Genomic DNA, 57,671 nt, shown 5'->3' with positions numbered 1-57,671 from the left:
CCGGTGCCTTCGCGCCTCGGTATGCTGCGTTTCGAGCGGCTTAATGAGGCAAGCTGGGCCCTGCTGTACCTCGACCCCAATTGCGAACGCCAGTTCGGCCTGCCCGCGGTGGAACTGTGCGCCCTGATCGGCTCGCCGTACGCCAGCCTGATGGAGCCCCAGGCACGCTATCAGCTGCATGATGCGATTCAGGAACAGCTGACCGTCAGCCCGCATTACCTGGTGCGCTACACCTTGCACACCAATGACGGCCCGCTGAGCCTGCTGGAACTGGGCGAGGCCTACAAACAACACAACCGCCACCTGCTGCGCGGCTACCTGATGGTGGTCGACGGCCTGTTCAGCGATATCCCGGTGGCCCCGGCGGCAGATCTGGAAAGCCAGAACAGCCGCCTGCAGATCGCCCTGGAACTCAACCAGCGCGCCCAGCAGGAACAACTGCAACACCTTGAGCGGGTGCGCGCCCAGCAGGAGCTGATCCTGCTGCTGGCCCGCCAGCGCTACAGCACCAACAATTCGCTGCAAGAAGCCGCCGAACTGATTACCCGCAGTGCCTGCGATATCTACCAGATTGACTGCGCCAGCATCTGGAACCTCGAAAACCAGCACCTGGTGCCGATTTCCGCCTACCACCGCGACGATCAGCAACACCACTTACCCGAGACTATCGACGCCAGCGGCTTCCCGGATTACCTGGAAGCCCTGCAAACCAGCCGCGCCATCGACGCCACCAACGCCATGCGTGACCCGCGCACCCGGGAGATGGCCGAGAGCCTGCGCCCCCGGGACATCCACGCCATGCTCGATGCGAGCATTCGCGTCGATGGCAACGTGGTCGGCGTATTGTGCCTGGAGCAAAGCGGCAGCACCCGCGCCTGGCAGTCCGATGAAATCGCGTTTGCCGGCGAGTTGGCCGACCAGTTCGCCCAGGTCATCAACAACCACAACCGCCGCACTGCCACCAGCGCCCTGCACTTGTTCCAGCGGGCCGTGGAGCAAAGCGCCAACGCGTTCCTGCTGGTCAATTGCGACGGTGTGGTGGAGTACGTCAACCCCAGCTTTACCGCGATCACCCAGTACAGCACCGAAGAAGTCCACGGCCACCTGCTGTCGGAACTGCCGGCGCTGGAGAACCTGAGTGAGCTGCTGTTCGATGCGCCTTCAAGCCTGGCCAAGAGCAACAGCTGGCAAGGTGAATTCAAGAGCCGGCGCAAAAACCTGGAACCCTACTGGGGCCAGCTCTCGATCTCCAAGGTCTATGGCGACAACCGTGAGCTGACGCATTACATCGGCATCTACGAAGACATCACCCAGACCAAGCTGGCCCAGCAACGCATCGAACGCCTGGCCTACACCGACAACCTGACCAACCTGGGCAACCGGCCTGCATTCATCCGCAACCTGGACGAACGTTTTGCCCGGGACAGCGACAGCCCCATCAGCCTGCTGCTGGTAGACATCGACAACTTCAAGCGGATCAATGACAGCCTTGGCCACCAGACCGGTGACAAACTGCTGATCAGCCTGGCCCGGCGCCTGCGCAACAGCCTGAGCGCCAGCGGCAGCCTGGCGCGGTTTGCCAGTAACGAATTTGCCGTGCTGCTGGACGATACGGACCTTGAGAGTGGCCAGCAGGTCGCCAGCCAGTTGCTGGCCACCCTCGACAAGCCCATGTTCGTCGACAACCAGTTGATCAGTGTCACCGGCTCCGTGGGCCTGGCCTGCGCGCCCCTGCATGGCCGCGACCCGCAAACCCTGATGCGTAACGCAGGCCTGGCGCTGCACAAGGCCAAGGCCAACGGCAAACACCAGGTTCAGGTGTTTACCGAAGCACTGAACGCCGAAGCCAGCTACAAGCTGTTCGTGGAAAACAACCTGCGTCGCGCCCTGACCCAGAACGAGCTGGACGTGTTCTACCAGCCCAAGCTGTGCCTGCGCAGCGGCCGCCTGCTGGGCATGGAAGCGCTGTTGCGCTGGAACCACCCGGAAAAAGGCATGATCCGCCCTGATCAATTCATCAGCGTGGCTGAAGAGACCGGATTGATCATCCCCATCGGCAAATGGATCGCCCGCCAGGCCTGCCGCATGAGCCGGCAACTGACCTCCGCCGGCATGGGCAACTTGCAGGTGGCGATCAACCTGTCGCCCAAGCAGTTTTCCGACCCGGACCTGGTGGCCTCGATTGCCGCGATCCTCAAGGAAGAACAGTTACCGGCCAACCTGCTGGAGCTGGAGCTGACCGAAGGCCTGCTGCTGGAAGCCACCGAAGACACACGCCTGCAACTGGACCAACTGAAGAGCTTTGGCTTGACCCTGGCCATGGATGACTTCGGCACCGGTTACTCGTCGCTGAGCTACCTGAAGAAATTCCCGATCGACATCATCAAGATTGATCGCAGCTTCATTCATGAAATCCCGGACAACCAGGACGACATGGAAATCACCTCGGCGGTGATCGCCATGGCCCACAACCTCAAGCTCAAGGTCGTGGCCGAAGGCATCGAGACCGCCGAACAGCTGGCGTTCCTGCGCCGCCACCGTTGCGACGTCGGCCAGGGCTACCTGTTCGACCGGCCAATCCCGGGGTCAGAGTTGTTGAAGATGCTTAAACGCTATCCTCGCGGGCCAATCGCCTGACAGCGCTGTAACACTCGGGCACACTGGCAGTCTGAATTCTTATCTGTAACTCAATCTGACTGAGAGGACTGATCATGGTCTTGCGCTCGGAAATTCTGGTGAACAAAAACGTGCTCCCCACTCAAGATCAAGCTTTGCCTGGCCGTGAAACCCCAATGTCCCTACCCGAGACGCACTTCGTCAACGGCAACCCGCTGCTCGGCCCGTTTGTCGACAACGTAGAGTTTGCGATCTTCGGCCTGGGTTGCTTCTGGGGCGCAGAGCGGCGCTTCTGGCAGCGTGACGGCGTGGTCAGCACGGTGGTGGGTTATGCCGGCGGCTACACGCCGAACCCGACGTACGAAGAAGTCTGCTCGGGCCTGACCGGCCACAGCGAAGTGGTGTTGGTGGTGTTTGACCAGGACAAGATCAGCTACGAAGAGCTGCTGAAAATGTTCTGGGAACTGCACAACCCGACCCAGGGCATGCGCCAGGGGAATGACATCGGCAGCCAGTACCGTTCGGTGATCTATGCGGTCAAGCCGGAGCACCTGGAGGCAGCGAAGGCCAGTGCACAGGCGTATCAGAATGAACTGACCAAGGCGGGCCTGGGCACCATCACCACGGAAATCGAAGAAGCGCCGACGGTGTACTTCGCCGAGGCGTACCACCAGCAGTACCTGGCGAAAAATCCCCAGGGCTACTGCGGGATTGGCGGCACAGGCGTGACCTGCCCGATCTGACGCCAAAAGCATCGCGGGCAAGCCTGGCTCCCACATTGGAATGCGTTCCAATGTGGGAGCCAGGCTTGCCCGCGATAGCGATCCAGCAAACGATACAACTATTCGGCGATCAGCCAATCCATCTGCCACCCACCCTGGGTTTGCCCAAGCTGCTTGGACAACCATGGCAGCAGCTCACGCAATTCTTCCTCCAGCCCCCACGGCGGATTGGCAATCGCCAAACCCGAGCCCGTCAGGGTGTTCGGCGTGTCCAGCGGATGCACCAGCAATTCCACTCGCAGCAACTTCGGCGCACCGGTGCCGGCCAGGTCCTGGTAGAAGCGACGCAGCATGCGCTGGTCTTTCACCGGGTACCAGATCGCGGCCACTGTCTGGCGCATCCGGCTCACGGCTTCTTTGAGGGACGCGGCGCAGCGCTGCATCTCGTCGAGCTTTTCGAACGGCGGGTCAATCAGCATCAGCGCGCGCTTTTCCGGCACCGGCAGCAGCGCCCGTGGCACGTGCCAGCCTTCACCAAGGTGGACTTTCACCCGACGGTCGCCCTTCATGTTGTCCTTGAGCAGCAGGCCGTCTTCCGGGTGCTTCTCGTTGAGCAACACACGGTCCTGAGGCCGCGTCAGGCGCCGTGCCAGCTCCGGTGAGCCCGGGTAGTAGCGCAACTCGCCATCGGGGTTCATCTCGTGCAGCACGCGCATGTAGTCAGCGGTCAAGGGCGGCAGGTCGGCCCGGCCCCACAGGCGTGCGATGCCTTCCAGGTATTCACCGGTGCGGTTTGCCTGGTCGCCCTGCAGGTCGTACAGACCGATGCCGGCGTGGGTATCGAGATAGGCAAACGGCTGCTCCTTGCGCGACATCAGGGCGATGAGGCGGGTCAAGGTCAGGTGTTTGAAGACATCGGCGTGGTTGCCGGCGTGAAAGGCGTGACGATAATTCATGGTTGCTCCTGCGCAGGGGGCGAAGTTTACCTTTTACGCGGGCAAAGGTGCAGGGCTGTGGTGAGCGGGCCCATGGCAACTCGCTGGGTGGCGTGATCGTCGACAGTGGCACCTTCCCCTGGACGCAATACCCGGAGAAATTCCACGGCCTCAACCAGCCCGAGCCGGCCTATCACGGCGTGGTCTACACCGAGAAATTCGGCCCTGTAGAGGCCATTGAAGACCTGACCGAGGACTTGCAGCAGTCCCTGGCTTCAACCCAACTCCGAGACCAGCCACGCGGCCAGCGCCTGATGGCTGACATCCGGCCGGCGTACAAAGTGAGCGACCTTGTGTTTCAAGGTCGCCAGCGCAAAAGCGCTGTGCAGGTCCGGGCGCTGCTCTTCCAGCCATTGCAGCAGGTTGTCCACCCGCGTGACGCTCGATTGCTCACTCAGGTACTGGAGAACCTGCGGCGGTACTTGCCACCACGGGCTGGGCTTTGCCGCTCCGGGCGTCGTGACCGCAACCTCATGCTGGCAACCATTGATCCAGTAGCGGCTGAATACAGGGAGCAATTCCCGCGCCCCAGGCCCGAGCGCCTGCAAAACACGCAACGTGTAGGCACCATCCCAAAAGCGAAAAAACACCGCCTGCCCCTCCGGCAACAGCACCTTGGTCAGGCTGCGCAGATGCTCGGCAACGGTTTGCAGAGAACAGGACGACACCGCCAGCCAACCCCAATCGGTACCTTCACATTTGGTAGCCCATTCCAGAAAAGCACTGTCAGCGGCAACCACCGCAACGTAGGGCATGACCTCTTCCCACGCCGCATACTCGCTACCCGCCCAGATCGGACTGAGCGCGCGACCATCGGAACGACGCCACGCTTCAAGCGGCTTGCAGTCACTGGCATTGCCCAATACCGCAAACAACTGCTCACCCGCCTGCAATGGCGCAGACTCAAGCCACTGCCCAGGAGAAATCATGGTGCACCTCCAGCCAACGATGCACTGCGATGCAGAGGCGTATTGCACACGCCATTCCGGCAACGCTCGCACTCCTCACAAAAGGGCGCACCGCGTTTCAAGCTGAGCACTTGCACGGCACTCAGGGGTGCCGGAATTACCGCCAGCAGCTTTTCCTGTAGCCCTGGCATCAGCGGCGACCCCGCCGGTGCTGGCGCCCCGCCCAGCTGGATCGGAACACTGCTGAAAATCCCGCCCGCCGACACGTTGAGCCACTGCCCTCCGGCCTGGAGGGTCACGCTGGCGCCCGCGTCGATAACGACGCTTTGTCCCGCGCCAATGTTAATCGTCAGACCGGCACGCAGCTGCTGCGAGCCGGCGATCATCAGGTGATCGTCCTGCTTGAGTTCGGTCAGGCGGTTGCCGTGGGTCGTGCGCCGTTCTTCACCCTGAAGCTCGTGACGATCGAGGCCTTTGACGATCACGTTGCGCTGGTTATCGACCTGCACGTGCTGGTCGTGGAGTACGTGCTGGGTCCAGTTGCGCTGGGCGCGCAGGTAGATTTCCTCGGCGCCCTTGCGGTCCTCGATGCGCAGCTCGTTGTAGCCACCGCCGCCGGGACTGGTCTGGCTACGGAAGATGCTGCGGGTCTTGTCGGCCGGCAGGTCCAGCGGCACCGGCGTCGCCGCATTGGCCAGGCAGCCGACCACCAACGGCGTATCGGCGTCACCGTCAACGAAACCCACCAGCACTTCCATGCCCACTCGCGGGATCAACACCGCGCCGTAATGCTCGTGGGCCCAGCCGCTGGCTACCCGCAACCAGCAACTGGAATGTTCGTTGTGCTCCCCGGCGCGATCCCAGGCCAGTTGCACCTTGACCCGGCCGTATTCGTCGCAATGGATTTCACTGCCTTCCGGCCCGGTGACCACAGCGTTCTGGTAGCCGGATATCGGTGTACGTGGCGGCGGTAGTGTGGGTCGAAACACAGTGTCCCAAGGTGTGGCGACGAAGGTGTTGCCATAGCCCTGGAGCCCCCCATCGCCCACATACTCTTCGAGCACTTGCGGCTGCTTGCCGGTATGGGTGACATGCGTCACCAGCCACAGGTCATTCCATTCATCACGCGGATGCGCTGCCAGCTGGAAAAACTGACCACTGACCAACGCCGGTTGATCGCCACTGCCATGGGCCTGGCGATAATCGCGGCGGTGCCGCTCAAGGGTCCGTTGGGCCAAGTGTTTGCCATGGGGGCGGTCAGTAAAATGTCCGGGATAATCGTGATCTTCCAGGGAAGGAAGCTGCTCACCCAGCACTTCGCTTTCCAGCTGCAGACGCGGTTTGCGAAAGTCGTAATCGCGCAGGTTTACGCCTGTCGTACGTGTCTCCAGGCGCACCGAAAAACGCTTGATCACCGGCGTGTCGGCGACCATTCCGGAGCCCGGTGCATAGTCGGTTGGCTGCTCGCCCTGGGCGAATACCGCCTGGTCATCACCAAACACCAACAGGTGACCGTCGGGGCTGTGCTGGAAATGATAGTGAATCCCCTGCTCGGCACACAGCCGCTGGATAAACCCCAAATCGCTTTCACCGAACTGCACGCAGTACTCGCGCACGGGATACACACCGCCCAACCGGAATTCGAAAGCATCCCCGTGGATACCCTGCCCCTCCAACACCTGCTTGATGATCTGCGGCACGCTCAGGTGCTGGAACATTCGCTGGTGACTGCTGTGTTGCAGGTATGCCAACCGGGGCACCAGGCTGATCTGGTAACGCGTTAGCCGCCTGCCGGAATCACCTTGGGCAACGCGGTAGATCTGGCCGTGAACGCCATGCCCCTGGGCATCAAAGCCCAGGAAAGCCTGACGGTGCAGCAGGCTCTCAAGGTCAAGGTCCGGCTGCTCGCTGACCAGTTCAAGGTCAAAGCGATAAGGCTCGCTGATGGCTTCGCTGCCCGTGAACTCAAAAACCTTGAGATCACTGGGCATACCGTCGAGGGTCAGGGTAAAGGCACTTTGATTGGCAGGAGCGAACATCCGGTGTTTCTCTGCAAGTAGTGGGCGACCGATTCTGCACCAGCTTTTTGCCGAGCTGAGTGCGCTGCAGGCAAATCAGTAAATCCCTACGTCGCAGGCGCTTTAATTTTCATGTATCCGGCGTCGAAGCCCTACCACCAGCGTGCTAGCGTATTCATCCCCCATCGCCCCATGACAATGGAAAAAACATGGCCACCCGCTACGCAAAAATCGTCCTGACCCTTGCCCTGGCAGCCTTCGCCACACTCGTCGCCTTCAGCAACATCACCGACTACGGCTCCAACTTTGCCTTCGTCAAACATGTGCTGAGCATGGACACCACCTTCCCCGGCAACGCCGCGATGTATCGCGCCATCACCACCCCATGGCTATGGCACGGCGCGTATTGGCTGATCATTGCGGGTGAAGCACTGACGGCCGTGTTGCTGGCACGAGGCGCGCTCGCGTTGTGGCGAGCTCGTCGTGCCACCGGCACCGAATTCAACCGCGCAAAGAAATGCGCAGTCGCGGGCCTGACCCTCGGTTTTGTCGTGTGGTTTTTCGGCTTTATGGTGATCGGCGGCGAGTGGTTCCTGATGTGGCAATCCCATCAGTGGAACGGTCAGGAAGCGGCGTTCAAGTTTTATATGGCGATCCTGGGCGTGTTGATTTTCCTGAATCAGCCGGACGCAGATCGCGACTGAATCACGCCCATAAAAAACGGCCCGCAGGCGGGCCGTTTTCAGTTCAGCGGGCCTTCAAGCCCCCGCCAATTACTTGTTGAGGTTGTAATCCGCCTCGGCTGCATCAAAACGCTGAACCATGCCGGCAGTCGGCGCGCCCAGCTTGCTCACGAAGTAGATCGCCAGGCTCGCGAAGATGAAGCCCGGGATGATTTCGTACAGGCCCAGCAGGCTGAAGTGCTTCCACACGATCACGGTGATCGCACCTACCAGGATGCCGGCCAGCGCGCCATTGCGCGTCATGCCTTTCCACAGCACAGAGATCAGTACCACCGGACCGAACGCAGCGCCGAAGCCCGCCCAGGCGTAGCTCACCAGGCCCAGTACGCGGTTTTCCGGGTTGGCGGCCATGGCGATGGCAATCAGCGCCACCAGCAACACCATGGCACGGCCGACCCACACCAGTTCAACCTGGGAAGCATTTTTACGCAGGAAGGTTTTGTAGAAGTCTTCGGTCAGGGCGCTCGAGCACACCAGCAACTGGCAGCTCAAAGTACTCATTACCGCGGCCAGAATGGCCGACAGCAACACACCGGCAATCCACGGATTGAACAGCAGCTTGGCCAGCTCGATGAACACACGCTCGTGGTTCTCGGTCACGGGGCCTGCGACTTCCGGGTGCGCCGAGAAGTAGGCGATACCGAAGAAGCCCACGGCCACGGTGCCGCCCAGGCACAGGATCATCCAGGTCATGGAGATGCGGCGCGCATTGGCAATCGACTTCACCGAATCCGCCGCCATGAAGCGCGCAAGGATGTGCGGCTGGCCGAAGTAGCCCAGGCCCCAGCCCATCAGCGAAATGATGCCGATGAAGGTGGTGTTTTTCAGCATGTTGAAGTTGTCAGGGTTCTGCGCTTCGATCGCCAGGAAAGTGGTGTCGACGCCGCCGGTGGCCAGCAGCACGATGATCGGCGTGAGCAGCAGGGCGAAGATCATCAGCGTGGCTTGCACGGTGTCGGTCCAGCTCACCGCCAGGAACCCACCGACGAAGGTGTAGGCAATAGTCGCGGCAGCACCGGCCCACAGCGCGGTCTCGTAGGACATGCCGAAGGTGCTTTCAAACAGGCGGGCACCGGCCACGATGCCGGAAGCGCAGTAAATGGTGAAGAACACCAGGATCACCACCGCAGAGATGATCCGCAGCAGGCCGCTTTTATCTTCGAAGCGGCTGGAGAAGTAATCCGGCAGGGTCAGGGCGTCGCCGTTGTGCTCGGTCTGCACCCGCAGGCGGCCGGCTACAAACAGCCAGTTCAGGTAGGCACCGACGATCAGGCCGATGGCGATCCAGCTTTCCGACAGGCCAGACATGTAGATCGCGCCGGGCAAACCCATCAGCAACCAGCCGCTCATGTCCGAGGCGCCGGCCGAGAGCGCGGTGACCACGCTGCCGAGGCTGCGACCGCCCAGAATGTAGTCGGAAAGGTTGTTGGTGGAGCGATAGGCCATAAAGCCGATCAGCACCATGGCAGCGATATAGATCACAAATGTGATCAGGGTAGGATTACTTACGCTCATTGAGTTACGCCCTGGCATTGTTTTTATGTAGCGGCGGTCTGTCAGGACGGCCACCCACTCAGCAAGTGGATAGACGAAACCCGGCGCCGCGCATTTATGACTGACGTTTCCCCAGGAAAGCCATCAGCCGATGAACCTTCCGTAAGACGGTTGCACCTTGGGCGCGAATGCTATTCAACAAAGTAAATAAGGTGCAACCAGTTTCTTGAGAATAAGTTGCACCTTGATGTTTTTCCCGCAAAACGCCCTGTTTTTGCTCCTTTTCGGAGCAAGCGCAGCCAAAGTCAGAACCAATTGCACCAAGGCGCAGCCGATTCGGCTGCGGCGATAATTTTTCCCGATCAGCATCAAAAAAATCATGGATAAAAAGGGTTGCACCCGGTTGCACCTCTCTCGGCGCAAAGCTAATCTTGCCGCCAGCTGATGCCACGCGGTAGTGGCACCCATGAGGATAAAAAGATGGCTACGACCACCCTTGGGGTCAAACTTGACGACCCGACCCGCGAGCGCCTTAAGGCAGCCGCGACCTCCATTGATCGCACGCCGCACTGGCTGATCAAGCAGGCGATTTTCAATTACCTGGAGAAACTCGAGGGTGGTGCAACCCTGGCCGAGCTCAACGGCTTGGGCAGCAAGGACGCAGAAGAAGCCGGCGAGGTCCAGACCGACCACGCCCACCAGTGCTTCCTCGAGTTCGCCGAGAGCATCCTGCCGCAATCCGTACTGCGCGCTTCGATCACCGCCGCTTACCGCCGCCCGGAACCGGAAGTGGTGCCGATGCTGATCGAGCAGGCTCGCCTGCCGGCGGCAATGGCCGAGGCCACCAACAAGCTCGCGTCGTCGATCGCCGAAAAACTGCGCAATCAGAAAAGCGCCGGCGGCCGTGCAGGCATCGTCCAGGGCTTGCTGCAAGAATTCTCTCTTTCGTCCCAGGAAGGTGTAGCGCTGATGTGCCTCGCCGAAGCGCTGCTGCGCATCCCGGACAAAGGCACCCGCGACGCACTGATCCGCGACAAGATCAGCACCGGCAACTGGCACCCGCACTTGGGCAACAGCCCGTCGCTGTTCGTCAACGCCGCCACCTGGGGCCTGCTGCTGACCGGCAAGCTGGTCGCCACCCATAATGAGGCCGGCCTGACGTCGTCCCTGAGCCGCATCATCGGCAAGAGCGGCGAGCCGATGATCCGCAAGGGCGTCGACATGGCCATGCGCCTGATGGGCGAGCAGTTCGTCACCGGCGAAACCATCGCCGAAGCCCTGGCCAATGCGAGCAAGTTCGAAGCCAAGGGCTTCCGCTATTCCTACGACATGCTCGGTGAAGCCGCACTCACCGAACACGACGCCCAGAAGTACCTGGCGTCGTACGAACAAGCCATCCACTCGATCGGCAAAGCGTCCCACGGCCGTGGGATATATGAAGGCCCGGGCATTTCCATCAAGCTTTCTGCCCTGCATCCGCGTTACAGCCGTGCGCAGTACGAGCGTGTGATGGACGAGTTGTACCCGCGCCTGCTGTCCCTGACGCTGCTGGCCAAGCAATACGACATCGGCTTGAACATCGACGCCGAAGAAGCCGACCGCCTGGAGCTGTCCCTCGACTTGCTGGAACGCCTGTGCTTCGAGCCGCAACTGACCGGCTGGAACGGCATCGGCTTCGTGATCCAGGCTTACCAGAAGCGTTGCCCGTATGTGATCGACTACGTGATCGACCTGGCGCGCCGCAGCCGCCATCGCCTGATGATCCGCCTGGTAAAAGGCGCGTACTGGGACAGCGAAATCAAGCGCGCCCAGGTCGAAGGCCTGGAAGGCTACCCGGTGTACACCCGCAAGGTGTACACCGACGTTTCCTACATTGCCTGCGCACGCAAACTGCTCTCGGTACCGGAAGTTATCTACCCGCAGTTCGCGACCCACAACGCCCACACGCTGTCGGCGATCTACCACATCGCCGGTCAGAACTATTACCCCGGCCAGTACGAGTTCCAGTGCCTGCACGGCATGGGTGAACCGCTGTACGAGCAGGTTGTAGGCAAAGTCTCCGAAGGCAAGCTGAACCGTCCGTGCCGCGTGTACGCACCGGTCGGCACCCACGAAACATTGCTGGCCTACCTGGTGCGTCGCCTGCTGGAAAACGGCGCCAACACCTCGTTCGTCAACCGCATCGCCGATCAATCCATCTCGATCCAGGAACTGGTGGCCGATCCAGTGGCCAGCATCGAGCAGATGGCGACGCTGGAAGGCGGCTTCGGCCTGCCGCACCCGCGTATCCCGCTGCCCCGCGACCTGTATGGTGCCGAGCGCGCCAACTCGGCCGGCATCGACCTGGCCAACGAACATCGTTTGGCGTCGCTGTCCTGCGCCTTGCTGGCGACCGCGCATAACAACTGGAAAGCCGCACCGATGCTCGGTTGCGCCTCCAGCAATGAAGCCGCTACGCCGGTGCTGAACCCGTCCGACCTGCGTGACGTGGTCGGCCACGTACAGGAAGCCACCGTCGAAGACGTCGACAACGCTATCCAGTGCGCCTTGAAAGCCGCGCCCATCTGGCAGGCCACCCCGCCCGCCGAACGCGCCGCGATCCTGGAACGTGCCGCCGACTTGATGGAAGGCGAGATCCAGCCGCTGATGGGCCTGCTGGCCCGCGAAGCTGGCAAGACCTTCGCCAACGCCATCGCCGAAGTGCGTGAAGCCGTGGACTTTCTGCGTTACTACGCAGTGCAGGCCCGTAACGATTTCACCAACGACGCCCACCGCCCACTGGGTCCGGTGGTGTGCATCAGCCCGTGGAACTTCCCGCTGGCAATCTTCAGTGGCCAGGTCGCCGCTGCACTGGCCGCAGGTAACCCGGTATTGGCCAAGCCTGCCGAGCAAACGCCGCTGGTAGCCGCACAAGCCGTGCGCCTGCTGCTGGAAGCCGGGATTCCGGAAGGCGTACTGCAACTGCTGCCGGGCCAGGGCGAAACCGTCGGTGCGCGCCTGGTGGGCGATGATCGCGTCAAAGGCGTGATGTTCACCGGCTCCACCGAAGTGGCGCGCCTGCTGCAACGCAACGTCGCCGGTCGCCTGGACGCACAGGGTCGCCCGATTCCGCTGATCGCCGAGACCGGCGGCCAGAACGCGATGATCGTCGATTCCTCGGCGCTGACCGAACAAGTCGTGATCGACGTAGTGTCCTCGGCCTTCGACAGTGCCGGCCAGCGCTGCTCGGCCCTGCGCGTCCTGTGCTTGCAGGAAGACTCTGCTGATCGTGTGATCGAAATGCTCAAAGGGGCGATGGCTGAATGCCGCCTCGGCAACCCGGAGCGCCTGTCGGTGGATATCGGCCCGGTGATCGACGCCGAAGCCAAGGCCGGCATCGAGAAACACATCCAGGCCATGCGCGACAAAGGCCGCAACGTTTACCAGGTCGCCATTGCCGACAGCGAAGAGGTCAAGCGCGGCACCTTCGTGATGCCAACCCTGATCGAGCTGGAAAGCTTCGACGAACTGCAGCGGGAGATCTTCGGCCCGGTGCTGCACGTGGTGCGCTACAAGCGTAAAGAGATCGACCAGCTTATCGGCCAGATCAACGCTTCCGGCTACGGCCTGACCCTGGGCGTGCACACCCGTATCGACGAGACCATCGCCAAGGTGATCGACAACGTCCATGCCGGGAACGTCTACGTGAACCGTAACATCGTGGGTGCCGTGGTGGGCGTGCAGCCGTTCGGCGGCGAAGGTTTGTCGGGGACCGGCCCGAAAGCTGGCGGCCCGCTGTATCTGTACCGCCTGCTGTCGACTCGTCCTACGGATGCCATCGAGCAATCCTTCGTTCGCGGTGATGCACTGGCCGCACCGGATGTTCGCCTGCGGGACGCCATGAGCAAGCCGCTGACCGCCCTGCAAGCCTGGGCCGACAGCAACAAGCTCAGCGACTTGAGCGCCCTGTGCGTACAGTTCGCCGCGCAATCCCAAAGCGGTATCACCCGCCAACTGGCCGGCCCGACCGGCGAGCGCAACAGCTACGCCATCCTGCCCCGCGAGCACGTGTTGTGCCTGGCGGAAGTGGAAGGCGACCTGCTGACGCAACTGGCTGCCGTACTGGCAGTCGGCAGCTCGGCGGTATGGCCGGACACTGAATTGACCAAGGCCGCGTTCCCACGCTTGCCGAAGGAGATTCAGGCGAAGATCACGCGAGTGGCTGACTGGACCAAGGATGAAACCGTGTTTGATGCCGTACTGCATCACGGCGATTCCGACCAACTGCGCGGGGTTTGCCAGCAAGTGGCCAAGCGTGGCGGGGCGATTGTCGGGGTTCACGGCTTGTCTTCGGGCGAAACCGGGATTGCCCTGGAGCGCCTGGTGATCGAGCGCGCGTTGAGCGTCAACACCGCTGCGGCGGGTGGTAACGCCAGCCTGATGACGATCGGCTAACTGACGGAACGCGGTCAAAATGTGGGAGCTGGCTTATGTGGGAGCTGGCTTGCCTGCGATGGCATCACCTCGGTGTATCTGACACATCGAGGTGCCTACATCGCGGGCAAGCCCGGCTCCCACAAAAGCTCCCACACTGACCGTGTTTGCAACTCACCGCTGTTGTTTGGCCCCTCCATCACCCAGATCAATCTTGCTATCCAGCCTCTATTTGCGCACTTAGACTCAGGCCCATTCCCACACAGGTAAGCCGCCATGTCCGAGACGCTGCTCAGTTCCCGCAATCTGGCTTTCGAGCTGTACGAAGTCCTCGATGCCGAGGGCCTGACCCAGCGCGAGCGGTTTGCCGAACACAACCGCGAAACCTTCGACGCCGCCATCGGCACCGCCCGCAGCATTGCCGAGAAGTATTTCGCCCCGCATAACCGCAAGGGCGACGAGAACGAGCCACGCTACGAGAACGGTCAGGCGATTCTGATTCCTGAAGTGAAACCGGCCGTGGACGCCTTCCTTGAAGCCGGCTTCCTTAACGCCGCCCGCAGTTTCGAAGCCGGTGGCATGCAGCTGCCAACCCTGCTCTCCCAAGCCTGTTTCGCGCACTTCCAGTCAGCCAACGCCGCGTCTACGTCCTACCCGTTCCTGACCATGGGCGCCGCCAACCTGATCGAAAGCTTCGGCACCGAAGAGCAGAAACAACGCTTCCTGCAACCGATGATCGAAGGGCGTTTCTTCGGCACCATGGCCCTGACCGAGCCCCATGCAGGCTCATCGCTGTCGGATATTCGTACCCGCGCAGAGCCGGCGGCTGACGGCAGCTATCGCCTCAAGGGCAACAAGATTTTCATTTCCGGCGGCGATCACCCGCTGTCGGAGAACATCGTGCACATGGTGCTGGCCAAGCTGCCGGACGCACCCGCCGGGGTGAAGGGCATTTCGCTGTTTATCGTGCCCAAATTCCTGGTCAACGACGACGGCAGCCTGGGCAAACGCAACGATGTCCTGCTGGCCGGGCTGTTTCACAAGATGGGCTGGCGCGGCACCACCTCGACCGCGCTGAATTTCGGCGATAACGGTGACTGCGTCGGCTATCTGGTGGGCAAGCCGCACCAGGGCCTGAGCTGCATGTTCCAGATGATGAACGAAGCGCGGATCGGCGTCGGCATGGGCGCGGTGATGCTGGGTTACGCGGGCTACCTGTATTCCCTGGAGTACGCCCGCGAACGTCCGCAAGGCCGCCTGCCCGACAGCAAGGACCCGAACACCGCGCCGGTGTCGATCATCCAGCACGCCGATATCAAGCGCATGCTGTTGACGCAAAAAGCCTACGTGGAAGGCGCCTTTGACCTCGGCCTGTACGCTGCTCGCCTGTTCGACGACACCACCACCCTGGAAACCGAAGCGGCGCGCAAACAGGCGCACGAACTGCTGGACCTGCTGACGCCGATCGTCAAATCCTGGCCGTCGGAGTTTTGCCTCAAGGCCAACGAACTGGCGATCCAGATCCTCGGCGGTCACGGCTACACCCGCGAGTACCCGGTGGAGCAGTACTACCGCGACAACCGCCTGAACCCGATCCATGAAGGCACCCACGGCATTCAGTCGCTGGATCTATTGGGTCGCAAACTGGCGCAGAACGGCGGCGCGGGTTTGAAACAACTGATTCGCCTGATCGCCGAGACCGGCGCGCGGGCACAGGAATACCCGTCGCTGACCGCCTTGCGGGAACCGCTGGAACAGTTAGTGGCACGCCTGCAAAGCGTCACCCTCGGCCTGCTGACGGATCTCGCCCAGGGCAAGGTCAACAGCAGCCTGGCGAATTCGGCGCTGTACCTGAAAGTGTTTGGGCATACGGTGATTGGCTGGCGCTGGCTGGAGCAGGCGATTCGCGCCGAGGAAGGGCTGGCCAAAGGCAATGCTGCCGATGTCGCCTTCTATAAGGGCAAGCTCCAGGCCGCCCGGTACTTCCTGACGTGGGAAATACCGGGCTGCCATCATGAACTGGCGATTCTCGAGGCACGCGATGACACGTGCCTGGGGATGCAGGATGAGTGGTTCTAAGGCGTTCCGATCGCCTTGGAAATCACCTCGACCGTGGCGCTGACTTGCTCTTGGTAACGGTCGAGTTCCTGCTGGTGATGCTTTTGCATTTCGATCTGCTCGGCGCACAGGTTCAGCGCCGCCAGCACCAATAGCTTGTCACCGATCAGCGTCGGGTACTTTTTCTTGGTGGTGGCCAGGGATGCCTTGAGCATCGTCACGGCGCTCATCAGGGTGTTGTCTTCCCCCTCCGGCGCCTTGATCGAGTAATCCTCACCGAGAATCGAAACGACCTTTATCCCTTCATTCATGCGCCGACAGGACCTGCGCTCACACGCTCAACCAACGCCTGGATACGGGCAGCGGTAGCGCCCTGCTTTTCTTCCTGTTCCATCAGGTTCAGCTGCAAGCTGTCGTTTTCATCCTTGGCGCGAGCCAGTTCGGCCTTGAGGGATTCGTTGGTGCCCAGCAGATCCTGGTTCTGCTGTACCAGGTCGCTGACCAGTTGTTCCAATTGGCTGAGGGATGCTTCTAACATTTTGATTTCTCGGGCTTTTTCAAAGGGCGGTGACGATAAAGAAAATTCACCTCGGATGCCAGGGTTATCCCTGGCGCGGGGCCTTGATTTCATGGGGCAGGCCACGCTTTCGAGCCTTAGTGACTGCATTTATGGCATCTGGTTCCTGAATCCCGTCGGGCCGCCCCACTCTGCGACAAAAGCGCGCACCCCCTCAAGACTTTAGTCGTATGACCGATAGGTCATGGACACCCCGCCCAAACCCCGCATGGATCGCGCTTCTCCCCAGGATCACAGCATGTCTCTTCGTAATATGAATATCGCGCCGCGAGCCTTCCTCGGCTTCGCGTTGATTGGTGCGCTGATGTTGTTTCTCGGCGTGTTCGCGTTGAACCAGATGAGCAAGATTCGCGCGGCGACGGAAGACATCACCCTGAGCAGCGTGCCAAGCATTCGCGCCCTGGACGAATTCACCCAACTGACCCTGCGCCTGCGGGTACTGTCCTATCGCCTGCTGACCAACCGCGAGCCCGACGTCCAGCAAAAAACCCTTGAGTCGTTTGACGTGCGCAATCAGCAGATTCGTACGGCCCAGGCGGTCTACGAGAAGCTGATCGACAGCAGCGAGGAACGTGCTGCCTATGATGAATACGTGCGTCTGCTGGCCCAGTACCATCAGATCGAAGAGCGCATGAAGAGCCTGTCCCGGGCCAATCAGGTGGAAGAACTGCGCACGCTGCTGAACACCGAGCTGCTGAACAACTCGGATCAGGTCAACGCCGTCTTGAACCGCCTGCTGGACATCAACAACAAGATGGCCCTGGCCACCAACCAGCAAGCTGCCGACCAGTACGACCTGGCGTTTGAGCTGGTGGTGATCCTGCTGATCCTGGCCACTGCGTTGACCATGCTGTTCGCCTGGCTGCTGACCCGCAGCATCACCCAGCCGATCGCCCAGGCCCTGGACGCCGCCGAGGAAATCGCCGAAGGCAACCTGACGCGCCCGATCAAGGTGGAAGGCAACGACGAAGCCGGCCGGCTGCTGTTGGCGATGGCCAAGATGCAGGACAAGTTGAAGGACACCTTGCAGCGCATTTCCGGCTCGGCCACCCAACTGGCCTCCGCCGCGGAAGAGCTGAACGCCGTGACCGACGAAAGCGCCCGTGGCCTGACCCAGCAAAACAACGAAATCGAACAGGCCGCCACGGCGGTGAACGAGATGACCAGCGCGGTTGAAGAAGTGGCTCGCAATGCGGTCAGCACTTCCGAAGCCTCGAAGAACGCCACTTCGTCTGCGGGCGATGGCCGTGACTTGGTGCAGGAAACCGTCAGCGCCATCGAACGCATGAGCAGCGACGTGCAAGCCACTGCCACCCTGATCGGCAACCTGGCGGAAGAATCCCGGGACATCGGCAAGGTGCTGGACGTGATTCGCGGCCTGGCGGACCAGACCAACCTGCTGGCCTTGAACGCGGCGATTGAAGCGGCGCGCGCCGGTGAAGCCGGGCGTGGTTTTGCGGTGGTGGCGGATGAAGTGCGGGCCCTGGCTCATCGCACCCAGCAGTCCACCAGCGAAATCGAGCGGATGATCGGCAGCATTCAGGCCGGCACCGAGCACGCCGTGGATTCGATGCGCAACAGCACGGAGCGTGCAGAGTCGACGTTGAACATCGCCAAGGGCGCGGGGATGTCGCTGGATACGATCAATACCGCCATCGTTGAAATCAACGAGCGCAACCTGGTGATCGCCAGTGCCGCTGAAGAGCAGGCACAAGTGGCGCGGGAAGTGGATCGCAACCTGGTGAACATTCGCGATTTGTCGGTGCAATCGGCCACCGGCGCCAGCCAGACCAGTGCGGCGAGCAGCGAGCTGTCGCGGTTGGCGGTGGATTTGAACGGGATGGTGGGGCGGTTCAGGCTTTAACTGACACCAGCGACCCTTGTGGGAGCTGGCTTGCCTGCGATAGCAATCTGACAGCCACGATCTCCAGTGACTGACACACCGCAATCGCAGGCAAGCCAGCTCCCACATTTGACCCGTGTACATCCCCAACACCTTTTTTGACAGCACAGCAATTCAACAGGTTAGAATCGCTGGCACGCAGACTGCATGGTCAGTTTGCGCCTCGTCTTTCCTGCTCATGGAGTACTGCCTTTGAATGCGACGACCATCAACAGCCTGTTCTTGATCGGCGCGTTGCTGGTAGGTGCGAGCATTCTGGTGAGTTCTCTTTCGTCCCGCCTGGGGATTCCGATCCTGGTGATCATCCTGGCCGTGGGCATGATCGCCGGCGTCGACGGCGGCGGCATCATCTTCGATAACTACCCGACTGCCTACCTCGTGGGCAACCTCGCCCTGGCCGTGATCCTGCTCGACGGCGGACTGCGAACGCGGGTAGCCAGTTTCCGTGTAGCCCTCTGGCCTGCGTTGTCCCTGGCGACGGTCGGGGTGCTGATCACCACCGGCCTCACCGGCATGGCAGCCGCCTGGCTGTTCAACCTCAACATCATTCAAGGCCTGCTGATCGGCGCCATCGTCGGCTCCACGGACGCCGCAGCGGTGTTCTCGCTGCTGGGCGGCAAAGGCCTGAACGAACGGGTCACCGCCAGCCTGGAAATCGAATCCGGCAGCAACGACCCGATGGCGGTGTTCCTCACCGTCACCCTGATCGACATGCTCGCCAGCGGCCAGACTGGCCTGCACTGGAGCCTGTTGGGCCACCTGATCCGCGAGTTCGGCATCGGCGGCATCATCGGCCTGGGCGGCGGCTGGTTGATGCTGCAGATGGTCAACCGGATCAACCTGGCCAACGGCCTGTACCCGATCCTGGTGATTTCCGGCGGCCTGGTGGTGTTCGCCCTGACCAACGCCTTGCACGGCAGTGGTTTCCTCGCCGTGTACCTGTGCGGCCTGGTGATCGGCAACCGCCCGGTGCGCAGCCGTCATGGCATTTTGCATATGCTCGACGGCATGGCCTGGCTGGCACAGATCGGCATGTTCCTGGTGCTGGGCCTGCTGGTCACGCCCCATGATCTGCTGCCCATTGCGCTGCCGGCCCTGGGCCTGGCGCTGTGGATGATTCTCTTCGCACGGCCGCTGTCGGTGATCGTCGGCCTGCTGCCGTTCAAAGCCTTCCATGGTCGAGAAAAAGCCTTTATCGCCTGGGTAGGCCTGCGCGGCGCGGTACCGATCATCCTGGCGGTGTTCCCGCTGATGGCCGGCCTGCCCCATGCACAGCTGTACTTCAACCTGGCGTTCTTTATCGTGCTGGTGTCGTTGCTGGTGCAGGGCACGAGCCTGCCGTGGGTCGCCAAATTGTTGAAAGTGACGGTACCGCCCGAGCCTGCGCCGATTTCCCGGGCGGCCCTGGAAGTGCACGTCACCAGCGAGTGGGAGCTGTTCGTCTACCGCCTGGGCGCCGAGAAATGGTGCATCGGCGCGGCCCTGCGCGAGCTGAAAATGCCCGAAGGCACGCGGATCGCCGCGCTGTTTCGTGGCCAGCAACTGCTCCATCCGTCGGGTAGTACCGTGCTGGAAGTCGACGATTTGCTCTGCGTGATCGGCCATGAACACAACCTGCCGGCCCTCGGCAAACTGTTCAGCCAGGCACCACAACGCGGCCTCGACCTGCGTTTCTTCGGCGACTTCGTGCTGGAAGGCGACGCCCAGCTGGGCGCGGTTTCGGCGCTGTACGGGCTCAAGCTCGAAGGCATCGACCCGGACATGCCGCTGAGCCGTTTCATCACCCAGAAAGTCGGCGGTGCGCCAGTGGTCGGCGACCAGGTGGAATGGAACAACACCATCTGGACCGTCGCGGTCATGGACGGGAACAAGATCGGCAAAGTCGGCGTCAGATTCCCCGAAGGAAGTCGCCCGGGCCCCGGACTCTTCCTCTAAACTGCGGGGCGACGGCGCCCGCCCCCTATTTATCACCTTGCTCGACCGGTCTCTATGACAACCCTGCGCACTTTTCTTGCCACTGCCCTGCTGGGCCTGACTCTCTGCGTCGGCACCGTACATGCGGCCGACCCGCCCAGCATCGACTCCGTCCAGCAAACCCTGGACAAGCTGCCGGACCGCAAGCTGCCCGACGCCGACATGAAGGCGCTGCAATCCATCCTGCAGCAGACCCTCACCTTCCTTGGCAACCAGCAGGACTACCAGCAGCGCCTGACGGACCTCAAGCGCCAGCTGGAAGACGCGCCGCGCCAGACCGTCGACAACCAGCGCGAACTGACCCGGCTCAAGGCCACCAAGGTCATTCCGGTCGCCCAGCGCTACGCCACCTTGCCGGTGCCGCAACTTGAACAACTGCTGGTGCAACGCACTACCCAGCAAGGTGACCTGCAAAAAGAGCTGGCCGACGCCAACAGCCTGACCATCGCGGCCCAGACCCGCCCGGAACGCGCCCAGACCGAAATCAGCAGCAGCCAGACGCGTATCCAGCAGATCAACGCGACCCTCAAGGCCGGCAAAGACAACGGCAAGACCCTCAGCGGTGACCAGCGCAACCAGCTGAACGCCGAGTTGGCCGCCCTCAACGCGCTGATTCCTTTGCGCCGCCAGGAACTGGCCGGCAACAGCCAGCTGCAAGACCTGGGCAACAGTCAGCACGACCTGGTGCTGGAAAAAACCGCCCGCCTGGAGCAGGAAATCCAGGACCTGCAAACCCTGATCAACCAGAAGCGCCTGGCCCAATCCCAGGAAACCGTGACCCAGCAATCCATCGAAGCCCAAAAGGCCGGTGGCAGCAGCCTGCTGGCCACGGAAAGCGCGGCCAACCTGAAACTGTCTGACTACCTGCTCAAAAGCACCGACCGGCTCAACGAACTGACCCAGAAAAACCTGCAAACCAAGCAGCAACTGGACAGCGTGACCCAAAGCGACTCGGCGCTGGACGAGCAAATCAACGTACTCAAGGGCAGCCTGTTGCTGTCCAAGATCCTCTACAAACAGAAGCAGGCCTTACCGCGCCTGACCGTCGACCGCGACCTGGCGGACGACATCGCCAACATTCGCCTGTACCAGTTCGAGGTCAACCAACAGCGCGAACTGATCAGCACCCCGAGTACCTACGTCGACAGCCTGCTGGCCAACCAGCCGGCCGATCAGGTGACGCCACAACTGCGGCGCACCCTGCTGGAGCTGGCGATCACCCGCAGCGACCTGCTGGAACGCCTGAGCCGGGAACTGAGCGCGCTGCTCAACGAATCCATCACCCTGCAACTGAACCAGAAACAACTGCTGAGCACCGCCACCACCTTGCGGGCGACCCTCGACGAGCAGATGTTCTGGATTCCCAGCAACAAGCCGCTGGACACCGAATGGCTGGAAACCGTACCGGCGCACCTGAGCAAGCAGGTCACGACCCTGCCGTGGGCGTCCAGCGTCAGCGAACTGTATGACGGCCTGACCCAGCGCCCGCTGCTGTTCCTGCCCCTGCTGCTGTTGATTGGTGCACTGCTGTGGCGCCGCAACGCTCTATATGCCCGGCTGAAAAAAATCCACCAGGACATCGGCCACTTCAAGCGCGACAGCCAGTGGCATACGCCGGTGGCGATTCTGGTGAATATCGCGCTGGCAATGCCGGTGGCGCTGGGCCTGGCGCTGTGCGGCTATGCGCTGCAGATCGACGCCCGCGGGCAAAACGCCAACCTCGGCGCGGCCCTGCTACAGATTGCCCAGGCGTGGCTGGTGTTCTACACCGCCTACCGAATCCTTGCGCCCGGCGGTGTGGCAGAGCTGCATTTCCGCTGGGAAAAACCCCAGGTCGAATTCCTCCAGGGCTGGATACGCAAGCTCGGGCTGGTGGTGTTGGCGCTGGTGGCCGTGGTGGCTGTCGCCGAACATCAGCCAGAGGCCCTGGCAAACGACGTGCTGGGCATCGGTGTGGTACTGACCTGCTACGCCTTGATGGCGTGGCTGCTCGGGCGCCTGCTGCTCAATAGCCCGACCCACGAAAAAGCTTCGCTGTTTCGCAAAGCCGTCGGCCTGGTGTTTACCGCGCTGCCGGTCGCGCTGTTTATTGCCGTGTGTTTTGGCTACTACTACACCGCCCTCAAACTCAGCGACCGGTTGATCAACACCCTGTACCTGCTGATGTTCTGGCTGGTGATTGAAGCCACCTTCGTGCGCGGCCTCGGGGTTGCCGCACGGCGCCTGGCCTATGCGCGGGCCCTGGCCAAACGCCAGGCCGCCAAGGAAGCGGGTGATGGCGAAGCGGTGATCGAAGAGCCGACCCTGGACATCGAACAGGTCAACGAACAGTCGATGCGCCTGATTCGCCTGGCCTTGCTCGGCGGCTTTATCGCCGCACTGTATTGGGTGTGGTCTGACTTGATCTCGGTATTTTCCTACCTGGACAACGTCACCCTCTACGAATACACCAGCGGCACCGGCGCCAATATCAGCATGGTGCCCATCAGCATCGGCGACTTGCTCGGCGCCCTGATCATCGTCGGCATCACCTTCGCCCTGGCGCGCAACCTGCCCGGTTTACTGGAAGTGTTGGTGCTGTCCAAGCTCGACCTGGCCCAGGGCAGCGCCTACGCCACCACCACGCTGCTGTCCTACGTGATTGCCGGCGTCGGTTTTGTCTCCACCCTGTCGACCCTCGGCGTGAGCTGGGACAAGTTGCAGTGGCTGGTGGCTGCGCTGTCGGTGGGGTTGGGCTTCGGGATGCAGGAGATCTTCGCCAACTTTATCTCCGGCATCATGATCCTGTTCGAGCGTCCGGTACGGATCGGCGACACCATCACCATCGGCAACCTGTCGGGCACGGTGAGCAAGATCCGCATCCGCGCCACCACCATCACCGACTTCGACCGCAAGGACATCATTGTCCCGAACAAAACGTTCATCACCGGGCAACTGATCAACTGGTCGCTGACCGACACCATCACCCGGGTCACCCTGAAACTGGGTGTGGACTACGGCTCCGACCTGGACCTGGTGAAGGAATTGCTGCTCAAGGCCGCCGCCGAAAACCCGCGCGTCCTGAAGGACCCGGCGCCCCACGTGTACTTCCTCAACTTCGGCGAAAGCACCCTCGACCACGAACTGCGCATGCATGTACGGGATCTTGGTGACCGCAACCCGGTGATCGATGAAGTCAACCGCTTCATCAACCGCGAGTTCAAGAACCACCACATCAACATCTCGTTCCGGCAGATGGAGGTTTACCTGAAAAACCTGCATGGCCAGGAATACAAGCTGGTGCCGGTAGAAGAAGAAAACCGAACCATCCTGCCGCCCGCCCAGGACCAGGACCTGCCCGAGCCGCCGCCCGCCAAACTCGACTAAACGCGCTATCCCCAGCAGAATGGTCGGACATTCTGCTCAGGAGATGGCCGTTGAAAGCCCTCGACGAACTGACCTTCGACAACCGCTTCGCCCGCCTGGGCGACGGCTTCTCAACCCACGTACTGCCCGAGCCCATCGACGAACCGCGTTTAGTGGTGGCGAGCGAGGCGGCCATGGCGTTGCTGGATCTCGACCCCGCAGTGGCCGAAACGCCGGTATTCGCCGAGCTGTTCGGCGGGCACAAGCTGTGGGCCGAGGCCGAGCCGCGGGCGATGATCTATTCCGGGCATCAGTTTGGCTCGTACAACCCACAACTGGGTGATGGCCGCGGGTTGTTGCTGGGCGAGGTTTATAACCAGGCGGGCGAGCATTGGGACCTGCACCTCAAAGGTGCCGGGCAAACCCCGTACTCGCGCATGGGCGATGGGCGCGCGGTGCTGCGCTCGTCGATTCGGGAATTTCTGGCGTCGGAAGCGTTGCATGCACTGGGTATTCCCAGCAGTCGGGCACTGTGTGTGATCGGCTCTGACACTCCGGTGTGGCGCGAGAAACAGGAACGGGCCGCCATGGTGCTGCGCCTGGCCCACAGCCATGTGCGCTTTGGGCATTTCGAATATTTCTACTACACCAAGAAGCCCGAGTTGCAGAAGGCGTTGGCGGAGCACGTGCTGTCGTTGCACTTCCCGGAGTGCCTGGAACAGCCGGAGCCGTACCTGGCGATGTTCCGCGAAATCGTCGAACGCAATGCCGAGCTGATCGCCAAATGGCAGGCCTATGGGTTCTGCCACGGCGTGATGAACACCGACAACATGTCGATCCTTGGCATCACCTTCGACTTTGGGCCGTTTGCGTTCCTCGATGATTTTGACGCGCAGTTCATCTGCAACCACTCGGATCATGAAGGGCGTTATTCCTTCAGCAATCAGGTGCCGATCGGGCAGTGGAATTTGAGCGCGCTAGCCCAGGCGTTGACGCCGTTCATCACTGTTGAAGCGCTGCGGGAAACCCTCGGGCTGTATCTGCCGTTGTTCCAGGCGCACTACCTGGACCTGATGCGCCGCCGCTTGGGCCTCACCACCGCCGAAGATGACGATCAAAAGCTGGTGGAACGCCTGCTGCAACTGATGCAGAACAGCGGCGTCGACTACACCCTGTTCTTCCGCCGACTGGGGGATGAATCAGCCGCGCTGGCCGTTGCGCGACTGCGCGACGATTTTGTCGACCTCAAGGGATTTGATGAGTGGGCGGATCTGTACAAGGCCCGCGTGGAGCGCGAAGCCAGCGGCACAGAAGAACAGCGACGCGAGCGGATGCATGCGGTGAACCCGCTTTATATCCTGCGCAATTACCTGGCGCAGAACGCTATCCAGGCGGCGGAGCTGGGCGATTACAGCGAAGTGCGCCGGCTGCATGAAGTGCTGACCAAGCCGTTTGAAGAGCAGCCTGGGATGGAACAATACGCCCAGCGGCCGCCGGACTGGGGGAAGCATTTGGAGATTAGTTGTTCGTCGTAAGCGAGCTAAATGAAGGTTTCCACTGAAACTCCAAAACGCTCCGCCAGCCAACGAATCTGACGCAAGTTGAGCTGGCGCTTACCGCTCAGCACTTCCGAAACGACTGATTGCGTACCAACGCCCGGCAGATCACTTTGGTTCAAGCCGTGCTCGCGCATCATTGACCGCAATACATCAACCCCACTGGCGACGGGCATCGGGCGGTGTTCAAGGTCGTAGGCCTCGATCCAGTCGCTGAGAATGTCCACCAGACTCATGAGTGGGCTGGATTCGTCCTCGCCTATCAGGTCCAACAATTCGTCGAGAGCATTGACCAACACATCATAGTCCGCCTCGCTCTTTGGTTTGCGCAGCAATGGCGAAACAAATTCCCAATGCTCGGCAGCGCGTTTAATGAGTGCACTCATTTGATTTTCTCCCTCCACTTACCTTGCTCGTATTCGCGGTGATCGAGCAGGTACTTGATATAAATTCGTTGCACCTGGTAATGCACAAAGGCGATCAGCCGGAGCTTATTGCCCCCGATATCGAACACATGAAATTGCCCTACTTTGTCCGTCGCTGGAAACATTCCTTTCATCGACGCAAAGTCTGCGGGGCTGTTGCGCTTTACTCGCCGATACCACTCATCGAGCGCCGTCGCGGATCGCGGCCATTTTTCTTTTGCTTCCCAAATCCTTTTTTCGCTGATTACTCGCATGCAACATCCTTATCGCATCTTGCTATGAAGGTTAATCTCAGCGCCCAATTATCGCAACTTGCGATAATCCAAAACAGACCAATGGCGCAATTGCGGAACAACCTCAACAGCCTAGATACAACACCTCACGTCAGCACAGGCGAAAATGTATGTGCATGAGTCATTCGCATCGACGCTTGATAAACCTCTGCCCTGGCTCCAAATAGAACCCATTGGCCACTTTCACGGAGCCCACCATGTCCGACTCTCTCGTCATCCCCTGCCCCCACTGCAACGGCCTTAACCGCATCCCCAACGAACGCCTGGGCGATGCGCCTAAATGCGGGCGCTGCAAGCAACCGGTGCTGCTGAGCGAACCCTTTGAGCTGAAACAGGGCGATTACGCCAGCCAGATCAAGGGCGACCTGCCGTTGCTGGTGGATGTGTGGGCCGAATGGTGTGGGCCGTGCAAGTCGTTTGCACCGGTGTTTGAACAGGCTGCCGGGCAGTTGGCCGGGAAATGCCGGTTGGCCAAGCTCGACAGCGAGGCCAATCAGCAGTTATCCGCTCAGTTGGGGATTCGCTCGATTCCCAGCCTGATCCTGTTCAAGAATGGCCGGGAAGTGGCGCGTCAGAGCGGGGCGTTTCCGTTGCCGCAGCTGATGAGCTGGCTGCGCAGTCAGGGCGTTTGAGGTAACGGGACACCCCGGTCCATCACTTGCCTCATCAGCAATACGCCCAATTCGCTCAGTTGATGAATGGCCAACGCGACATCGCGCTGCTTGCCGGTGAGGTCGTCGGAAAGGTCGAGCAAGAGGGTGGTGACTGAGGAGAAGGTTTCGTAGGAGTTGAGGATCAGGGTTTCGGTGGTTTGGCCGGGGATGACTGTAAAAAGGTACGACGGGGGATTTGGAGTAGCTTTATACATGGTCGACATTCCTGATTGGAGCCGCCATCTGATCGCTACTAAACGAATTAGGGTGGCAGCTGTACGCAGGTTAGTAGACCGGGAATGTCGAAGCCGGCGCGCCCGAAGACGCCCTACGCACAGCTACCATCAAGCACAGACTCAACGCCTGAAAGATGAAGCTCATGCACTTAACGACAAACACTCGGGCTACTAAACCCGATCACTGAGAATTCAGCGACCGGGCAACCTTAGAGACGCCCATCCAGACGCACAAGCCGGCGGATTCTGGCGTAACTGTAGGCAACGGCGCAATACGACGATTTCTCTGTAGGAACAAAGACCAATGTGGGAGCTGGCTTGCCTGCGATAGCATCACCTCGGTGTAACTGACAAACCGAGTTGGCTGCATCGCGGGCAAGCCCGGCTCCCACACAAACCGCTCCCACATGGGTGATATGTATTGCCTGCTAAATCACGCGTTTTCCAGCAGGTTATGCAACTCCACAAACTGCTGCGTCAGCTTGTGCCGTGGGTCCAGGTGGATCAGCGGCATGTTGGCCTGGTGCGATTCACGCATGCGCACCGAACTGGTCAGGTACACCGGCAGCACCGGCAACCCTTCGGCAATAAGTTCATCCAGCATCTGCTGCGGCAGGCTCGCCCGGGCCTGGAACTGGTTGACCACGATGCCTTCCACTTCCAGCCCTTCGTTGTGGTCTTCCTTCAATTCTTCAATTTCTGCCAGCAGGCCATACAACGCCTGGCGGGAGAAGCTGTCGCAATCGAACGGGATCAGTACGCGATCAGCGGCAATCAGCGCTGAAACCGCATAAAAATTCAACGCCGGCGGCGTATCCAGGTAAATCCGGTCGTAGTCCTCGCTCAACTCATCCAGCAGCTTTCGCAGCTTGTTGATCTTGTGCTTGGCCTCAAGCTTGGGCTGCAAGTCCGCCAGTTCCGCCGTGGCGGTGATGACGTGCAGGTTGTCGAACGGGGTTTCGTAGATATCCACCTGGTTCTTCTTCGAAAACGGCCCGGAAGACAGGGTTTGCTTGAAGAAATCGGCGATGCCCATGGGGATGTCATCGCCGGTCAGCCCGGTGAGGTACTGGGTTGAGTTGGCCTGGGCATCGAGGTCCACCAACAGGGTTCGATAGCCTTCGCTGGCGCTGACCGCCGCCAGGTTGCAGGCAATGCTGGACTTGCCAACACCGCCTTTTTGGTTGAACACCACGCGCCGCATGGAAAAACCTCCGTGTATCAATGAATGACCGAGTGTAGAGGGCAAAAGCGCTGGTTAGCTACCTCGTTTGTTCCTGTACTACAGCATCAGAGGCTCTATCTCGCACAACAATTTCCCGTCCGTCCGACAAAGCAGGAATTGCCTGACACCTGCTACCCCACCTGCATGACAGACAATCTGTAATTCTTTACAACCAATTTGTAATCAGTCGTGAACAATTCTTTACCAAAGTTTGCTAGAACCCCACGGCACCGGGATAATGCGCCCCACTCGGCCATTGCTCCCTGTCCCCGAATCCGGGGCCAAAGGCCGCACAAGGAAGCCCGCAGGGGCGGGATAACTTCTCAGTGATCAATTTCAACATCGCCCAATGGCGCGCCTGGGCCCCTGGGCTCGAAAGCGCGGACGACTGGCGCGCCTGGTGCCGGCAGCCGACGTTGCTTGCCAGCAGCGACGCGGCCCCCGATGTGTCGTTCCTGCCGGCCATGCAGCGCCGGCGCCTGAGCCGCCTGGCACGCATGGCCTTCAGTGTGGGCTGGCCACTGGCCGAAGGCCCGCAACCGCTGCCCTTGGTGTTTGTTTCCCGTCACGGCGAAACCCCGCGCACCCTCGATATTCTCAGCGACCTGGCCAACGACGAGCCCCTGTCGCCGACCCAGTTCAGCCTGTCGGTGCACAACGCGGTGATTGGCCTGTGGTCGATCCTGCGCAATGAAACCAGCGAAATGACCGCCCTCGCCGCCGCCGGTGATGGCCTGGAGCACGGCGTGCTCGAAGCCGCCGCCCTGCTCAATGAAGGCGCACCGGCTGTGTTGCTGATCATTACCGAGGAGCAGCCGCCCGAAACCTACGCCCGCTGGATCGACGACGTGCCCTTCCCCTATGCCCTCGGCCTGTTACTGACGCCGGGCGACGAGTGGCAACTGGAACTGAATACGGCCGCTGTCCAACCCACCACCAAAGCCCAGTGGCCCCACGCCCTGAACCTGCTGCGCACCCTGCTGAACGAACAGGGCGCCTGCCAACATGCCTGGAAGAACCGAGTATGGAACTGGCAACGCAAGCCCTGACCGAAAAGCCTCGGCAGGCCTACTACTGGCGCCTGTTCGCCACCGCTGCCGCCTTCACCCTGTTTGGCATCGGCGGCCTGTGCCTTCGCGTGCTGGTGTTTCCGCTGCTCAGTTGCCTGCCGGGAGACGCCAAACGGCATCAGCGGCGCGCCCGCCACACCATCAGCTGCCTGTTCTGGCTGTTTATCCGCATGATGACGCGCCTGGGCATTCTGACCTACAGCGTCGAAGGCGCCGAAAAGCTCGGCCGTCCCGGCCAGATGATCATCGCCAACCACCCGTCGCTGGTGGACGTGGTGTTCCTGATCGCCCTGATGCGCCAGACCAACTGCGTGGTCAAGCAGAGCCTGTGGCAAAACCCGTTCACCCGCGGGCCGGTGCGTGACGCCGGCTACATCAGCAACGACGGCAGCGCCGACATGCTCGACGCTGCCGCCGACGCCCTGCGGGACGGCCAGACCCTGATCATTTTCCCCGAGGGCACCCGCACTTCGCCGGGCCAGGCACCGACCTTTCATCGCGGCGCCGCCGCCATTGCCTTGCGAGGTGCGAGCATCATTACGCCGGTGGTGATCAAGGTCAGCCCCACCACCCTGACCAAGGCAGAACCCTGGTATCGCATCCCCAATCGCCGTTTTCACTTCAGTTTGCGCGTGGGTGCCGATATAGAACCACAGGCGTTTGCCGTACAAGGGCCCGCGCCCCAGGCTTCACGCAAGCTTAACGATTACCTGCACCAGTATTTTATTAAGGAGCTCGCCGAAGATGAGCGACCAACACCGCCTTGAGCACGACATAAAAACGCTGATCATCGAGGCCCTGGGCCTGGAAGACATCAGCGAGAGCGACATCGGCAACGAGCAAACCCTGTTCGGCGAAGGCCTTGGCCTGGATTCAGTCGACGCCCTGGAATTGGGCCTGGCGATTCAGAAAAAGTACGGCATCAAGATCGATGCCGACGCCAAGGACACCCGCAATCACTTCACCAACGTGGCCAGCCTCGCGGCGTTCGTCACGGCCCGACAGGCAGCTTGAGACCGTACCATGCAAACTCGTGACGATATTTTCAACACCTTGCGCGACGCCCTGGTGGAACTGTTTGAACTGGAACCTGAACGCGTCACCCTCGACGCCAACCTGTACCAGGACCTGGAAATCGACAGCATTGATGCGGTGGACCTGATCGACCACATCAAGCGCCAGACCGGCAAGAAAATCGCCGCCGAAGAGTTCAAGGCCGTGCGCACCGTGAACGACGTGGTTGAGGCGGTCTACCGTCTGGTTCAACCGGCCGCATGAGCCGGCTGATCGGCCTTGGCCTGTTGCTGGCGGGGCTGCTGTACCCTTTTGCGGTGTATTACGGCACGGAGCATTTTGCCCCGTGGCAGTTTGGCCTGCTGTTGGGCAGCCTGTGGCTGTTGCGTGCCCTGACCGGCGCCAGGCGCCCGGGCAGCCGCTGGATGGCGGCGGCGATCATCGTCTTTTGCCTGCTGCTTGCCTGGTTCGACAACCCGCAAATGCTGCGTTGGTACCCGAGCCTGGTCAGTGCGTTCATGCTGGCGCTGTTCGGCCTGAGCCTGAAATACGGGCCGCCGATGGTCGAGCGCCTGGCACGCATGACCGAGCCGCAACTGCCCGAGAAAGCGGTGGTGTATACCCGCCAGGTCACCGTGGTGTGGAGTGCGTTTTTTCTGTGTAACGGCCTGCTCGCCGCCGCCCTCACCCTGTGGGCGCCGCTGAGCTGGTGGACGTTGTACAACGGCATGATCGCCTACGGGTTGATGGGGCTGTTGTTTGCCGTGGAATGGCTGGTACGACAAAGGGTTCGAGGCCGCGTATGAATTGGTTGAATCTTGAGCACTTGTTGCTTGAGCCTGTAGGTCAGCGTTGGGTCACCACCGAACCTGCCCTGGATCACCCACAGTTATGGGAGAAATCCCTGAGCCTGGCCGCCGGGTTGCAAGCCCGGGGCATCCAGCGCCTGGCGGTGCACCTGGAAGATGCCGGCTTGCTCGCGATCGCCCTGCTGGGTGCATGGCGGGCCGGGGTGAACGTGTTGTTGCCCGCCGACCTGCAACCTCAAACGCGCCAACGCTGGGACGACGCCGTCGACGCCTGGCTGACCGAGGCCAGCGAGCTGGAAGCGCTCTATCAAGCGCCATTGAGCGCCGCGGCCCTGGACCTGGACGCCTGCTGCCTGAGCCTGTGCACCTCCGGTTCCAGTGGCGAACCCAAGCGCATCGACAAAACCCTGCGCCAGATGGCCAATGAGGTCCGGGCGCTGGAAACCCTGTGGGGCGCCGACCTCGGTGAGGCCTGCATCATCGGCAGCGTCGCCACCCAGCATATCTATGGTTTGCTGTTCCGGGTGCTGTGGCCGCTGTGTGCCGGGCGTACGTTTGTGCGTCAGCAGCTGGCGTTCCCCGAAGATTTACAGCGCGCCAGCCGCGAACACCCGCAGTTCGCCTGGGTCGCCAGCCCGGCGCTGCTCAAACGCATGAGCGACAACCTCGACTGGCCGGCCCTCACACCGGTCAAGCGGGTGTTCTCCTCCGGAGGCGCGTTACCCCTTGAAGCCGCCAGCAGCCTTCATCAACGCTTGCAGCAGTGGCCGACCGAAATCCTCGGCAGCTCGGAAACCGGCGGCATCGCCTGGCGCCAGGGCGCACAACCGTGGCAGCCGTTTGCCGACGTGCACCTGACCCAGGACGCCGACGGTGCCTTGCGCATTGCCTCGCCGTACCTGCCCGCCGGGCATATCGAGCACACCGCCGACGCCGCAAATATCCATGCCGACGGCCGCTTCGAATTGCTGGGCCGCCTGGACCGCATCGTCAAGCTGGAAGAGAAACGCATCTCCCTGCCGATGCTCGAACAAGCGCTGGCCGACCATGCCTGGGTCGCCGAAACCCGCCTTGGCGTGGTGCAGGAGAACCGCGCGTCCCTCGGTGCCCTCGTGGTGCTCAGCGCTGAAGGCTTGCATGCCCTGCGCAATCAGGGCCGGCGCACCGTCACCCAAACCCTGCGCCAGCACCTGAGCCAACACTGCGAAGCCCTGGCCCTGCCCCGCCGCTGGCGCCTGTTGCGCCAGTTGCCGTTGAACAGCCAGGGCAAGTTGCCCCAGGCTGACGTCGAAGCCCTGTTGCTGGCGCCCCGCCCTAAAGCGCCGGAAGTGCTGGAGCACGTCGAAGCCAACGGCGAGTGGACCCTGCAACTGGCGATCCCGCCGGACCTCGCCTACTTCAGCGGCCACTTCCCGCAAACCCCGGTGCTGCCGGGTGTGGTGCAGGTGGATTGGGCCCTGAACCTGGGCCAACAACTGCTCAACCTGCCGGGGCAATTCGCCGGGATGGAAGTGCTCAAGTTCCAGCAACTGGTGCGCCCGGACGACCGGATCGAACTGCACCTGCGGTTCGATCAGGAGCGCAGCAAGCTGTACTTCGCCTACCGCAATGAGACGGCGGCCTGCTCCAGTGGGCGTATTCTTTTGGAGCTGGCGAGTGAATAACCCTCTGTGGCGCTGCCGTTCCCTGTGGCGAGGGGGCTTGTCCCCCGTTGGGCTGCGAAGCAGCCCCAAAACCGGTGGAGGCGTTCTGCCTGACACACTGCGGGTACCTTATGGGGGCTGCTTCGCAGCCCAACGGGGGACAAGCCCCCTCGCCACAACAAGCCCCCTCGCCACAGGTTATCCGTCGAGCCAAAAAAGAGGCCCGCATGCATAACCCCTGCGCCCTGATCCCGGTCTACAACCACGAGGCCGCCGTGCCCGCCGTGGTCCGCACCGTGCTGGACAGCGGCCTGCCGTGCCTGCTGGTAGACGACGGCAGCAGCGCCGCCTGCGCCGCCGTGCTGGCGCAACTGGCAAGCCTCGACAACGTCTTCCTGTTGACCCTGCCCACCAACCAGGGCAAGGGCGCCGCGGTGATGGCCGGCTTTCGCGAAGCCGCGCGCCTGGGCTTCTCCCATGCCCTGCAAGTGGACGCCGATGGCCAACACGACCTGCGGGAAGTCGGCACCTTCCTCGACGCCTCGCGCACCCACCCGAACGCGGTGATCTGCGGCTACCCGGAATACGACGACAGCGTGCCCAAGGGCCGCCTTTACGCGCGCTACCTGACCCACGTGTGGGTGTGGATCAACACGTTGTCGCTGCAAATCCGCGACTCAATGTGCGGCTTTCGCGTGTATCCCTTGCCACCGGTATTGGCGCTGATGGGCTCGGCCAACATCGGCAAACGCATGGATTTCGACTCCGACATCCTGGTGCGCCTGGCATGGCGCAATCAGCCGATGCGCTGGCTGCCAACCAAGGTGCACTACCCGGCCGATGGCCTGTCGCACTTTCGCCTGTTCCATGACAACGCCCTGATTTCCTCGATGCACACCCGGCTGTTCTTCGGCATGTTGGTACGTGCCCCGATGATCCTCTGGCACCGGTGGAAAGCATGACCCAGGACACTAAACACTGGGCCGACCGCGAAGAACGCGGCAGTTTCTGGCTGATGAAATTCACCGCCTTCGCCGCCAAAGTCCTCGGGCGCCGGCTGTTGAGCCCGCTGCTGTACGGCATCGTTTTCTACTTCTTCCTGTTCGGCCGCACCGCGCGTCAAAGCGCCTGGCAGTACCAGCAGCGGCTGGCCGACTGGAGCCAGCGCGACGACCTGCGCCCCACCCACAGACGGGTCTTCGGACAGTTCATGGCCTTCGCCGATGCGTTGCTGGACAAGCTCGACGTGTGGAACGGCAAGCTGCGCCTGGACCAGATCGAAATCATCGACTCGGCCCAACTGCGCGGCCAACTGCGCAGCGAACGCGGCCAGATGCTGGTGGGCGCGCACCTGGGCAATCTTGAAGTGTGCCGCGCCCTCGCCGAACTGGGCGAAAAGGTCACCATGAACGTGCTGGTGCACACCAAGCACGCCGAACGCTTCAACCGGATCCTGGGCGAAGCCGGGGCGACCCATTTGCGCCTGATCCAGGTCAGCGAACTCGACCCTGCGGTAATGATGATGCTCAGCCAGCGCCTGGACGACGGCGAGTGGCTGGCGATTGCCGGCGACCGCGTGCCGCTGCATGGCGGGCGCACGGTGCGGGTGGATTTCCTCGGCCATGACGCCGCCTTTCCCCAGGGCCCGTGGCTGCTGGCCGGCCTGCTGAAATGCCCGGTCAACCTGCTGATGTGCTTGAAGCATCAAGGCCGTTATCGCCTGATCATCGAGCCGTTCGCCCGCCTGATCGAATGGAAACGCAGCGACCGCCAGCAGGTGATCGCCCAATGGACCGCCCGCTACGCCGAGCGCCTGGGCCAGTTCTGCCTGGAAGCGCCTCAACAATGGTTCAACTTTTACCCTTTCTGGAAGACCGATGACGACGCATCTTGAGCCGGTAACCTTCGGCGAACTCCCCCTGCGCATCGAAGACGTGCTGGCCCTGGCCAACCGTCAGGCGCCGACTCAACTGCAAGCCGATGCCGCGTATCTCCAGCGTATCGCCAAGGGCGCGCAGTTCCTCGATTCGTTGCTGGACAAGGAAGGCGTGATCTACGGCGTGACCACCGGCTACGGCGACTCATGCGTGGTGGCGGTGCCGTTGCAGCACGTCGAAGCGCTGCCCCGCCACCTTTACACCTTCCACGGCTGCGGCCTGGGCAAGTTGCTGGACGCGCAAGCCACACGCGCCGTGCTGGCCGCGCGGTTGCAGTCGCTGTGCCACGGCGTGTCCGGGGTACGCGTGGAGTTGCTGGAACGCCTGCACGCGTTCCTTGAATTCGACGTGCTGCCGCTGATTCCGGAAGAAGGCTCGGTGGGTGCCAGCGGTGATTTGACGCCGCTGTCCTACGTGGCTGCGACCTTGTCCGGCGAGCGCGAGGTGATGTTCCGTGGCGAACGTCGCCAGGCCGCCGACGTGCACCGCGAGCTGGGCTGGGACCCGCTGGTGCTGCGCCCGAAAGAAGCCCTGGCCTTGATGAACGGCACCGCGGTGATGACCGGCCTCGCCTGCCTGGCTTTCGCCCGCGCCGACTACCTGCTGCAACTGGCCACGCGCATCACCGCGCTGAACGTAGTGGCGCTGCAAGGCAACCCGGAGCATTTCGACGAGCGCCTGTTTGCCGCCAAGCCGCACCCGGGGCAGATGCAAGTCGCCGCCTGGCTACGCAAAGACCTGGCAATTGACGCACCCACCGCGCCGCTGCATCGCCTGCAAGATCGCTATTCGCTGCGCTGCGCGCCCCACGTGTTGGGCGTGTTGGCCGACAGCCTGAACTGGCTGCGCTCGTTCATCGAGATCGAACTCAACAGCGCCAACGACAACCCGATCATCGACGCCGAAGAAGAACGCGTGCTGCACGGCGGCCACTTCTACGGCGGCCACATTGCCTTCGCCATGGACAGCCTCAAGACCCTGGTCGCCAACGTCGCCGACCTGCTGGACCGCCAGCTCGCCCTGCTGGTGGACGTGCGTTACAACCACGGCCTGCCGAGCAATCTGTCGGGGGCGCCAGCCGAGCGGGCGATGATCAACCACGGCTTCAAGGCCGTGCAGATCGGCACCAGCGCCTGGACCGCCGAGGCGCTGAAAAACACCATGCCGGCCAGCGTGTTCTCACGCTCCACCGAATGCCACAACCAGGACAAGGTGAGCATGGGCACCATCGCCGCCCGCGACGCCATTCGCGTGCTGGAGCTGACCGAACAAGTCGCCGCCGCCACCTTGCTGGCCGCCAACCAGGGCGTTTGGCTGCGGGCCCAGGCTGAGGACGCGCGCCCGCTGCCACCGGCGCTGGCCGCCATGCACGAAGAATTGGCCAAGGACTTCCCGCCGGTCATCGAAGACCGCGCCCTGGAAGGCGAACTGCGCCTGTGCCTGAAACGCATCGCCGAGCAACACTGGAGGCTGCATGCGTAGCCAGGGCGTGTTGCACTGCGACACTGAAATCCTCGTGCCGTTTTTCGACATCGACACCATGAACGTGGTGTGGCACGGGCACTACGTGAAGTACCTGGAAGTCGCCCGTTGCGCCTTGCTGGACAAGCTCGGCCACAACTACACCACGATGCTGGAGTCGGGCTACGCCTGGCCGGTGATCGATATGCAGCTGCGGTATGTGCGCGGCGCGACCTTCGGCCAGACCATCACTGTGCGTGCCAGCCTGGTGGAGTGGGAGAACCGCTTGAAGGTCAATTACCTGATCAGCGACAAGGCCACCGGCGAGCGCCTGACCCGCGCCAGCACCGTGCAAGTGGCGGTAGAGATTGCCAGCCGCGAAATGCAGTTGGCGTCGCCGAAGGTGTTTGTCGAAGCGGTTGAGAGGGCGTTGGCATGAAAGCGTTAATCGTTCTGGCGGGCTTGCTGCTGAGCCTCAGCGCCCATGCCTTCGACCTGCAACAACTCAGCGACCAGTTGGCAAAGCCGTCGGTGATCCACGGCAACTTCATCCAGGAAAAACACCTGCGCGCCCTGCCGCAGCCACTGGCCAGCAAGGGCACCTTTGTGCTGGCCAAGGACCACGGCCTGTTGTGGCTGCTGAAAACCCCGCTGCAACAGGACTACCGCATCAGCGCCAACGGCATCGCCCGGCGTGATGCCAACGGCTGGCAACTGCTGCCGAACAAGAGCGCCGGTGCCGAGCAGAACCGTTTGTTCCTGGCCGTGTTGCAGGGCGACAGCAGCGGCTTGCAACGTGACTTCGAGCTGCAACTGCAAGGCGACGCCCAGCAGTGGAAACTCACGCTGATCCCGCGCTCGCTCCTGCTCAAGCAGGTGTTCACCCGGATCAATATCGACGGCGGCGAACTGGTGCAAAAAATCGAGCTGCTGGAAACCCAAGGCGACAGCACCGTACTGCGCATGCAGGACAGCACCAGCAGCCAACCCTTGAGCGACGCGGAGCAACACGACTTTGCCGAGTGAACGCTGGTTGCCGCGCCTGTTCCTGATCCTGCTGGTGGCCGTGTTGGCCCTGGCGGGCTGGCAATGGCGCCATGGCGCGCCGCTGTCGGCGAACCTGATGGAACTGGTGCCCGGCACCGCACCGGACGCCTTGGAGCTGCGCGCCGAACAACGCATGCAGGAACCGCTGAACCGCGAAATGCTGGTGCTGGTGGGGCATGCCGACCGGCAAAAAGCCGTGGCCCTGGCCCAGCAATTGGGCGAGCGCTGGCAAGCCAGCGGCCTGTTTGAAAAGGTCCAGTGGAACCTGCAAGCCGACCTCCCGGCCCTGCGTCAGCAGTTGCTGCAAGGCCGGCTGGCAATGCTCTCGGCCAAAGACCGCGAGCAGTTGATCGACGAGCCCCAGGCGTTTATTCAGCAGCGCGTTCAGGCGCTGTTCGACCCGTTCGCCGGTTTCAGCCTGGTGCCGAGCCAGGACGACTGGCTGGGCCTCACCGGGCGCATCCAGAACAGCCAGCCGCAGCACGGTTCGGTGCAGCTGGATATCGGCAGCGGCGCGTTGATCGCCGATGCCGACGGCAAAAGCTGGGTGCTGCTGCGGGCGCGCACCACCGGCAATGCCTTCGACATGAAACTGCCGCTGCAAGTGGCCGAATTGCTCAAGGCCAGCCGCGGGCAGGCCGACCAGCAAGGCGCGCAATTGCTCGCTGCCAGCGGCCTGCTGTATGCGGCCAACGGTCAGCAGCAGGCGACACGGGAAATCACCTGGGTGGGCGGCGGCGCGACAGTCGGGATTCTGTTGCTGTTGCTGCTGGCTTTCCGGCGCTGGCGGGTGTTGCTGGCGTTTGTGCCGGTGCTGGTGGGCATGTTGTTTGGCGCGGTGGCGTGTGTGGCGCTGTTCGGGCATATGCATGTCATCACGCTGGTGCTGGGCTCAAGCCTGATCGGCGTGGCGGTGGATTACCCGCTGCATTACCTGTCCAAGAGCTGGAGCATGAGCCCGTGGCGCAGCTGGCCGGCGTTGCGCCTGACCTTGCCGGGCCTGAGCCTGAGCCTGGCCACCAGTTGCATCGGTTACCTGGCGCTGGCCTGGACACCGTTCCCGGCGCTGACGCAAATCGCGGTGTTCTCGGCAGCGGGCCTGGTGGGCGCTTACCTGTCGGCCGTGTGCCTGCTGCCGGCCCTGCTCAAGGGCGTCGACCTGCGCCCGGCCCAATGGCCGCTGCGCATTGCCGAGTTCCTGCTGAGCGTGCGCGAGTCGCTGCTCAAGCGCCTGCCCAGCCCGGTGTTGCTGGTACTGGTGCTGGTGTTTTGCGCCGGCGGCCTGTGGCACCTGAACAGCAAAAACGATATCCGCCAATGGATCGGTGCCCCGCCGCAGCTGCTGCAGGAAGCCCAGGCCGTTGCGCGCATTACCGGGTTCCAACCCACCAGCCAGTTCTTCCTGGTGCGGGCAGACAATCAGCCGCAGTTGCTGGAGCGTCAGGCCGCCCTGAGCCAGCGTCTGGATCAGTTGGTGAACATGGACAAGCTCCAGGGTTACCTGGCACTCAACCAGTTGGTCAGCGCGCCGGCCGAGCAACAGCAACTGCGTGACGCCCTGAACACGTTGCCGCAGTACTGGCAGCCATTGCTCGACCTTGGCGTGCCTGCCAGCGCGTTGCAAGCCGAGCTGGCCCAGTTGCAAGCCCTGCCCACCGAAGACATCGACGCCGCCTTGGTTGGCCCGTTGGCCGAGCCGTGGCGCACGCTGTGGCTGGGCAATGTCGACGGCGGCGTGGCGGCCATGGTGAGCCTGCAGGGCTTGAACAACCCGGCCCTGCTGCGGGTGCAGGCCCTGGATCTGCCTGGCGTGCAGTTGGTGGATCGCCTGGGCGACTTGAACCAGGTGTTTGCCGCCACGCAGATCAGCGCGGCCGAATTGAAGTTGATGTCGTGCGTGTTGATCGTGCTGCTGCTGATCCTGCCGTTCGGCTTCGGCGGTGCCCTGCGTATCGTCGCCCTGCCGCTGCTGGCGGCGCTGTGCAGCCTGGCCAGCCTCGGTTGGCTGGGGCAACCACTGACGTTGTTCAGCCTGTTTGGCCTGCTGCTGGTGACCGCCATCAGCGTCGACTACGCGATCCTGATGCGTGAACAAATTGGCGGCGCCGCCGTGAGCCTGTTGGGCACACTGTTGGCCGCCGTGACTACTTGGCTATCGTTCGGCCTGCTGGCTATTTCCAGCACACCGGCGGTGAGTAATTTTGGGCTGTCGGTGAGCCTGGGGCTGGCGTTCAGCTTCATGCTGGCGCCGTGGGCCGCCCCGTCCGGGACAAGGAAGAAAAGATGAGCAGCCCGTATTTAAGTAAGAACTACGTTGAGGAAACCAAATTCGGCTTCTGGTTCCTGCGCAGCCACACCTGGCAGCACCATGTGCTGCGCGTGGCAATCAACGATCTGCGCGGCCTGTTCAGCGACCCGCTGCCGGTTGCCCCGGTGCTGCTGGACGCCGGCTGCGGCCAGGGCAAATCGTTCCAGTACCTGCAGCAGGTGTTCGCCCCCGAGCGGCTGATCGGCCTGGACGCAGACCCGCACAGTCTCGATCTGAGCCGTGCTGAAGCTGCGCGCCAGGGCTTGTCCATCGAGTTGATCGGCAGCGACTGCGCGACCCTCGATGTGCCCGACGCCAGTGTCGATGTGCTGTTCTGTCACCAGACGTTCCATCATCTGGTGGAGCAACATCGCGCCCTGAAAGAGTTCTACCGGGTGCTCAAGCCGGGCGGCTATTTGCTGTTCGCCGAGTCCACCGAAGCCTACATCGACACCTGGGTGATTCGCTGGCTGTTCCGTCACCCGATGCATGTGCAAAAAAGCGCAGAAGAGTACCTTGAGATGATCCGCGAGCAGGGCTTTGAGTTCGGCCCGCAGAACGTCTCATACCCGTACCTGTGGTGGAGCCGCGCCACCGATTTCGGCCTGCTTGAGCGCTGGGGCCTGCGCCAGCCGCTGCCGGCCGGCCAGCGTGAAGAAACCCTGGTCAACGTGGTCGCCCGCAAACCTTTAGCGAGCCCTGAAACATGATCCGAATGCTGTTGATCGGCTGCCTGTTGCTGCTGAATGCGTGCGCGAGCCAGCCACCGCTGCCGTCGAAAAGCCCGGTGCTGAGCCTGCCGCTGCAACTGCACGTGCAGCGTGAACAGGACGGCCAGCGCCAGGACTGGTTGCTGGTGATGCAGCGCGAAGGCGGCGGGATCCGCTGGTCGATGATGGACCCGCTGGGCATTCCCCAGGCCCGTCAGAAGTTGATCAACGGCGCCTGGCAGGCTGACGGTTTGTTGCCACCCAATCCACAGGCGCGGGAGCTGTTCGCCGCGCTGTTGTTCGCCCTGACCTCGGCGGATGAAGTCTCCGCGTTGTACCCCGGCACCCAGGAAATGGACCTGACGCGCACCCTGCCGTCCCACTGGAAGATCACCTATCACTCCTCCCTGGTGTTTCGCGTGGACGTGATCGGGCAACACCTGGCCTACCGCGTCTCGCCGCTTGAGGCCGCCCGATGACCGCCTACCTCAATGCCCTTGGCATGATTTGCGCCCTGGGCCGTGACAAGCGCGAAGTCAGCCGCAGCCTGTTTGCTGGCGACTGCTCCGGCATGCGCGCCGAAAGCGGCTGGGTGCCGGAGCGTGTGTTGCCGGTGGCCGGCGTACACGGTGAGCTGGCGGCAATCCCGCCCGGGCTGGAGTCCCATCGCAGCCGCAATAACCAACTGTTGCTGGAAGCGGCGTTGCAGATTGACGGCGAGATCCGCCATGCGATCCAGACGTTCGGTGCATCGCGCATCGGCATCGTGCTCGGCACCAGCACCTCGGGCATCGATGAGGCCAGCCGCGGTATCGCCCACTACCTGCGGGAGAAGCAGTTCCCCGGCGACTACGACTACCAGCAACAGGAGCTCGGCGCCCCGGCCAATTTCCTCGCCGAGTGGCTGCAACTGAGCGGCCCGGCCTATGTGATTTCTACTGCCTGCACCTCCAGCGCCCGGGCGCTGATGAGTGCCCAGCGCCTGTTGGATCTGGGCGTGTGCGATGCGGTGATCTGCGGTGGCGTCGACACGCTGTGCAAGCTGACCCTCAATGGTTTCTCGTCGCTGGAAGCGGTGTCGGCACAGCGCTGCAACCCGTTCTCGGCGAACCGTAACGGGATCAATATCGGCGAAGCGGCGGTGCTGTTCCTGATGAGCAAGACCCCGGCGCCGGTCGCGCTGTTGGGCAGTGGCGCCAGTTGCGACGCCCACCATATTTCCGCCCCCGAGCCCACCGGCAAGGGCGCGCTGCAGGCGATGCGCAAAGCCCTGGCCAGCGCAAAACTGGCGCCCGGGCAGATCGGCTACCTGAACCTGCACGGCACCGCCACGCAGCATAACGACGCCATGGAAGCCCTGGCGGTCGCGGCCCTGTTCCCGGACGGCGTGGCCTGTTCGTCGACCAAGCCCATGAGCGGCCACACCCTGGGCGCCGCCGGCGCGCTGGAAGCGGCATTCTGCTGGCTGAGCCTGGCGCAAGGGGTGGTGCCGCCGCATGTCTGGGATGGCCAGGCCGACCCCGAGCTGCCCGTACTGAAGTGGGCGTCGCCCGGCGACACCCTGGAAAAACGCTGCCTGATGAGCAACTCGTTTGCCTTCGGCGGCAACAACGTCAGCCTGATTATCGGAGACGCCCCATGATCAATTGGCCGCTCGCCGACCTGCTGCCCCACGCCGGTGACATGATCCTGATCGATCAGGTCCTGAGCTTTGATGAAGAACAGATCCGCACCCGCCTGACGGTCAAGCCCGGCGGTCTTTTCAACCGTGCCGACGGCAGCCTGCCCGCGTGGGTCGGCGTTGAGTTGATGGCGCAAAGCGTCGCCGCCTACGCCGGTTGCCGTGCGCGCCAGAAAGGCGAGGCCGTGGAATTGGGTTTCCTGCTGGGCACGCGCAAATTCGAGTGCAACGTCGAGCACTTTCCTGCCGGCACCGAGCTGACCATCCACGGCCTGCGCTCCCTGGAAGACGACAACGGCATGGGTGTGTTCGAATGCCACCTCACCGGTGACGGTATCCAGGCGAGTGCACGCTTGAACGTATTTCGACCGCCCCAGGCGGCCAACTATTTAGATGAATCGAAGGACACCACGCCATGACTGAATCCGTATTGGTGACCGGCTCCAGCCGTGGCATCGGCCGCGCTATCGCTTTGCGCCTGGCCCAGGCCGGGCACGACATCGTGCTGCATTGCCGCAGCGGGCGTGCCGAGGCGGATGCAGTGCAGGTCGACATCGAAGCCCTGGGTCGCAAGGCGCGGGTGTTGCAATTCGATGTGGCGGATCGCGCCAGTTGCAAAGCGATCCTTGAAGCCGACGTGGAAGCCCATGGCGCGTATTACGGCGTGGTCCTCAACGCCGGGCTGACCCGCGACGGCGCGTTCCCGGCGCTGTCGGAAGACGACTGGGACGTGGTGATGCGCACCAACCTCGACGGGTTCTACAACGTACTGCACCCGGTAATGATGCCGATGATTCGTCGTCGCGCGGCAGGCCGCATCGTGTGCATCACCTCGGTGTCCGGTCTCATCGGCAACCGTGGCCAGGTCAACTACAGCGCGTCCAAGGCCGGCTTGATCGGCGCCGCCAAGGCCCTGGCCATCGAGCTGGGCAAGCGCAAGATCACCGTCAACTGCGTGGCCCCCGGGCTGATCGACACGGCGATGCTGGATGAAAATGTGCCGGTGGAAGAGCTGATGAAAATGATCCCGGCCCAACGCATGGGCACTCCGGAAGAAGTGGCCGGGGCGGTGAATTTCCTGATGTCGGCGGAAGCCGGCTACATCACCCGCCAGGTACTGGCCGTGAATGGAGGCCTGTGCTGATGAAACGCGTGGTGGTCACCGGCATGGCCGGCATTACGTCCCTGGGCAGCGATTGGGCAACCATCGCCGCCAACTTCCGCGCCAACCGCAGCGGTATTCGGCGCATGGACGAGTGGGATCGCTTCACCGAGCTGAACACGCGATTGGCCGGGCCGATCGATGATTTCGTGGTGCCCGCCCACTGGACCCGCAAGCAACTGCGCAGCATGGGCCGGGTTTCCCGCCTGGCGGTATGGGCGGCGGAACAGGCACTGAAAGACGCGGGTTTGCTGGGCGACGAGTCGATCAAGGACGGACGCATGGGCGTGGCCTGCGGCTCGTCCACCGGCAGCACCGACGAGATCAAGGCCTTCGGCAACATGCTGCTGAACTCGGTGGCCGAGGGGCTGAACGCCAACTCCTATGTGCGGATGATGCCCCACACCACGGCGGCGAATATCAGCATCTTTTTTGGTCTCACCGGCCGGCTGATCCCGACGTCCAGCGCGTGCACCAGTGGCAGCCAGGGCATCGGCTACGCCTATGAAGCCATCAAGTTTGGCCGCTTGCCGCTGATGCTGGCGGGGGGCGCGGAAGAGCTGTGTCCTACCGAAGCCATGGTCTTCGATGCCTTGTACGCCACCAGCCTGAAAAACGATGCACCGCAAACCAGCCCGCGCCCCTACGACAGTGGGCGCGACGGCCTGGTGATCGGTGAAGGCGGCGGCATCCTGGTGCTCGAAGAGCTGGAACACGCACTGGCCCGTGGTGCGCATATCCACGCCGAAATCGTCGGCTTCGGCAGCAACGCCGACGGCCAGCACACCACGCGTCCGGAACAGGCCACCATGCGCCGTGCCATGGAACTGGCCCTGGAAGACGCCGGGCTGCAGCCCGACGCCATCGGCTACGTGAACGGCCATGGCACCGCCACCGACCAGGGCGACATCGCCGAAACCCTGGCCACCAGCAGCCTGTTCGGCAGCCGCATGCCCATCAGTTCGCAGAAGAGTTTCCTCGGGCATACCCTGGGCGCGTGCGGCGCGCTGGAGTCGTGGTTCAGCATCGAGATGATGAACCGCGACCAGTACGTGCACACCTTCAACCTCGACGACATCGACCCGCGCTGCGGCGAACTGGACTACCTGCAAGGTGAGTTCCGCGAGCTGCACAGCGACTACGTGATGAACAACAATTTTGCCTTTGGCGGCGTCAACACCTCGCTGATTTTCCGCCGCTGGGCGTAAGTTTTTTTACTGACTGGAGAAATGGAATGTCTTCCCTGCTACGCGCAACACTCCTTGCTTTGGCCCTGCTCACCACCGCTGGCTGCACCAACAAACCGGTGCTCAACACCCAGCACGACTTGCCGGCGAACCCGCAGATCAACGAAGAAAAAATGAAGCAGACCATCGTCGCGGCCCTGAACAAGCGCGAATGGGTGGTGCAGCGCCTGAGCCCGCAACTGGTCCAGGCCGAGATCAACGTGCGCAACCAGTTCCACGCTGAAATCGACATCCGCTACACCGCGACCAGCTACGCCATCACCTACCGCGACAGCCGCGACCTGGGCTACAAGGACGGCAAGATTCATCGCAACTACAACCGCTGGGTGAGCATGCTGGACCGGGATATTCTGGCGGCTTTGCGCACCAACGGGGTGAGTGATACGGGGTCGGCGGCGCAGTTGTTCCAGCAGACTGGGACTTCGAAGCAAAACTGAAATACCAGAAACGACAAAGGGCGCCTTTCGGCGCCCTCTTCACAAACAGGTTGGCTTGTCATCGCCGGTTCCTGCCTGGCTCTGCGATGGCTGGTTGCCCAGGATCCTCAGAGTCTCACAAGCCCCTTTCGGGAACTCGGCCAGTATGCCTGAAAATCTGCACCCGGCAATCAGTGGCAAAGCGCCTTGCCTTGCGAAGATCAAAGGTGGGAGCTGTCGAGCTTTAGCGAGGCTGCGATGGCGTCGGCACTATCAACATTGATGTTGCCTGACCTACCGCTATCGCAGCCTCGCTAAAGCTCGACAGCTCCCACACTGGATTTACATCGTCCATGGCTTGACCTACTGCCCCCTCGCCACAAGCAGCTCAACAAACGCTTTCGCCATCGGCGTCTGCTGGCCCTTGCGCTGCACCAGCCACACCGCCGTCACCGCTTCCTGGTCCAGCAAGGTGCGGTAAACCACGCCATCAATGCGGATCCGCTGATACGACGCCGGCAGCACCGAGACCCCCAACCCCGCCGCCACCAGACCAATGATCGTCATCGCCTCCCCGGCCTCCTGGGCGAAGTGCGGGCTGAACCCTGCATCACGCGCCAGGTTCAGCAACTGGGCATACAAGCCGCTGCCGTAAGTCCGCGGGAAAAATACAAACGGCTCTTCGGCCAATTGCGCCAGGTGCAAACCGCGCTCGCTGCCTTCCACCAACGGATGCCCGGCGTTCAGCACGGCCACCAAGGGTTCGCGCATCAGTTCCACGACGCTCAGGGAATCAGGCAACGGCAACGGCCGCATCAACCCCACCTGTATCGACTCATCCACCAGCGACTCGGCCACTTCCGTACTGCTCATCTCCTGCAGATTCAAATGCACCGCCGGGAACGCCTGGCGAAACGCGAAGATCGCCTGCGGGATGCTGGAGTTGAACGGCGCAGAAGACGTGAAGCCAATCTTCAGCTCACCCAGTTCCCCCAACTGCGCCCGACGCGCCACGTCAGCGGCTTTATCCACCTGCGCCAGCACCAGACGCGCCTCTTGCAGGAACAACCGGCCCGCCTCGCTTAGCTCGACCCGACGATTGGTACGCTCAAACAACCGCGCACCAATTTCCTGCTCCAGCGCCTGGATCTGCTGGCTCAGGGGCGGTTGGGAGATCCCCAGCACCTGCGCGGCGCGGCCAAAATGCAGCTCTTCAGCCACGGCAATGAAGTAACGCAGGTGGCGCAATTCCATGAAAACCTCATTAGGTCGTAAAAGCTCTTAAACAGGTCGAACAATATATTGGAAAGAATCATTAGGGAGCTATATTCTTTTTTGCATTGCCAGCCCTGGCAGTCTTTCCTCCCCGAGGTCCCGCGTGAAATCTGCTGTCGCTCCGCTCGCTCAAGAAGTACCGCCCACCGCCCTCGATGACGTGGTGGCACAGCTCAACGAGCAGTTCATCGAAAAAGGCACCCCGATGTTCATGCGCACGGTGCTGGCGCTGTTTTCCGGCGGTTTCGCCACCTTCGCCCTGCTCTACTGCGTACAGCCGATGATGCCGGCGCTGTCCCACGAATTTTCCATCAATGCCGCGCAAAGCAGCCTGATTCTCTCGGTGGCCACCGGCATGCTCGCCATTGGCCTGCTGATCACCGGGCCGATTTCCGACACCCTGGGACGAAAGCCGGTGATGGTTGCCGCGCTGTTCTGCGCCGCGCTGTGCACCATCGCCAGCGGCCTGATGCCGAGCTGGGAAGGCATCCTGCTGATGCGCGCACTGGTGGGCCTGTCTCTCAGCGGCCTGGCAGCGGTGGCCATGACCTACCTGAGCGAAGAAATTCACCCGCAACACATCGGCCTGGCCATGGGCCTGTACATCGGCGGTAACGCCATTGGCGGGATGAGCGGGCGCTTGATCATCGGGGTCTTGATCGACTTCGTCAGCTGGCACACCGCGATGCTGATCATCGGCGCCCTGGCGCTGATCGCGGCCACGGTGTTCTGGAAAATCCTCCCCGAATCGCGCAACTTCCGCGCCAGCACCCTGCACCCGCGCAGCCTGATCGACGGCTTCACCCTGCACTTCAAGGATGCCGGCCTGCCTTGGCTGTTCCTCGAAGCCTTCGTGTTGATGGGCGCCTTTGTGACGATGTTCAACTACATCGGCTACCGCTTGCTGGCTGCCCCGTACGATTTGAGCCAGGCGGTGGTAGGCCTGCTGTCGCTGGTGTACCTCTCGGGCATCTACAGCTCGGCGAAAATCGGCTCCCTGGCCGACCGCCTCGGCCGCCGTCGTGTGCTGTGGGGGACGATCGTGCTGATGCTCGGCGGCATCGCCCTGACCCTGTTCACCCCGCTGTGGCTGGTGGTTCCGGGCATGCTGATCTTCACCTTCGGCTTCTTTGGCGCCCACTCGGTGGCCAGCAGCTGGATCGGCCGCCGCGCCTTGAAGGCCAAGGGCCAGGCGTCGTCGTTGTACCTGTTCAGTTATTATGTCGGGTCGAGCATTGCGGGCACGGCGGGCGGTTTCTTCTGGCATTACGCCGGCTGGAACGGGATAGGCGGGTTTATCGTCGCGCTGTTGATCGTCGCGCTGCTGGTGGCGTTGAAGCTGGCGAAGTTGCCGCCGTTGCAGGAAGCCAAGGCTTAACCACCGCTCACAAAAAAGCCCGGCATCTGCCGGGCTTTTTCATTGCCGCATTATCACTCGTGATACTGCGCCGACAATTCATGCACCGCCCGCAGGAAAGCGCCGGCGTGCTCCGGATCAACTTCCGGGGTGATGCCGTGGCCAAGGTTGAACACGTGGCCACTGCCTTTGCCGTAGCTGGCGAGGATACGCCCGACTTCAGCGCGGATGGCTTCCGGCTTGGCGTACAGCACGGTCGGGTCCATGTTGCCTTGCAGCGCCACTTTGTTGCCTACACGGCGACGGGCTTCGCCGAGGTCGCAGGTCCAGTCCAGGCCCAGCGCGTCGGCGCCGGCGTCGGCGATGCTTTCCAGCCACAGGCCACCGCCCTTGGTGAACATGATGACCGGCACTTTGCGGCCTTCGTGCTCACGGATCAGGCCGCTGACGATTTTGCGCATGTAGGCCAGGGAGAACTCCTGGTACGCCGCCGCCGACAGGTTGCCGCCCCAGGTGTCGAAGATCTGCACCGCCTGGGCACCGGCCATGATCTGGCCGTTGAGGTAGGAAGTGACCGACTGCGCCAGCTTGTCCAGCAGCAGGTGCATGGCTTGCGGGTTGTCGTAGAGCATGGCCTTGGTCTTGCGGAAGTCTTTCGACGAGCCGCCTTCGACCATGTAGGTGGCCAGGGTCCACGGGCTGCCGGAGAAGCCGATCAGCGGCACGCGGCCGTTCAGCTCGCGGCGGATGGTGCTGACGGCGTCCATCACGTAGCCCAGGTCCTTGTGCGGATCAGGGATCGGCAGGGCTTCGATGTCGGCCAGGGTGCTGACGACTTTCTTGAAACGCGGGCCTTCGCCGGTTTCGAAGTACAGGCCTTGGCCCATGGCGTCGGGGATGGTCAGGATATCGGAGAAGAGGATGGCCGCATCCAGCTGTGGATAGCGGTCCAGCGGTTGCATCGTGACTTCGCAGGCGAACTCCGGGTTCATGCACAGGCTCATGAAGTCGCCAGCGTGGGCGCGACTGGCGCGGTATTCCGGCAGGTAGCGACCGGCCTGGCGCATCATCCACACAGGGGTGACGTCCACGGGTTGCTTGAGCAGGGCACGAAGGAAACGGTCGTTCTTGAGGGCAGTCATGTCGGCATCCGCAAAAAAAGTGCGGGCATTTTCTCAGAGCGCGACGCAAAAGGCACGGAGTGAGCCGTGCCTTTTGTCTATCGGGTCAATTTGTCGCAATGACTGGTATCACAAACCCCAATGTGGAATGGGGTTCGTGTGGGAGCTGGCTTGCCTGCGATGGCGGTGGTGAATTCAACATCGCTATCGCAGGCAAGCCAGCTCCCACATTTTGATCCCATTTCAACTCGAGATCGGGATCAGACCTGCAGGTAATCCAGGATCCCTTCAGCGGCATTGCGCCCTTCGAAGATCGCGGTTACCACCAGGTCAGAACCGCGAACCATGTCGCCACCGGCGAAGATTTTCGGGTTGCTGGTCTGGTGTTTGTACTGGCCTTGTTCCGGGGCGACGACGCGGCCCTGGCTGTCGGTCTGGATCTCGAACTGCTCGAACCACGGCGCCGGGCTTGGGCGGAAACCGAAGGCGATGACCACGGCGTCAGCCGGGATGATCTCTTCGGAACCCGGGATCGGCTCAGGGCTGCGACGGCCACGGGCGTCCGGTTCGCCGAGACGGGTCTCGACCACTTTCACGCCTTCGACACGGTCCTCGCCGACAATGGCGATCGGCTGGCGGTTGTAGAGGAATTTCACGCCTTCTTCCTTGGCGTTCTTCACCTCTTTGCGCGAGCCCGGCATGTTGGCTTCGTCACGACGGTACGCACAGGTCACCGACTTGGCGCCCTGGCGAATCGACGTACGGTTGCAGTCCATCGCGGTGTCACCACCGCCCAGTACCACGACCTTCTTGCCTTTCATGTCGACGAAATCTTCCGGCGACTTTTCAAAGCCCAGGTTGCGGTTGACGTTGGCGATCAGGAAATCCAGGGCGTCGTACACGCCCGGCAGGTCCTCACCGGCAAAGCCGCCCTTCATGTAGGTGTAGGTGCCCATGCCCATGAACACGGCATCGTATTCTTCGAGCAGTTGCTCCATGGTCACGTCTTTGCCGATTTCGGTATTGAGGCGGAACTCGATACCCATGCCGGTGAAGACTTCGCGACGATGGCTCAGTACGGTTTTTTCCAGCTTGAACTCGGGGATGCCGAAGGTCAGCAGGCCACCGATTTCCGGGTTCTTGTCGAACACCACCGGGGTCACGCCGCCACGCACCAGCACGTCGGCACAGCCCAGGCCCGCCGGGCCCGCGCCGATGATCGCGACGCGCTTGCCGGTCGGCTTGACCTTGGACATGTCCGGACGCCAGCCCATGGCGAACGCGGTGTCGGTGATGTACTTCTCCACCGAACCGATGGTCACCGCGCCGAAGCCGTCGTTGAGGGTGCACGCACCCTCGCACAGACGATCCTGCGGGCACACCCGACCGCAGACTTCCGGCAGGGTGTTGGTCTGGTGCGACAGCTCGGCGGCGGCGAGGATGTTGCCCTCGGCCACCAACTTCAGCCAGTTGGGAATGAAGTTGTGCACCGGGCACTTCCATTCGCAATACGGGTTACCGCACCCCAGGCAGCGGTGGGCCTGGTCGGCCGAGTGCTGGGGTTTGAAGGGCTCGTAGATTTCCACGAACTCTTTCTTGCGTTGACGCAACAGTTTCTTCTTCGGATCTTTGCGCCCGACATCGATGAACTGGAAGTCGTTATTCAGACGTTCAGCCATGTTAAAACCTCATCAAACTCTTCAGGCGCATATCACTGCGGGTTGGCACGGATGCTGGAAAGCAACGATTTCAGGTTGGCAGCCTTGGGCTTGACCAGCCAGAAACGGCGCAGGTAGTCATCGAGGTTTTCAGCGAGGTTACGACCCCATTCGCTGTTGGTTTCCTCGACATATTCGTCCAGCACATGCTGCAAGTGGTTGCGATAGGATTCCATCGCTTCGCCGCTGATCCGCTGGATCTCCACCAACTCGTGGTTCACCTTGTCGACGAAGGTGTTGTCCTGGTCGAGCACGTAGGCGAAACCGCCGGTCATGCCCGAACCGAAGTTGTAGCCGGTCTTGCCCAGCACCGCGACAAAGCCACCGGTCATGTACTCGCAGCAGTGATCGCCGGTGCCTTCCACCACGGTGTGGGCACCGGAGTTACGCACCGCGAAACGCTCACCCGCCGTACCGGCTGCAAACAGCTTGCCGCCGGTTGCGCCGTACAGGCAGGTGTTGCCGATGATCGCACTGTCTTGAGTCTTGTAGACGCTGCCCGCAGGCGGAACGATCACCAGCTTGCCGCCGGTCATGCCCTTGCCCACGTAGTCGTTGGCGTCGCCTTCGAGGTACATGTTCAGGCCACCGGCGTTCCAGACGCCGAAGCTCTGGCCAGCGGTGCCCTTGAAGCGGAAGGTGATCGGCGCCTTGGCCATGCCCTGGTTACCGTGCTTGCGTGCGATTTCGCCGGAGATGCGTGCGCCGATGGAACGGTCGCAGTTGCAGATATCCAGGGCGAATTCGCCGCCGCTCGCGTCGTTGATCGAGGAGCTGGCCATGTCGACCATCTTCTCGGCCAGCAGGCCCTTGTCGAACGGCGGGTTGCGGTCAACCTGGCAGAACTGTGGCTTGTCGGCCGGGATGTGATCGCTGCCCAACAGCGGCGTCAGGTCCAGGTGCTGCTGCTTGGCGGTCTGGCCTTCGAGGATGTCCAGCAGATCGGTACGGCCGATCAGCTCTTCCAGGGAGCGCACACCCAGCTTGGCCAGCCACTCACGGGTTTCTTCGGCGACGTAGGTGAAGAAATTCACCACCATGTCGACGGTGCCGATGTAGTGGTCCTTGCGCAGCTTCTCGTTCTGAGTGGCCACGCCGGTGGCGCAGTTGTTCAGGTGGCAGATGCGCAGGTATTTGCAGCCCAGGGCGATCATTGGCGCGGTGCCGAAGCCGAAGCTTTCGGCGCCGAGGATCGCGGCCTTGATCACGTCGAGGCCGGTTTTCAGGCCACCGTCGGTTTGCACCCGGACCTTGCCGCGCAGGTCGTTGCCGCGCAGGGTCTGGTGAGTTTCCGCCAGGCCCAGTTCCCAAGGCGCGCCAGCGTACTTGATGGAGGTCAGCGGCGAAGCGCCGGTGCCGCCGTCGTAGCCGGAGATGGTGATCAGGTCGGCATAGGCCTTGGCCACACCGGCGGCGATGGTGCCCACGCCGGCTTCTGCTACCAGTTTCACCGAGACCAGCGCCTGCGGGTTGACTTGTTTCAGGTCGAAAATCAGCTGCGACAAATCCTCGATGGAGTAGATGTCGTGGTGCGGCGGCGGCGAAATCAGGGTCACGCCCGGCACTGCGTAACGCAGTTTGGCGATCAGACCGTTGACCTTGCCGCCAGGCAGTTGCCCGCCTTCACCCGGCTTGGCGCCCTGGGCCACCTTGATCTGCAGCACTTCGGCGTTGACCAGGTATTCCGGGGTCACGCCGAAACGGCCCGTGGCGACCTGTTTGATTTTCGAGCTCTTGATGGTGCCGTAACGCGCCGGGTCTTCACCGCCTTCGCCGGAGTTAGAACGCGCACCCAGGCGGTTCATGGCTTCGGCCAGGGCTTCGTGAGCCTCAGGCGACAAGGCGCCCAGGGAAATACCGGCGGAGTCGAAACGCTTGAGGATCGACTCCAGTGGTTCGATCTCGCTGATGGCCAACGGCGTGTCCAGGGTTTTCACCTTGAACAGGTCGCGGATCATCGACACCGGGCGGTTATCCACCAGCGCGGTGTATTCCTTGAACTTGGCGTAGTCGCCCTGCTGTACGGCAGCTTGCAGGGTGTTGACCACGTCCGGGTTGTAGGCGTGGTATTCGCCACCGTGCACGAACTTCAGCAGGCCGCCTTGCTGGATCGGCTTGCGCGCGCTCCAGGCTTCGGCTGCCAGGGCTTTCTGCTCGGCTTCGATGTCGACGAAACGTGCGCCCTTGATACGGCTCGGCACACCACGGAAGCTCATCTCGCAGACTTCTTCCGACAGGCCGATGGCTTCGAACAATTGAGCGCCGCGGTAGGACGTGACGGTAGAGATGCCCATCTTCGACAGGATCTTCAGCAGGCCCTTGGTGATGCCTTTACGGTAGTTCTTGAACACCTCGTAGAGGTCGCCCAGGACTTCACCGGTGCGGATCAGGTCGCCGAGTACCTCGTACGCCAGGAACGGGTACACCGCGGAGGCGCCGAAGCCGATCAACACCGCAAAGTGATGCGGGTCGCGGGCGGTGGCGGTTTCAACCAGGATGTTGGAGTCGCAACGCAGGCCTTTTTCGGTCAGGCGGTGGTGCACCGCACCGGTAGCCAGGGATGCGTGGATCGGCAGCTTGCCCGGGGCAATGTGGCGGTCGGTCAGCACGATCTGGGTACGACCGGCGCGCACGGCTTCTTCAGCCTGATCGGCAACGTTGCGCACAGCGGCTTCCAGGCCGAGGCTCTCGTCGTAGTTCAGGTCGATGATCTGCCGGTCGAAGCCCGGGCGGTCCAGGGTCATCAACGAACGCCACTTGGCCGGGGAAATGACCGGCGAGCTGAGGATCACGCGGGAAGCGTGCTCAGGCGATTCCTGGAAGATGTTGCGCTCGGCACCGAGGCACACTTCCAGCGACATCACGATGGCTTCACGCAGCGGGTCGATCGGCGGGTTAGTCACCTGGGCGAACTGCTGGCGGAAGTAGTCGTACGGCGTACGCACGCGCTGGGACAGCACGGCCATTGGCGTGTCATCGCCCATGGAGCCGACGGCCTCGTAGCCCTGCTCGCCCAATGGACGCAGCACCTGGTCACGTTCTTCGAAAGTGACCTGGTACATCTTCATGTACTGCTTGAGCTGGTCGACGTCGTAGAAAGCCGAACCGTGGTCGTTGTCTTCCATGGTCGCCTGGATGCGCAGGGCGTTCTTGCGCAGCCATTGCTTGTACGGGTGACGGGACTTCAGGCGGTTGTCGATCGCATCGGTGTCGAGGATCTGGCCGGTTTCGGTGTCCACGGCGAGGATCTGGCCCGGGCCGACGCGGCCCTTGGCGATCACGTCTTCCGGCTGGTAGTTCCACACGCCGATTTCCGACGCCAGGGTGATGAAGCCGTTGGTGGTGGTCACCCAACGCGCCGGGCGCAGGCCGTTACGGTCGAGCAGGCAGACGGCATAGCGACCGTCGGTCATTACCACGCCGGCCGGGCCGTCCCACGGTTCCATGTGCATCGAGTTGTACTCATAGAACGCCCGCAGGTCGGGGTCCATGGTCTCGACGTTCTGCCACGCAGGCGGAATGATCATGCGCACGCCACGGAACAGGTCGATGCCGCCGGTGACCATCAGTTCGAGCATGTTGTCCATGCTGGAGGAGTCGGAACCCACGCGGTTGACCAGCGGGCCGAGCTCTTCCAGGTCCATCAGGTCGTTGGCGAACTTGGTGCGACGGGCCACAGCCCAGTTGCGGTTGCCGGTGATGGTGTTGATCTCGCCGTTGTGGGCGAGGAAGCGGAATGGCTGGGCCAGCGGCCATTTCGGCAGGGTGTTGGTGGAGAAGCGCTGGTGGAACACGCAGATTGCGGTTTGCAGGCGCTCATCGCTCAGGTCTGGATAGAAGGCGGTCAAATCCGCCGGCATCATCAGGCCTTTATAAATGATGGTCTTGTGGGAAAAGCTGCAGATGTAGTGGTCGGTGTCAGCGGCGTTGGCCACGGACGAGCGACGACGCGAGGTGAACAGCTTGATCGCCATGTCCTGGTCGCTCAGGCCGTCGCCAGCGATGAACACTTGTTCGATCTGCGGCAGGCGCTCCAGGGCCAGGCGGCCGAGTACGCTGGTGTCGATTGGCACTTTGCGCCAGCCGACGAGCTGCAGGCCGGCGGCCAGGATCTCGCGGTTCATGTTCTCGCGAGCGGCTTCGGCTTTTACCGGGTCCTGGTTGAAGAACACCATGCCCACGGCGTATTGCTTGGGCAAATCGGTGCCGAAATGCTCCTTGGCGACAGCGCGCAGGAACTGGTCGGGCTTTTGAATCAGCAAGCCGCAACCGTCACCGGTCTTGCCGTCGGCGTTGATCCCACCGCGGTGGGTCATGCAGGTCAGGGCCTCGATGGCCGTTTGCAAAAGGGTATGACTGGGCTCGCCCTGCATATGGGCTATCAGGCCGAAACCGCAGTTATCCTTGAATTCATCGGGTTGGTACAGACCTGCTTTCATAGACACTTTCTCACCAGGCTGCCTCTTATTTCGAGGCAAATTTCTTTTCAATTCAACCGGTTACCTTCCACGCCGAACGTACGCCGGCTTAGCGGGGGCAAAAGGGAGGTCATTGTACACACCGACACAGACGCTCACAAATTTAGCGACGAAATGTCGCAAATCTATGTCGCATTTATGAAAGGTTTAAAGCGATATGCTGTGCTAGTCAAAACTTTTTTAATTCTGACCGCTACGACTCAAAAGCTACTGTGACGCAGACACCACAAAGCGCGCGGCCTTCAGGGCTGCACGCTGTGTTGTTTTTTTTGAGGTGCCGAGAGGGCGGCCTGGGTAAGGCCGCCGGATCTTCAGCGAGTTGTTGCCAGTTCTTGTTGAACGCTGGCGACAGTGCGAGGCCAAGGTTTACCAGCCTGAACCTTCGCTGGCAAGGCCTTGATAGCGGATTCCGCTGCGGTACGGCTGGAGAAGTTGCCGTACGTGATCACGTAGAGAGGCTTGCCGTTGAGTACTTTCTTGAAATAACGGTACTCGCCGCCCTGCTCTTTCACGAACGCCTGGGCGTTGGCTTCGGAGCTGGTGCCGAGGATCTGCACCACGAAGTTACCGGTAGGCTGGCTGCTGTACCAGCTGCTGCCGGTGGCGCCGGCCTTGGCCACGGTCACAGGTTTTTCAGCAGGCTTGGCGGCTGGAGCCGGTTTGGCCACCGGCGCCGGGGCTACAGGCTTGGCAACCGGCGCTGGCTTGGCGGTGGCAACCTGGGCCGGTGCAGGCGCAGGCTTGGCAGCCGGTTGACCCGCTGGCACGCCAGCCGGTGGTGCAGTGGTGGTGACGGTCGGTGGCGTGGCGCTGGAGCCTTCAACCGGCACGCCGTCATCCCCTTCGCTGATACCGCCCGCAGCCTCGGCCAGCGGGCCGCGCATCACAGGCTGGCCAACCATTGGCAGGTTGGTGGGTTGGCCGGAGTTGGCAAATTCAACGTTCGGTGTTGGCTTGCCCAGAGGCAACTGCGCCTGTTCGGTTGGCGCGCCAGCGGTGGTCGGGGCCTTGTTGCGACCTGGAATCAACCAGGCGGCGGCGACAGCGACCACGACAACGGCAGAAATTGCCAATACGTGCTTCTTCGGCATAGTAAACCCCATCTTTGGACGCTTAACCGCTGAGCGGCTGGCAATCATGGCTTCGATCATTGCATCCCGGGCAACCTGGTTGATGGTGCCAGGCCAGCCGTCGGAGCTTTCGTGAATATCAGAGATCTGCGAAGCAGAGAAAAGTTCGATGCCCTGCCCTGCGCCTTCCAGCCGCTGGGCCAGGTATTCGCGGGTTTCTTCCTCTTCGTATGGCTGCAGTTCGATGACGTGGAACAGCTCCTGCTCGCCGCTGATCTGCTCCAGCTCGGCAATCAGCGAAGACTCGCCAAACAGGAACACATGGGGGCGACCTTCAGGCGTACCGGCCGCCAGGGCCAGCAAGGCCTCCAGGGCGGATTCGTCGAGCTGCTCGGCGTCGTCCACCAGCAGGTAGACTTCCTGGCCCGTCAGGCCCAGTTGCACCACTTGCTTGAGGATTGCGTTCGGCTCGGCAGTGGACACGTCCAGGGCCTGGGCCACCTGACGCAACACACCTGCCGCATCACCGGCGCCACGGGCGGAAACCACCACGCTCTGCACCGATTGCTTGTTGGTGCTGGCAACCAGCGCCTGGCGCAGCAAGGTCTTGCCGCTGCCCAGCGGCCCGGTGACCACCAGCAACAGCTGGCTGTAGCGCGCCAGGTGGTGCAATTGCCCCAGCACCGGCTTGCGTTGCGCAGGGAAAAATTTGAAACCAGGCACCCGTGGAGCAAAAGGGTCGTGGCTTAGCTGGTAATGGCCGAGGAACGCCTCGTCGGCATGCAAACTAGTCATCGGGATCTTATTAACCTTTAAGCTGGGCCAGGGCGCGGTAATCCGCTCCCAGCGTGGCCTGTAAAATCTCTTTCGGATAATCGTCGGTCACTACCGCTTCGCCCATTCGGCGCAACAGCACCAGTCGCAGTCGACCGTCGATCACTTTCTTGTCTATTGCCATGTGTTCGAGAAAATCTGCCTCGGTCATCTCCTCGGGAGGAATGACCGGCAACCCGGCGCGCTGGAACAGGCGGATCCCGCGATCACGCTCCTGGGCACTGATCCAGCCCAGGCGCTGCGACATCTCAAGTGCCATTACCGTGCCAGCCGCTACGGCCTCTCCATGCAACCACACACCATAGCCCATGTGGGTCTCGATCGCATGGCCGAAGGTGTGGCCGAGGTTCAAGGTAGCGCGTACGCCAGACTCACGCTCGTCAGCATTCACCACCAGTGCCTTGGCGGCGCAGGAGCGGGAAATCGCTTCGGTCAGTGCCACCTGGTCCAGGGCGCGCAGGGCGTCGACATGCTCTTCAAGCCAGGTCAGGAACGGCTCGTCGCAGATCAGCCCGTACTTGATGACTTCCGCCAGGCCTGCGGACAACTCGCGAGGCGGCAGGGTATTGAGGGTCGCGGTGTCGATCAGCACCACATTGGGCTGATAGAACGCGCCGACCATGTTCTTGCCCAGCGGGTGGTTGATGCCGGTCTTGCCACCCACCGACGAATCGACCTGGGACAGCAGGGTGGTCGGCACCTGGATAAAATCCACGCCGCGCTGGTAGCAGGCGGCCGCAAAGCCAGCCATGTCGCCGATCACCCCACCGCCCAGCGCCACCACAGTGGTGCGCCGGTCATGACGGGCCGTCAACAGGCCATCGAAGATCAGTTGCAGGGTTTCCCAGGTCTTGAAGGACTCGCCGTCAGGCAACACCACCGAGATCACCGAGTACGCCGCCAGGCTGCGACTCAGACGCTCAAGATACAGCGGCGCGACCGTTTCGTTGGAGATGATCGCCACTTGTCGCCCGGCAATATGCGGTGCGAGCAACTCGGGCAGGTCCAACAAACCTTCGCCAATGTGGATCGGGTAGCTGCGCTCGCCAAGATCGACCTTAAGTGTCTGCATGTGTCCCCGCGTTGAAGATGAAAGCAGGCGTATTGCCCTACATTAACGTTGTCGGCAACGTCGGGATCTGACGCCGCCTGATGGCTC

General features: G+C 62.1%; 47 protein-coding genes and 2 pseudogenes (1 of these 49 only partly in view). 32 read left to right on the top strand and 17 right to left on the bottom strand.

Annotated features, from left to right (window positions below; genetic code table 11):
• Positions 1-2,637 carry the 3' portion of a putative bifunctional diguanylate cyclase/phosphodiesterase gene (locus tag MUM_RS0109355; RefSeq protein ID WP_010169275.1) on the top strand. The gene continues 54 nt to the left of window position 1, outside the view, so 2,637 of the gene's 2,691 nt are visible here — the last part of the coding sequence; its start codon lies beyond the left edge, outside the window; the stop codon is at positions 2,635-2,637.
• A 74-nt stretch (positions 2,638-2,711) separates the two neighbouring features.
• Positions 2,712-3,359, top strand: coding sequence for a peptide-methionine (S)-S-oxide reductase MsrA (msrA, locus tag MUM_RS0109350; RefSeq protein ID WP_010169273.1), 648 nt, complete (start codon positions 2,712-2,714; stop codon positions 3,357-3,359).
• Between the two features lie 98 nt (positions 3,360-3,457).
• Here msrA and MUM_RS0109345 read toward each other — a convergent pair whose 3' ends face one another.
• Entirely contained in the window at positions 3,458-4,294 is an 837-nt protein-coding gene (locus MUM_RS0109345; protein WP_010169271.1) for a 23S rRNA (adenine(2030)-N(6))-methyltransferase RlmJ, read from the bottom strand.
• Between the two features lie 71 nt (positions 4,295-4,365).
• On the opposite strand from MUM_RS0109345, the pseudogene MUM_RS1000000134720 reads away from it, so the two are divergent.
• A pseudogene (locus MUM_RS1000000134720) lies at positions 4,366-4,512 on the top strand (bifunctional O-acetylhomoserine aminocarboxypropyltransferase/cysteine synthase); the annotation flags it as partial.
• 36 nt (positions 4,513-4,548) lie between these two features.
• Here the strand turns inward: MUM_RS1000000134720 and MUM_RS0109340 are convergent.
• Together MUM_RS0109340 and MUM_RS0109335 are read right to left on the bottom strand one after the other, a co-directional pair.
• Positions 4,549-5,262, bottom strand: a complete 714-nt coding sequence (locus tag MUM_RS0109340; RefSeq protein ID WP_032881854.1) for a DUF4123 domain-containing protein — start codon at positions 5,260-5,262, stop codon at positions 4,549-4,551.
• A complete protein-coding gene (locus tag MUM_RS0109335; RefSeq protein WP_010169267.1) occupies positions 5,259-7,280 on the bottom strand; it encodes a type VI secretion system Vgr family protein in 2,022 nt (673 codons plus the stop codon). Before MUM_RS0109335 ends, MUM_RS0109340 begins: the two co-directional genes overlap by 4 nt.
• A gap of 188 nt (positions 7,281-7,468) precedes the next feature.
• Between MUM_RS0109335 and MUM_RS0109330 the strand changes: the two genes are divergently transcribed.
• Positions 7,469-7,963 carry a DUF2165 family protein gene (locus MUM_RS0109330; RefSeq protein ID WP_010169265.1) on the top strand — a complete coding sequence of 165 codons (495 nt, stop codon included), beginning with the start codon at positions 7,469-7,471 and terminating at the stop codon, positions 7,961-7,963.
• A gap of 69 nt (positions 7,964-8,032) precedes the next feature.
• Here the strand turns inward: MUM_RS0109330 and putP are convergent, their stop codons facing one another.
• Together putP and MUM_RS1000000134495 are read right to left on the bottom strand one after the other, a co-directional pair.
• On the bottom strand, positions 8,033-9,517 hold the full coding sequence (putP, locus tag MUM_RS0109325; RefSeq protein WP_010169263.1) for a sodium/proline symporter PutP: 1,485 nt from the start codon (positions 9,515-9,517) through the stop codon (positions 8,033-8,035).
• A gap of 94 nt (positions 9,518-9,611) precedes the next feature.
• Positions 9,612-9,947: a hypothetical protein gene (locus tag MUM_RS1000000134495; RefSeq protein WP_158000313.1), complete on the bottom strand. Its 336-nt coding sequence runs from the start codon at positions 9,945-9,947 to the stop codon at positions 9,612-9,614.
• A gap of 29 nt (positions 9,948-9,976) precedes the next feature.
• Between MUM_RS1000000134495 and putA the strand changes: the two genes are divergently transcribed.
• A complete protein-coding gene (gene putA / locus MUM_RS0109320) occupies positions 9,977-13,930 on the top strand; it encodes a trifunctional transcriptional regulator/proline dehydrogenase/L-glutamate gamma-semialdehyde dehydrogenase (protein WP_010169261.1) in 3,954 nt (1,317 codons plus the stop codon).
• Between the two features lie 255 nt (positions 13,931-14,185).
• The gene (locus MUM_RS0109315; RefSeq protein WP_010169259.1) at positions 14,186-15,988 is read left to right on the top strand and encodes an acyl-CoA dehydrogenase; all 1,803 of its coding nucleotides are present in this window, start codon (positions 14,186-14,188) and stop codon (positions 15,986-15,988) included.
• On the opposite strand, the gene MUM_RS0109310 is transcribed toward MUM_RS0109315, so the two are convergent.
• Both MUM_RS0109310 and MUM_RS0109305 read right to left on the bottom strand, forming a co-directional pair.
• Positions 15,985-16,278: a cell division protein ZapA gene (locus MUM_RS0109310; protein ID WP_003209415.1), complete on the bottom strand. Its 294-nt coding sequence runs from the start codon at positions 16,276-16,278 to the stop codon at positions 15,985-15,987. The two genes, MUM_RS0109315 and MUM_RS0109310, sit on opposite strands and share 4 nt — an antisense overlap.
• Positions 16,275-16,505 carry a hypothetical protein gene (locus MUM_RS0109305; protein WP_010169256.1) on the bottom strand — a complete coding sequence of 77 codons (231 nt, stop codon included), beginning with the start codon at positions 16,503-16,505 and terminating at the stop codon, positions 16,275-16,277. Before MUM_RS0109305 ends, MUM_RS0109310 begins: the two co-directional genes overlap by 4 nt.
• Before the next feature lie 223 nt (positions 16,506-16,728).
• On the opposite strand from MUM_RS0109305, the pseudogene MUM_RS1000000134965 reads away from it, so the two are divergent.
• The 5 genes and pseudogenes from MUM_RS1000000134965 to selO form a co-directional block, all read left to right on the top strand.
• Positions 16,729-17,502, top strand: a pseudogene (locus MUM_RS1000000134965) (MCP four helix bundle domain-containing protein); the annotation flags it as partial.
• Positions 17,503-17,535: 33 nt separating this feature from the next.
• Positions 17,536-18,408 carry a methyl-accepting chemotaxis protein gene (locus MUM_RS1000000134960; protein WP_405046157.1) on the top strand — a complete coding sequence of 291 codons (873 nt, stop codon included), beginning with the start codon at positions 17,536-17,538 and terminating at the stop codon, positions 18,406-18,408.
• A 231-nt stretch (positions 18,409-18,639) separates the two neighbouring features.
• On the top strand, positions 18,640-20,382 hold the full coding sequence (locus MUM_RS0109295) for a potassium/proton antiporter (protein ID WP_008439183.1): 1,743 nt from the start codon (positions 18,640-18,642) through the stop codon (positions 20,380-20,382).
• A gap of 54 nt (positions 20,383-20,436) precedes the next feature.
• Positions 20,437-23,787 carry a mechanosensitive channel MscK gene (gene mscK, locus MUM_RS0109290; RefSeq protein WP_010169253.1) on the top strand — a complete coding sequence of 1,117 codons (3,351 nt, stop codon included), beginning with the start codon at positions 20,437-20,439 and terminating at the stop codon, positions 23,785-23,787.
• A gap of 50 nt (positions 23,788-23,837) precedes the next feature.
• Complete coding sequence (gene selO / locus MUM_RS0109285; RefSeq protein ID WP_010169252.1) at positions 23,838-25,301, top strand: protein adenylyltransferase SelO; 1,464 nt, start codon at positions 23,838-23,840, stop codon at positions 25,299-25,301.
• A 5-nt stretch (positions 25,302-25,306) separates the two neighbouring features.
• Here the strand turns inward: selO and MUM_RS0109280 are convergent, their stop codons facing one another.
• Both MUM_RS0109280 and MUM_RS0109275 read right to left on the bottom strand, forming a co-directional pair.
• Positions 25,307-25,708 (bottom strand): helix-turn-helix domain-containing protein, encoded by a 402-nt coding sequence (locus MUM_RS0109280; RefSeq protein WP_010169251.1) that lies wholly within the window; start codon positions 25,706-25,708, stop codon positions 25,307-25,309.
• Positions 25,705-26,001 carry a type II toxin-antitoxin system HigB family toxin gene (locus tag MUM_RS0109275; RefSeq protein WP_010169250.1) on the bottom strand — a complete coding sequence of 99 codons (297 nt, stop codon included), beginning with the start codon at positions 25,999-26,001 and terminating at the stop codon, positions 25,705-25,707. The genes MUM_RS0109280 and MUM_RS0109275 overlap by 4 nt, the downstream gene beginning before the upstream one ends.
• Before the next feature lie 236 nt (positions 26,002-26,237).
• Between MUM_RS0109275 and trxC the strand changes: the two genes are divergently transcribed.
• Positions 26,238-26,672, top strand: coding sequence for a thioredoxin TrxC (gene trxC / locus MUM_RS0109270; protein WP_010169249.1), 435 nt, complete (start codon positions 26,238-26,240; stop codon positions 26,670-26,672).
• Here the strand turns inward: trxC and MUM_RS0109265 are convergent.
• Positions 26,660-26,908: a DUF6124 family protein gene (locus MUM_RS0109265; protein ID WP_010169247.1), complete on the bottom strand. Its 249-nt coding sequence runs from the start codon at positions 26,906-26,908 to the stop codon at positions 26,660-26,662. The genes trxC and MUM_RS0109265 overlap by 13 nt on opposite strands.
• Positions 26,909-27,362: 454 nt before the next feature.
• Complete coding sequence (locus MUM_RS0109260; protein ID WP_003209397.1) at positions 27,363-28,133, bottom strand: ParA family protein; 771 nt, start codon at positions 28,131-28,133, stop codon at positions 27,363-27,365.
• 347 nt (positions 28,134-28,480) lie between these two features.
• Between MUM_RS0109260 and MUM_RS0109255 the strand changes: the two genes are divergently transcribed.
• The 19 genes from MUM_RS0109255 to MUM_RS0109165 all read left to right on the top strand — a co-directional run bounded on the left by MUM_RS0109255 (position 28,481) and on the right by MUM_RS0109165 (position 44,680).
• The gene (locus MUM_RS0109255; protein WP_010169243.1) at positions 28,481-29,203 is read left to right on the top strand and encodes a beta-ketoacyl synthase chain length factor; all 723 of its coding nucleotides are present in this window, start codon (positions 28,481-28,483) and stop codon (positions 29,201-29,203) included.
• Positions 29,179-29,991: a lysophospholipid acyltransferase family protein gene (locus MUM_RS0109250; RefSeq protein ID WP_010169242.1), complete on the top strand. Its 813-nt coding sequence runs from the start codon at positions 29,179-29,181 to the stop codon at positions 29,989-29,991. The genes MUM_RS0109255 and MUM_RS0109250 overlap by 25 nt, the downstream gene beginning before the upstream one ends.
• On the top strand, positions 29,969-30,238 hold the full coding sequence (locus MUM_RS0109245) for a phosphopantetheine-binding protein (protein WP_008439197.1): 270 nt from the start codon (positions 29,969-29,971) through the stop codon (positions 30,236-30,238). Before MUM_RS0109250 ends, MUM_RS0109245 begins: the two co-directional genes overlap by 23 nt.
• A gap of 9 nt (positions 30,239-30,247) precedes the next feature.
• Positions 30,248-30,502: an acyl carrier protein gene (locus tag MUM_RS0109240; RefSeq protein ID WP_003209389.1), complete on the top strand. Its 255-nt coding sequence runs from the start codon at positions 30,248-30,250 to the stop codon at positions 30,500-30,502.
• On the top strand, positions 30,499-31,044 hold the full coding sequence (locus MUM_RS0109235) for a membrane protein (RefSeq protein WP_010169241.1): 546 nt from the start codon (positions 30,499-30,501) through the stop codon (positions 31,042-31,044). The genes MUM_RS0109240 and MUM_RS0109235 overlap by 4 nt, the downstream gene beginning before the upstream one ends.
• Complete coding sequence (locus MUM_RS0109230; RefSeq protein ID WP_010169240.1) at positions 31,041-32,711, top strand: acyl-CoA synthetase family protein; 1,671 nt, start codon at positions 31,041-31,043, stop codon at positions 32,709-32,711. The genes MUM_RS0109235 and MUM_RS0109230 overlap by 4 nt, the downstream gene beginning before the upstream one ends.
• 206 nt (positions 32,712-32,917) lie before the next feature.
• Positions 32,918-33,652 carry a glycosyltransferase family 2 protein gene (locus tag MUM_RS0109225; protein ID WP_010169239.1) on the top strand — a complete coding sequence of 245 codons (735 nt, stop codon included), beginning with the start codon at positions 32,918-32,920 and terminating at the stop codon, positions 33,650-33,652.
• Complete coding sequence (locus MUM_RS0109220) at positions 33,649-34,584, top strand: LpxL/LpxP family acyltransferase (protein WP_010169238.1); 936 nt, start codon at positions 33,649-33,651, stop codon at positions 34,582-34,584. Before MUM_RS0109225 ends, MUM_RS0109220 begins: the two co-directional genes overlap by 4 nt.
• Positions 34,568-36,109 carry an HAL/PAL/TAL family ammonia-lyase gene (locus MUM_RS0109215; RefSeq protein ID WP_010169236.1) on the top strand — a complete coding sequence of 514 codons (1,542 nt, stop codon included), beginning with the start codon at positions 34,568-34,570 and terminating at the stop codon, positions 36,107-36,109. The genes MUM_RS0109220 and MUM_RS0109215 overlap by 17 nt, the downstream gene beginning before the upstream one ends.
• Positions 36,102-36,527, top strand: a complete 426-nt coding sequence (locus MUM_RS0109210; RefSeq protein ID WP_010169234.1) for an acyl-CoA thioesterase — start codon at positions 36,102-36,104, stop codon at positions 36,525-36,527. The genes MUM_RS0109215 and MUM_RS0109210 overlap by 8 nt, the downstream gene beginning before the upstream one ends.
• The gene (locus MUM_RS0109205; protein WP_010169233.1) at positions 36,524-37,114 is read left to right on the top strand and encodes an outer membrane lipoprotein carrier protein LolA; all 591 of its coding nucleotides are present in this window, start codon (positions 36,524-36,526) and stop codon (positions 37,112-37,114) included. The genes MUM_RS0109210 and MUM_RS0109205 overlap by 4 nt, the downstream gene beginning before the upstream one ends.
• The gene (locus MUM_RS0109200) at positions 37,104-39,422 is read left to right on the top strand and encodes an MMPL family transporter (protein ID WP_010169231.1); all 2,319 of its coding nucleotides are present in this window, start codon (positions 37,104-37,106) and stop codon (positions 39,420-39,422) included. Before MUM_RS0109205 ends, MUM_RS0109200 begins: the two co-directional genes overlap by 11 nt.
• Entirely contained in the window at positions 39,419-40,153 is a 735-nt protein-coding gene (locus MUM_RS0109195; protein WP_010169229.1) for a class I SAM-dependent methyltransferase, read from the top strand. The genes MUM_RS0109200 and MUM_RS0109195 overlap by 4 nt, the downstream gene beginning before the upstream one ends.
• A complete protein-coding gene (locus MUM_RS0109190) occupies positions 40,150-40,632 on the top strand; it encodes a hypothetical protein (protein WP_029615819.1) in 483 nt (160 codons plus the stop codon). The genes MUM_RS0109195 and MUM_RS0109190 overlap by 4 nt, the downstream gene beginning before the upstream one ends.
• Positions 40,629-41,795, top strand: a complete 1,167-nt coding sequence (locus tag MUM_RS0109185; RefSeq protein WP_010169225.1) for a beta-ketoacyl-[acyl-carrier-protein] synthase family protein — start codon at positions 40,629-40,631, stop codon at positions 41,793-41,795. Before MUM_RS0109190 ends, MUM_RS0109185 begins: the two co-directional genes overlap by 4 nt.
• Positions 41,792-42,253: a hotdog family protein gene (locus MUM_RS0109180; protein ID WP_010169223.1), complete on the top strand. Its 462-nt coding sequence runs from the start codon at positions 41,792-41,794 to the stop codon at positions 42,251-42,253. Before MUM_RS0109185 ends, MUM_RS0109180 begins: the two co-directional genes overlap by 4 nt.
• Positions 42,250-42,978: a 3-oxoacyl-ACP reductase FabG gene (fabG, locus tag MUM_RS0109175; protein ID WP_010169221.1), complete on the top strand. Its 729-nt coding sequence runs from the start codon at positions 42,250-42,252 to the stop codon at positions 42,976-42,978. Before MUM_RS0109180 ends, fabG begins: the two co-directional genes overlap by 4 nt.
• Positions 42,978-44,204, top strand: a complete 1,227-nt coding sequence (locus MUM_RS0109170; protein WP_010169219.1) for a beta-ketoacyl-ACP synthase — start codon at positions 42,978-42,980, stop codon at positions 44,202-44,204. The genes fabG and MUM_RS0109170 overlap by 1 nt, the downstream gene beginning before the upstream one ends.
• A 26-nt stretch (positions 44,205-44,230) precedes the next feature.
• Entirely contained in the window at positions 44,231-44,680 is a 450-nt protein-coding gene (locus tag MUM_RS0109165) for a hypothetical protein (RefSeq protein WP_010169217.1), read from the top strand.
• A 342-nt stretch (positions 44,681-45,022) separates the two neighbouring features.
• On the opposite strand, the gene MUM_RS0109160 is transcribed toward MUM_RS0109165, so the two are convergent.
• The gene (locus tag MUM_RS0109160; RefSeq protein WP_010169215.1) at positions 45,023-45,913 is read right to left on the bottom strand and encodes a LysR family transcriptional regulator; all 891 of its coding nucleotides are present in this window, start codon (positions 45,911-45,913) and stop codon (positions 45,023-45,025) included.
• A 181-nt stretch (positions 45,914-46,094) separates the two neighbouring features.
• On the opposite strand from MUM_RS0109160, the gene MUM_RS0109155 reads away from it, so the two are divergent.
• Positions 46,095-47,312: an MFS transporter gene (locus MUM_RS0109155; RefSeq protein ID WP_443216226.1), complete on the top strand. Its 1,218-nt coding sequence runs from the start codon at positions 46,095-46,097 to the stop codon at positions 47,310-47,312.
• A 53-nt stretch (positions 47,313-47,365) separates the two neighbouring features.
• Here the strand turns inward: MUM_RS0109155 and hemE are convergent, their stop codons facing one another.
• From hemE to aroB, 5 genes are all read right to left on the bottom strand, one after another.
• Positions 47,366-48,433, bottom strand: coding sequence for a uroporphyrinogen decarboxylase (hemE, locus tag MUM_RS0109150; protein WP_003209355.1), 1,068 nt, complete (start codon positions 48,431-48,433; stop codon positions 47,366-47,368).
• A gap of 239 nt (positions 48,434-48,672) precedes the next feature.
• Entirely contained in the window at positions 48,673-50,091 is a 1,419-nt protein-coding gene (locus MUM_RS0109145; protein WP_003209353.1) for an FAD-dependent oxidoreductase, read from the bottom strand.
• A gap of 32 nt (positions 50,092-50,123) precedes the next feature.
• Entirely contained in the window at positions 50,124-54,569 is a 4,446-nt protein-coding gene (gltB, locus tag MUM_RS0109140; RefSeq protein WP_010169211.1) for a glutamate synthase large subunit, read from the bottom strand.
• Positions 54,570-54,919: 350 nt separating this feature from the next.
• Positions 54,920-56,473: an SPOR domain-containing protein gene (locus tag MUM_RS0109135; protein ID WP_010169209.1), complete on the bottom strand. Its 1,554-nt coding sequence runs from the start codon at positions 56,471-56,473 to the stop codon at positions 54,920-54,922.
• Between the two features lie 10 nt (positions 56,474-56,483).
• Positions 56,484-57,584 (bottom strand): 3-dehydroquinate synthase, encoded by a 1,101-nt coding sequence (aroB, locus tag MUM_RS0109130; protein ID WP_010169208.1) that lies wholly within the window; start codon positions 57,582-57,584, stop codon positions 56,484-56,486.
• Between the last annotated feature and the right edge of the window lie 87 nt (positions 57,585-57,671).

Origin of the sequence: Pseudomonas sp. PAMC 25886 (assembly GCF_000242655.1) — a bacterium.
In the GTDB taxonomy this organism is placed as follows: Bacteria; Pseudomonadota; Gammaproteobacteria; order Pseudomonadales; family Pseudomonadaceae; genus Aquipseudomonas.
The sequence above is the reverse complement of the archived record's forward strand: the minus strand, read 5'-3'. Positions and strand labels throughout refer to the sequence as shown.

Bases quoted from the DNA above. Each gene is read 5' to 3' on its own strand.
- msrA (WP_010169273.1), top strand. From the start codon at position 2,712: ATGGTCTTGCGCTCGGAAATTCTGGTGAACAAAAACGTGCTCCCCACT.
- MUM_RS0109345 (WP_010169271.1), bottom strand. From the start codon at position 4,294: ATGAATTATCGTCACGCCTTTCACGCCGGCAACCACGCCGATGTCTTC.
- MUM_RS0109340 (WP_032881854.1), bottom strand. From the start codon at position 5,262: ATGATTTCTCCTGGGCAGTGGCTTGAGTCTGCGCCATTGCAGGCGGGT.
- MUM_RS0109335 (WP_010169267.1), bottom strand. From the start codon at position 7,280: ATGTTCGCTCCTGCCAATCAAAGTGCCTTTACCCTGACCCTCGACGGT.
- MUM_RS0109330 (WP_010169265.1), top strand. From the start codon at position 7,469: ATGGCCACCCGCTACGCAAAAATCGTCCTGACCCTTGCCCTGGCAGCC.
- putP (WP_010169263.1), bottom strand. From the start codon at position 9,517: ATGAGCGTAAGTAATCCTACCCTGATCACATTTGTGATCTATATCGCT.
- putA (WP_010169261.1), top strand. From the start codon at position 9,977: ATGGCTACGACCACCCTTGGGGTCAAACTTGACGACCCGACCCGCGAG.
- MUM_RS0109315 (WP_010169259.1), top strand. From the start codon at position 14,186: ATGTCCGAGACGCTGCTCAGTTCCCGCAATCTGGCTTTCGAGCTGTAC.
- MUM_RS0109310 (WP_003209415.1), bottom strand. From the start codon at position 16,278: ATGAATGAAGGGATAAAGGTCGTTTCGATTCTCGGTGAGGATTACTCG.
- MUM_RS0109305 (WP_010169256.1), bottom strand. From the start codon at position 16,505: ATGTTAGAAGCATCCCTCAGCCAATTGGAACAACTGGTCAGCGACCTG.
- MUM_RS1000000134960 (WP_405046157.1), top strand. From the start codon at position 17,536: ATGGCCAAGATGCAGGACAAGTTGAAGGACACCTTGCAGCGCATTTCC.
- mscK (WP_010169253.1), top strand. From the start codon at position 20,437: ATGACAACCCTGCGCACTTTTCTTGCCACTGCCCTGCTGGGCCTGACT.
- MUM_RS0109280 (WP_010169251.1), bottom strand. From the start codon at position 25,708: ATGAGTGCACTCATTAAACGCGCTGCCGAGCATTGGGAATTTGTTTCG.
- MUM_RS0109275 (WP_010169250.1), bottom strand. From the start codon at position 26,001: ATGCGAGTAATCAGCGAAAAAAGGATTTGGGAAGCAAAAGAAAAATGG.
- trxC (WP_010169249.1), top strand. From the start codon at position 26,238: ATGTCCGACTCTCTCGTCATCCCCTGCCCCCACTGCAACGGCCTTAAC.
- MUM_RS0109265 (WP_010169247.1), bottom strand. From the start codon at position 26,908: ATGTATAAAGCTACTCCAAATCCCCCGTCGTACCTTTTTACAGTCATC.
- MUM_RS0109260 (WP_003209397.1), bottom strand. From the start codon at position 28,133: ATGCGGCGCGTGGTGTTCAACCAAAAAGGCGGTGTTGGCAAGTCCAGC.
- MUM_RS0109250 (WP_010169242.1), top strand. From the start codon at position 29,179: ATGGAACTGGCAACGCAAGCCCTGACCGAAAAGCCTCGGCAGGCCTAC.
- MUM_RS0109245 (WP_008439197.1), top strand. From the start codon at position 29,969: ATGAGCGACCAACACCGCCTTGAGCACGACATAAAAACGCTGATCATC.
- MUM_RS0109240 (WP_003209389.1), top strand. From the start codon at position 30,248: ATGCAAACTCGTGACGATATTTTCAACACCTTGCGCGACGCCCTGGTG.
- MUM_RS0109235 (WP_010169241.1), top strand. From the start codon at position 30,499: ATGAGCCGGCTGATCGGCCTTGGCCTGTTGCTGGCGGGGCTGCTGTAC.
- MUM_RS0109230 (WP_010169240.1), top strand. From the start codon at position 31,041: ATGAATTGGTTGAATCTTGAGCACTTGTTGCTTGAGCCTGTAGGTCAG.
- MUM_RS0109225 (WP_010169239.1), top strand. From the start codon at position 32,918: ATGCATAACCCCTGCGCCCTGATCCCGGTCTACAACCACGAGGCCGCC.
- MUM_RS0109220 (WP_010169238.1), top strand. From the start codon at position 33,649: ATGACCCAGGACACTAAACACTGGGCCGACCGCGAAGAACGCGGCAGT.
- MUM_RS0109215 (WP_010169236.1), top strand. From the start codon at position 34,568: ATGACGACGCATCTTGAGCCGGTAACCTTCGGCGAACTCCCCCTGCGC.
- MUM_RS0109210 (WP_010169234.1), top strand. From the start codon at position 36,102: ATGCGTAGCCAGGGCGTGTTGCACTGCGACACTGAAATCCTCGTGCCG.
- MUM_RS0109205 (WP_010169233.1), top strand. From the start codon at position 36,524: ATGAAAGCGTTAATCGTTCTGGCGGGCTTGCTGCTGAGCCTCAGCGCC.
- MUM_RS0109195 (WP_010169229.1), top strand. From the start codon at position 39,419: ATGAGCAGCCCGTATTTAAGTAAGAACTACGTTGAGGAAACCAAATTC.
- MUM_RS0109190 (WP_029615819.1), top strand. From the start codon at position 40,150: ATGATCCGAATGCTGTTGATCGGCTGCCTGTTGCTGCTGAATGCGTGC.
- MUM_RS0109185 (WP_010169225.1), top strand. From the start codon at position 40,629: ATGACCGCCTACCTCAATGCCCTTGGCATGATTTGCGCCCTGGGCCGT.
- MUM_RS0109180 (WP_010169223.1), top strand. From the start codon at position 41,792: ATGATCAATTGGCCGCTCGCCGACCTGCTGCCCCACGCCGGTGACATG.
- fabG (WP_010169221.1), top strand. From the start codon at position 42,250: ATGACTGAATCCGTATTGGTGACCGGCTCCAGCCGTGGCATCGGCCGC.
- MUM_RS0109170 (WP_010169219.1), top strand. From the start codon at position 42,978: ATGAAACGCGTGGTGGTCACCGGCATGGCCGGCATTACGTCCCTGGGC.
- MUM_RS0109165 (WP_010169217.1), top strand. From the start codon at position 44,231: ATGTCTTCCCTGCTACGCGCAACACTCCTTGCTTTGGCCCTGCTCACC.
- MUM_RS0109160 (WP_010169215.1), bottom strand. From the start codon at position 45,913: ATGGAATTGCGCCACCTGCGTTACTTCATTGCCGTGGCTGAAGAGCTG.
- hemE (WP_003209355.1), bottom strand. From the start codon at position 48,433: ATGACTGCCCTCAAGAACGACCGTTTCCTTCGTGCCCTGCTCAAGCAA.
- MUM_RS0109145 (WP_003209353.1), bottom strand. From the start codon at position 50,091: ATGGCTGAACGTCTGAATAACGACTTCCAGTTCATCGATGTCGGGCGC.
- gltB (WP_010169211.1), bottom strand. From the start codon at position 54,569: ATGAAAGCAGGTCTGTACCAACCCGATGAATTCAAGGATAACTGCGGT.
- MUM_RS0109135 (WP_010169209.1), bottom strand. From the start codon at position 56,473: ATGACTAGTTTGCATGCCGACGAGGCGTTCCTCGGCCATTACCAGCTA.
- aroB (WP_010169208.1), bottom strand. From the start codon at position 57,584: ATGCAGACACTTAAGGTCGATCTTGGCGAGCGCAGCTACCCGATCCAC.